The organism is Clavibacter michiganensis (genome assembly GCF_002151125.1).
GTDB classification, from domain to species: Bacteria; Actinomycetota; Actinomycetes; order Actinomycetales; family Microbacteriaceae; genus Clavibacter; species Clavibacter michiganensis_C.
On sequence record NZ_MDJZ01000016.1, the window covers coordinates 280,278 to 335,004 of the forward strand.

At 73.9% G+C, this 54,727-nt stretch carries 58 protein-coding genes (2 of these 58 only partly in view); 24 read left to right on the plus strand and 34 right to left on the minus strand.

Features of this window, described 5'->3' with window-relative positions; all coding sequences use genetic code 11:
* Both BFL37_RS10745 and BFL37_RS10750 read right to left on the minus strand, forming a co-directional pair.
* A protein-coding gene (locus BFL37_RS10745; protein WP_086515104.1) for a sugar ABC transporter ATP-binding protein crosses the window boundary here: on the minus strand, nt 1–664 show its beginning. Its footprint begins 1,040 nt before the window's first position; only the first 664 of its 1,704 coding nucleotides appear in the window; the start codon lies at nt 662–664; its stop codon lies beyond the left edge, outside the window.
* 124 nt (nt 665–788) lie between these two features.
* The gene (locus BFL37_RS10750; RefSeq protein WP_086515320.1) at nt 789–1,811 is read right to left on the minus strand and encodes a LacI family DNA-binding transcriptional regulator; all 1,023 of its coding nucleotides are present in this window, start codon (nt 1,809–1,811) and stop codon (nt 789–791) included.
* A gap of 260 nt (nt 1,812–2,071) precedes the next feature.
* Here BFL37_RS10750 and BFL37_RS10755 point away from each other — a divergent pair, with 260 nt between their 5' ends.
* Nucleotides 2,072–3,028, plus strand: coding sequence for a manganese catalase family protein (locus BFL37_RS10755; RefSeq protein WP_086515105.1), 957 nt, complete (start codon nt 2,072–2,074; stop codon nt 3,026–3,028).
* A gap of 130 nt (nt 3,029–3,158) precedes the next feature.
* Here BFL37_RS10755 and BFL37_RS10760 read toward each other — a convergent pair whose 3' ends face one another.
* From BFL37_RS10760 to BFL37_RS10770, 3 genes are read right to left on the minus strand one after another with little or no spacing between them, the layout of a single operon-like run.
* Nucleotides 3,159–4,397, minus strand: a complete 1,239-nt coding sequence (locus BFL37_RS10760) for a metal-dependent hydrolase family protein (protein WP_241533971.1) — start codon at nt 4,395–4,397, stop codon at nt 3,159–3,161.
* Entirely contained in the window at nt 4,394–4,873 is a 480-nt protein-coding gene (locus BFL37_RS10765) for a GAF domain-containing protein (protein WP_193791026.1), read from the minus strand. The genes BFL37_RS10760 and BFL37_RS10765 overlap by 4 nt, the downstream gene beginning before the upstream one ends.
* A complete protein-coding gene (locus BFL37_RS10770; RefSeq protein WP_086515106.1) occupies nt 4,870–6,276 on the minus strand; it encodes an MFS transporter in 1,407 nt (468 codons plus the stop codon). The genes BFL37_RS10765 and BFL37_RS10770 overlap by 4 nt, the downstream gene beginning before the upstream one ends.
* A 113-nt stretch (nt 6,277–6,389) precedes the next feature.
* Here BFL37_RS10770 and BFL37_RS10775 point away from each other — a divergent pair, with 113 nt between their 5' ends.
* Together BFL37_RS10775 and BFL37_RS10780 are read left to right on the plus strand one after the other, a co-directional pair.
* Nucleotides 6,390–7,259 (plus strand): MurR/RpiR family transcriptional regulator, encoded by an 870-nt coding sequence (locus BFL37_RS10775; RefSeq protein ID WP_086515107.1) that lies wholly within the window; start codon nt 6,390–6,392, stop codon nt 7,257–7,259.
* Nucleotides 7,260–7,390: 131 nt separating this feature from the next.
* Nucleotides 7,391–9,829: a phosphoketolase family protein gene (locus tag BFL37_RS10780; RefSeq protein WP_086515108.1), complete on the plus strand. Its 2,439-nt coding sequence runs from the start codon at nt 7,391–7,393 to the stop codon at nt 9,827–9,829.
* Nucleotides 9,830–9,889: 60 nt separating this feature from the next.
* Here BFL37_RS10780 and BFL37_RS10785 read toward each other — a convergent pair whose 3' ends face one another.
* Both BFL37_RS10785 and BFL37_RS10790 read right to left on the minus strand, forming a co-directional pair.
* Nucleotides 9,890–10,285, minus strand: a complete 396-nt coding sequence (locus BFL37_RS10785) for a VOC family protein (RefSeq protein WP_086515109.1) — start codon at nt 10,283–10,285, stop codon at nt 9,890–9,892.
* Between the two features lie 120 nt (nt 10,286–10,405).
* Nucleotides 10,406–13,513 carry a carboxypeptidase regulatory-like domain-containing protein gene (locus BFL37_RS10790; RefSeq protein ID WP_086515110.1) on the minus strand — a complete coding sequence of 1,036 codons (3,108 nt, stop codon included), beginning with the start codon at nt 13,511–13,513 and terminating at the stop codon, nt 10,406–10,408.
* 202 nt (nt 13,514–13,715) lie between these two features.
* On the opposite strand from BFL37_RS10790, the gene BFL37_RS14505 reads away from it, so the two are divergent.
* The 3 genes from BFL37_RS14505 to BFL37_RS10810 all read left to right on the plus strand — a co-directional run bounded on the left by BFL37_RS14505 (nt 13,716) and on the right by BFL37_RS10810 (nt 17,300).
* Nucleotides 13,716–15,749 (plus strand): sialate O-acetylesterase, encoded by a 2,034-nt coding sequence (locus BFL37_RS14505; RefSeq protein ID WP_143331602.1) that lies wholly within the window; start codon nt 13,716–13,718, stop codon nt 15,747–15,749.
* An 89-nt stretch (nt 15,750–15,838) separates the two neighbouring features.
* Nucleotides 15,839–16,501, plus strand: a complete 663-nt coding sequence (locus BFL37_RS10805) for a pentapeptide repeat-containing protein (RefSeq protein ID WP_086515112.1) — start codon at nt 15,839–15,841, stop codon at nt 16,499–16,501.
* 49 nt (nt 16,502–16,550) lie between these two features.
* Nucleotides 16,551–17,300, plus strand: coding sequence for an SAM-dependent methyltransferase (locus BFL37_RS10810; RefSeq protein ID WP_086515113.1), 750 nt, complete (start codon nt 16,551–16,553; stop codon nt 17,298–17,300).
* A 58-nt stretch (nt 17,301–17,358) separates the two neighbouring features.
* Here BFL37_RS10810 and BFL37_RS10815 read toward each other — a convergent pair whose 3' ends face one another.
* The gene (locus tag BFL37_RS10815) at nt 17,359–18,150 is read right to left on the minus strand and encodes an alpha/beta hydrolase (protein ID WP_086515114.1); all 792 of its coding nucleotides are present in this window, start codon (nt 18,148–18,150) and stop codon (nt 17,359–17,361) included.
* The gene (locus tag BFL37_RS10820; RefSeq protein ID WP_086515115.1) at nt 18,150–18,680 is read right to left on the minus strand and encodes a phenolic acid decarboxylase; all 531 of its coding nucleotides are present in this window, start codon (nt 18,678–18,680) and stop codon (nt 18,150–18,152) included. Before BFL37_RS10820 ends, BFL37_RS10815 begins: the two co-directional genes overlap by 1 nt.
* Before the next feature lie 62 nt (nt 18,681–18,742).
* On the opposite strand from BFL37_RS10820, the gene BFL37_RS10825 reads away from it, so the two are divergent.
* On the plus strand, nt 18,743–19,300 hold the full coding sequence (locus BFL37_RS10825) for a MarR family winged helix-turn-helix transcriptional regulator (RefSeq protein ID WP_086515116.1): 558 nt from the start codon (nt 18,743–18,745) through the stop codon (nt 19,298–19,300).
* 24 nt (nt 19,301–19,324) lie between these two features.
* Here the strand turns inward: BFL37_RS10825 and BFL37_RS10830 are convergent, their stop codons facing one another.
* Together BFL37_RS10830 and BFL37_RS10835 are read right to left on the minus strand one after the other, a co-directional pair.
* Nucleotides 19,325–19,942 carry a MarR family winged helix-turn-helix transcriptional regulator gene (locus BFL37_RS10830; RefSeq protein WP_086515117.1) on the minus strand — a complete coding sequence of 206 codons (618 nt, stop codon included), beginning with the start codon at nt 19,940–19,942 and terminating at the stop codon, nt 19,325–19,327.
* The gene (locus BFL37_RS10835) at nt 19,939–21,696 is read right to left on the minus strand and encodes an MDR family MFS transporter (protein ID WP_172403798.1); all 1,758 of its coding nucleotides are present in this window, start codon (nt 21,694–21,696) and stop codon (nt 19,939–19,941) included. Before BFL37_RS10835 ends, BFL37_RS10830 begins: the two co-directional genes overlap by 4 nt.
* Nucleotides 21,697–21,864: 168 nt before the next feature.
* Between BFL37_RS10835 and BFL37_RS10840 the strand changes: the two genes are divergently transcribed.
* Complete coding sequence (locus BFL37_RS10840) at nt 21,865–22,224, plus strand: VOC family protein (RefSeq protein WP_086515118.1); 360 nt, start codon at nt 21,865–21,867, stop codon at nt 22,222–22,224.
* A 55-nt stretch (nt 22,225–22,279) separates the two neighbouring features.
* On the opposite strand, the gene BFL37_RS10845 is transcribed toward BFL37_RS10840, so the two are convergent.
* The 9 genes from BFL37_RS10845 to BFL37_RS10885 form a co-directional block, all read right to left on the minus strand.
* Nucleotides 22,280–23,434: an amidohydrolase family protein gene (locus tag BFL37_RS10845; RefSeq protein WP_172403799.1), complete on the minus strand. Its 1,155-nt coding sequence runs from the start codon at nt 23,432–23,434 to the stop codon at nt 22,280–22,282.
* On the minus strand, nt 23,431–23,736 hold the full coding sequence (locus BFL37_RS10850) for a DUF1905 domain-containing protein (RefSeq protein WP_086515120.1): 306 nt from the start codon (nt 23,734–23,736) through the stop codon (nt 23,431–23,433). The genes BFL37_RS10845 and BFL37_RS10850 overlap by 4 nt, the downstream gene beginning before the upstream one ends.
* A 19-nt stretch (nt 23,737–23,755) precedes the next feature.
* Nucleotides 23,756–24,274 carry an adenylyl-sulfate kinase gene (locus BFL37_RS10855; RefSeq protein WP_086515121.1) on the minus strand — a complete coding sequence of 173 codons (519 nt, stop codon included), beginning with the start codon at nt 24,272–24,274 and terminating at the stop codon, nt 23,756–23,758.
* Between the two features lie 10 nt (nt 24,275–24,284).
* Nucleotides 24,285–24,689, minus strand: coding sequence for a hypothetical protein (locus tag BFL37_RS10860; RefSeq protein ID WP_086515122.1), 405 nt, complete (start codon nt 24,687–24,689; stop codon nt 24,285–24,287).
* 88 nt (nt 24,690–24,777) lie between these two features.
* On the minus strand, nt 24,778–25,680 hold the full coding sequence (locus tag BFL37_RS10865; RefSeq protein ID WP_086515123.1) for a hypothetical protein: 903 nt from the start codon (nt 25,678–25,680) through the stop codon (nt 24,778–24,780).
* 91 nt (nt 25,681–25,771) lie between these two features.
* Entirely contained in the window at nt 25,772–26,401 is a 630-nt protein-coding gene (locus BFL37_RS10870) for an SDR family oxidoreductase (RefSeq protein WP_086515124.1), read from the minus strand.
* The gene (locus tag BFL37_RS10875) at nt 26,398–27,819 is read right to left on the minus strand and encodes a DUF6421 family protein (protein ID WP_086515125.1); all 1,422 of its coding nucleotides are present in this window, start codon (nt 27,817–27,819) and stop codon (nt 26,398–26,400) included. Before BFL37_RS10875 ends, BFL37_RS10870 begins: the two co-directional genes overlap by 4 nt.
* Before the next feature lie 138 nt (nt 27,820–27,957).
* Nucleotides 27,958–28,515, minus strand: coding sequence for a GNAT family N-acetyltransferase (locus tag BFL37_RS10880; RefSeq protein WP_431305859.1), 558 nt, complete (start codon nt 28,513–28,515; stop codon nt 27,958–27,960).
* Nucleotides 28,509–29,081, minus strand: coding sequence for a GNAT family N-acetyltransferase (locus BFL37_RS10885; RefSeq protein WP_086515126.1), 573 nt, complete (start codon nt 29,079–29,081; stop codon nt 28,509–28,511). Before BFL37_RS10885 ends, BFL37_RS10880 begins: the two co-directional genes overlap by 7 nt.
* 83 nt (nt 29,082–29,164) lie before the next feature.
* Between BFL37_RS10885 and BFL37_RS10890 the strand changes: the two genes are divergently transcribed.
* From BFL37_RS10890 to BFL37_RS10900, 3 genes are read left to right on the plus strand one after another with little or no spacing between them, the layout of a single operon-like run.
* Nucleotides 29,165–30,382, plus strand: a complete 1,218-nt coding sequence (locus BFL37_RS10890) for an inorganic phosphate transporter (protein WP_086515127.1) — start codon at nt 29,165–29,167, stop codon at nt 30,380–30,382.
* An 11-nt stretch (nt 30,383–30,393) separates the two neighbouring features.
* Nucleotides 30,394–30,705 (plus strand): hypothetical protein, encoded by a 312-nt coding sequence (locus BFL37_RS10895; protein ID WP_086515128.1) that lies wholly within the window; start codon nt 30,394–30,396, stop codon nt 30,703–30,705.
* A gap of 2 nt (nt 30,706–30,707) precedes the next feature.
* A complete protein-coding gene (locus BFL37_RS10900; RefSeq protein ID WP_086515129.1) occupies nt 30,708–31,442 on the plus strand; it encodes a DUF3349 domain-containing protein in 735 nt (244 codons plus the stop codon).
* A 52-nt stretch (nt 31,443–31,494) separates the two neighbouring features.
* On the opposite strand, the gene BFL37_RS10905 is transcribed toward BFL37_RS10900, so the two are convergent.
* Entirely contained in the window at nt 31,495–31,698 is a 204-nt protein-coding gene (locus BFL37_RS10905) for a hypothetical protein (RefSeq protein ID WP_086515130.1), read from the minus strand.
* Nucleotides 31,699–31,921: 223 nt separating this feature from the next.
* Between BFL37_RS10905 and BFL37_RS10910 the strand changes: the two genes are divergently transcribed.
* From BFL37_RS10910 to BFL37_RS10920, 3 genes are all read left to right on the plus strand, one after another.
* The gene (locus BFL37_RS10910; protein WP_241534051.1) at nt 31,922–32,581 is read left to right on the plus strand and encodes a TetR/AcrR family transcriptional regulator; all 660 of its coding nucleotides are present in this window, start codon (nt 31,922–31,924) and stop codon (nt 32,579–32,581) included.
* Nucleotides 32,578–34,278 (plus strand): MDR family MFS transporter, encoded by a 1,701-nt coding sequence (locus tag BFL37_RS10915; RefSeq protein ID WP_086515132.1) that lies wholly within the window; start codon nt 32,578–32,580, stop codon nt 34,276–34,278. Before BFL37_RS10910 ends, BFL37_RS10915 begins: the two co-directional genes overlap by 4 nt.
* Nucleotides 34,279–34,432: 154 nt before the next feature.
* Entirely contained in the window at nt 34,433–34,876 is a 444-nt protein-coding gene (locus BFL37_RS10920) for an SRPBCC family protein (protein WP_086515133.1), read from the plus strand.
* A gap of 39 nt (nt 34,877–34,915) precedes the next feature.
* Here the strand turns inward: BFL37_RS10920 and BFL37_RS10925 are convergent, their stop codons facing one another.
* Entirely contained in the window at nt 34,916–36,568 is a 1,653-nt protein-coding gene (locus tag BFL37_RS10925) for a histidine-type phosphatase (RefSeq protein WP_086515134.1), read from the minus strand.
* A 226-nt stretch (nt 36,569–36,794) separates the two neighbouring features.
* On the opposite strand from BFL37_RS10925, the gene BFL37_RS10930 reads away from it, so the two are divergent.
* Nucleotides 36,795–37,724, plus strand: a complete 930-nt coding sequence (locus tag BFL37_RS10930; protein ID WP_086515135.1) for an AEC family transporter — start codon at nt 36,795–36,797, stop codon at nt 37,722–37,724.
* A 37-nt stretch (nt 37,725–37,761) separates the two neighbouring features.
* Here BFL37_RS10930 and BFL37_RS14605 read toward each other — a convergent pair whose 3' ends face one another.
* Both BFL37_RS14605 and BFL37_RS10935 read right to left on the minus strand, forming a co-directional pair.
* On the minus strand, nt 37,762–37,917 hold the full coding sequence (locus tag BFL37_RS14605) for a hypothetical protein (RefSeq protein ID WP_172403800.1): 156 nt from the start codon (nt 37,915–37,917) through the stop codon (nt 37,762–37,764).
* Between the two features lie 141 nt (nt 37,918–38,058).
* The gene (locus tag BFL37_RS10935; protein ID WP_086515136.1) at nt 38,059–39,015 is read right to left on the minus strand and encodes an NAD-dependent epimerase/dehydratase family protein; all 957 of its coding nucleotides are present in this window, start codon (nt 39,013–39,015) and stop codon (nt 38,059–38,061) included.
* A 50-nt stretch (nt 39,016–39,065) separates the two neighbouring features.
* Here BFL37_RS10935 and BFL37_RS10940 point away from each other — a divergent pair, with 50 nt between their 5' ends.
* Both BFL37_RS10940 and BFL37_RS10945 read left to right on the plus strand, forming a co-directional pair.
* Nucleotides 39,066–39,593: a GrpB family protein gene (locus BFL37_RS10940; RefSeq protein ID WP_143331603.1), complete on the plus strand. Its 528-nt coding sequence runs from the start codon at nt 39,066–39,068 to the stop codon at nt 39,591–39,593.
* Nucleotides 39,594–39,631: 38 nt separating this feature from the next.
* The gene (locus BFL37_RS10945) at nt 39,632–40,024 is read left to right on the plus strand and encodes a cytidine deaminase (RefSeq protein ID WP_086515324.1); all 393 of its coding nucleotides are present in this window, start codon (nt 39,632–39,634) and stop codon (nt 40,022–40,024) included.
* 198 nt (nt 40,025–40,222) lie between these two features.
* On the opposite strand, the gene BFL37_RS10950 is transcribed toward BFL37_RS10945, so the two are convergent.
* Genes BFL37_RS10950 through BFL37_RS10960 form a run of 3 tightly spaced genes read right to left on the minus strand, consistent with a single transcriptional unit; the run spans nt 40,223 to nt 42,316 of the window.
* Complete coding sequence (locus BFL37_RS10950; protein WP_086515138.1) at nt 40,223–40,963, minus strand: hypothetical protein; 741 nt, start codon at nt 40,961–40,963, stop codon at nt 40,223–40,225.
* Nucleotides 40,964–40,996: 33 nt separating this feature from the next.
* A complete protein-coding gene (locus BFL37_RS10955; RefSeq protein WP_086515139.1) occupies nt 40,997–41,872 on the minus strand; it encodes an endo alpha-1,4 polygalactosaminidase in 876 nt (291 codons plus the stop codon).
* A gap of 9 nt (nt 41,873–41,881) precedes the next feature.
* On the minus strand, nt 41,882–42,316 hold the full coding sequence (locus BFL37_RS10960; RefSeq protein ID WP_086515140.1) for an ASCH domain-containing protein: 435 nt from the start codon (nt 42,314–42,316) through the stop codon (nt 41,882–41,884).
* Between the two features lie 112 nt (nt 42,317–42,428).
* Here BFL37_RS10960 and BFL37_RS10965 point away from each other — a divergent pair, with 112 nt between their 5' ends.
* Nucleotides 42,429–43,337, plus strand: a complete 909-nt coding sequence (locus tag BFL37_RS10965) for an SDR family oxidoreductase (protein ID WP_086515141.1) — start codon at nt 42,429–42,431, stop codon at nt 43,335–43,337.
* 42 nt (nt 43,338–43,379) lie between these two features.
* On the opposite strand, the gene BFL37_RS10970 is transcribed toward BFL37_RS10965, so the two are convergent.
* Nucleotides 43,380–43,958, minus strand: coding sequence for an MOSC domain-containing protein (locus tag BFL37_RS10970; RefSeq protein WP_086515142.1), 579 nt, complete (start codon nt 43,956–43,958; stop codon nt 43,380–43,382).
* 61 nt (nt 43,959–44,019) lie between these two features.
* Here BFL37_RS10970 and BFL37_RS10975 point away from each other — a divergent pair, with 61 nt between their 5' ends.
* Together BFL37_RS10975 and BFL37_RS10980 are read left to right on the plus strand one after the other, a co-directional pair.
* Nucleotides 44,020–45,768, plus strand: a complete 1,749-nt coding sequence (locus tag BFL37_RS10975; protein WP_241533974.1) for a sensor histidine kinase — start codon at nt 44,020–44,022, stop codon at nt 45,766–45,768.
* Nucleotides 45,769–46,001: 233 nt separating this feature from the next.
* A complete protein-coding gene (locus BFL37_RS10980) occupies nt 46,002–46,709 on the plus strand; it encodes an Hpt domain-containing protein (protein ID WP_241533981.1) in 708 nt (235 codons plus the stop codon).
* A 199-nt stretch (nt 46,710–46,908) separates the two neighbouring features.
* On the opposite strand, the gene BFL37_RS10985 is transcribed toward BFL37_RS10980, so the two are convergent.
* The 6 genes from BFL37_RS10985 to BFL37_RS11010 all read right to left on the minus strand — a co-directional run bounded on the left by BFL37_RS10985 (nt 46,909) and on the right by BFL37_RS11010 (nt 51,112).
* A complete protein-coding gene (locus BFL37_RS10985; protein ID WP_086515145.1) occupies nt 46,909–47,766 on the minus strand; it encodes a response regulator transcription factor in 858 nt (285 codons plus the stop codon).
* A gap of 131 nt (nt 47,767–47,897) precedes the next feature.
* Complete coding sequence (locus BFL37_RS10990; RefSeq protein WP_086515146.1) at nt 47,898–48,521, minus strand: hypothetical protein; 624 nt, start codon at nt 48,519–48,521, stop codon at nt 47,898–47,900.
* Nucleotides 48,522–48,597: 76 nt separating this feature from the next.
* Complete coding sequence (locus BFL37_RS10995; RefSeq protein WP_086515147.1) at nt 48,598–49,434, minus strand: exodeoxyribonuclease III; 837 nt, start codon at nt 49,432–49,434, stop codon at nt 48,598–48,600.
* Nucleotides 49,435–49,510: 76 nt separating this feature from the next.
* Nucleotides 49,511–49,921 (minus strand): hypothetical protein, encoded by a 411-nt coding sequence (locus BFL37_RS11000; protein WP_086515148.1) that lies wholly within the window; start codon nt 49,919–49,921, stop codon nt 49,511–49,513.
* Nucleotides 49,905–50,567 carry an Asp23/Gls24 family envelope stress response protein gene (locus BFL37_RS11005; RefSeq protein WP_241533984.1) on the minus strand — a complete coding sequence of 221 codons (663 nt, stop codon included), beginning with the start codon at nt 50,565–50,567 and terminating at the stop codon, nt 49,905–49,907. The genes BFL37_RS11000 and BFL37_RS11005 overlap by 17 nt, the downstream gene beginning before the upstream one ends.
* Nucleotides 50,558–51,112, minus strand: coding sequence for an RNA polymerase sigma factor (locus BFL37_RS11010; protein ID WP_086515149.1), 555 nt, complete (start codon nt 51,110–51,112; stop codon nt 50,558–50,560). Before BFL37_RS11010 ends, BFL37_RS11005 begins: the two co-directional genes overlap by 10 nt.
* A 133-nt stretch (nt 51,113–51,245) precedes the next feature.
* Here BFL37_RS11010 and BFL37_RS11015 point away from each other — a divergent pair, with 133 nt between their 5' ends.
* The 4 genes from BFL37_RS11015 to BFL37_RS14825 form a co-directional block, all read left to right on the plus strand.
* Nucleotides 51,246–51,707 (plus strand): Asp23/Gls24 family envelope stress response protein, encoded by a 462-nt coding sequence (locus BFL37_RS11015; protein WP_086515150.1) that lies wholly within the window; start codon nt 51,246–51,248, stop codon nt 51,705–51,707.
* Nucleotides 51,708–51,834: 127 nt separating this feature from the next.
* Nucleotides 51,835–52,770 (plus strand): NAD(P)-dependent oxidoreductase, encoded by a 936-nt coding sequence (locus BFL37_RS11020; RefSeq protein ID WP_172403801.1) that lies wholly within the window; start codon nt 51,835–51,837, stop codon nt 52,768–52,770.
* A 66-nt stretch (nt 52,771–52,836) separates the two neighbouring features.
* Nucleotides 52,837–53,391, plus strand: a complete 555-nt coding sequence (gene pyrE / locus BFL37_RS11025) for an orotate phosphoribosyltransferase (RefSeq protein WP_086515151.1) — start codon at nt 52,837–52,839, stop codon at nt 53,389–53,391.
* Nucleotides 53,391–54,727 carry the 5' portion of a septum formation family protein gene (locus tag BFL37_RS14825; RefSeq protein ID WP_086515152.1) on the plus strand. 970 nt of this gene lie beyond the right edge of the window, so only the first 1,337 of its 2,307 coding nucleotides appear in the window; it begins with the start codon at nt 53,391–53,393; its stop codon lies beyond the right edge, outside the window. Before pyrE ends, BFL37_RS14825 begins: the two co-directional genes overlap by 1 nt.

The following is a 54,727-nucleotide window of genomic DNA, read 5'->3' on the forward strand; positions in this document are numbered from 1 at the left end:
GGTCGCGGAGGCGGCGGATCACCTGGAAGAGCCGCGCCACGTCGTCGGCGTCGAGGCTCGACGTGGGCTCGTCGAGCACGAGCACGCGCGGCCGGTCGACCATGGCGCGCGCGATGGAGACGAGCTGGCGGCTGGCGGGGGAGAGGTCGGCGAGGCGGTCGCGGGGGTCGAGGTCCGCGAGGCCGAGCTCCGCCAGCATCGCCGCGGCGCGCGCGTGGGTGGCGCGCCAGGAGATGCCGAGGCGGCCGCGCACCTCGTGGCCGAGCATCACGTTCTCGCCGACGCTCAGGTTCTCGACGAGGTGCGACTCCTGGAACGCGGCCTGGATCCCGAGGGCGCGCGCGTCCGCCGGCCCGCCGAGCCGCACGGGCTCGCCGTCGACGAGGATCTCGCCCGCCTCGATGCGGTGCACCCCGAGCAGCGCCTTGATGAGCGTCGACTTCCCCGCGCCGTTCTCGCCGAGGAGCGCGTGCACCTCGCCCGGGTGCAGGTCGAGGTCGACGCCGTCGAGCGCGACGCCGTTCGGGAAGGCGACGGTGATGCCGCGCATGCGCACGGTGGGGCCGGCCGGGGCGCCGCCGTGCGCGGAGCGGGCGGGCACGGGCACGGGAGCGGCCCGCGGGCCGGTCGGGCGGATCGACGTCGATCCCCGTGCGTGACGCACCTGGTGCTCCTCGGGTTCCGGGCCGTGGCGGCCGCGTGCCGGGCGGTGCCCGACGTGCTCGACTGTAGCGGCCGGCAGGCGGGGCGGCGAGGGGTGGCGGCGGCGGATCCCCCGGGTGCCGGATTCAGTCGACGCGGCGGGCGGCGGCGCTGGAGTCGCGCACCACGAGCTCGGCCGGGAGGCGGCTCGACCGCGGGATCTCGCGCCCCTCGATGGCGGCGATCAGCACGTCGACCACGAGCGATCCGAGCGCGGGGAAGTCCTGCTTCACGGTCGTGAGCGGCGGGAGGAAGTGGCGCGAGACGGGGAGGTCGTCGAACCCCACGACGCTGAGGTCCTCGGGCACGCGGATCCCGCGGTCGTGCAGCCCGTGGATCACGCCGAGCGCCATCTCGTCGTTCGCCACGAACACCGCCGTGTACTCGGGCACGGTCGTGAGCCCCTTCGCGAAGTCGTAGCCGAAGTCGCTCGACCAGTCGCCGATCACGATGGGTCGCTCACGCATGCCCCAGGCCCGCGTGCGCGTGTGGAAGGCGCGCTCGCGGGCGCGCGCGTCGAGCCAGTCGAGCGGGCCGGAGACGTGCAGCACGTCGCGGTGGCCGAGCGACGCGAGGTGGTCGACGGCGAGCCGGGTGCCCGCGGACTGGTCCACCGAGACCGTGAGGAACGCCGGATCCTTCTCCGCCTTCACCACGAGCGTCGGCAGCCCGGTGGTGATGGTGCGGAGCACCGCGACCGACGACGAGCGCGGCGCGACCACGCACAGCGCGTCGACGCCCTGGCCGGTGAGGTGGCGCACGGCCTCCTCGGGCGTCGCGTCCTCGTCGTCGCGCAGCGCGAACGACGCGACCGAGTAGCCGCCGTCGCGGGCAGACCGCTCGATGGCCCGCAGGATGCTCGACGGCCCGAACTCCACCGCGCTCTCGATGAGCACGCCGATGCGCAGCGCCCGCTGCGTGACGAGCTGGCGCGCCGCGCTGTTCGGCCGGAAGTCGAGCTCGGCGACGACCTCGAGCACGCGCTGCCGGGTCGACTCCTTGACCTGCGGGTGCCCGTTGAGCACGCGCGACACGGTCATGTGGGAGACGCCCGCGCGCTCCGCGACCTCGCGGAGGCCGAGCCGCTCGCCGCCGCTCCTGACGCTCACCCGCACTCCATCCGGCATCCTCCGAGACGGCGACGGACGTCGCGCCCGCCGGGTCGCGGGCTGGTCGGATCTCCCATTGCTGCGCACACCCTACCGGGGCGGATCCGCGAGGAGCCGGGGTCGACGACCGCCGGACAGGCGCCCGCCCCTATCCGACGCGGCGGACCCTGGCAACCCCCTCCGCGCGCCCGGGCGCCGGGCGCCGGGCGGAGCAGGGTGAAGGGGCGACGGTTTCGCCGCATGAAGAAATAGGAGCACCTATGTACTTCCACGCACAGACCTGGATCAACGAGATCGCCGACGGCGAGCCCGACCCCGCCGCCGCCAACGCGCTGCAGGAGGGCCTCGGCGGCCAGTTCGGCGAGATGCGCACGATGATGCAGTACCTCTTCCAGGCCATGAACTTCCGCGGCGCCGCCGCCAAGCCGTACCGCGACCTGATCCAGGGCGTCGGCACCGAGGAGATCAGCCACGTCGAGCTCATCGGCACCACCATCTCGCGCCTGCTCGACGGCTCGCCCGAGTACAGCGGCAAGCTCACCGACCCGCTCGACACCCCCGGCAAGGGCGGGGCGACGCCGCTGAGCATCGCGCTCGACCACGGCAACATCCACCACCACCTCGTGGGCGCCCAGGGCGCGCTGCCCGTCGACTCGGCCGGCAACCCGTGGAGCGGCAGCTACGTCTACAACTCGGGCAACCTCCCGCTCGACCTCATCTACAACGTCATGCTCGAGTCGACCGGCCGCCTGCAGAAGTGCCGCATCTACGAGATGACCGACAACCCCGTCGCGCGCGCGACCGTCGCGTACCTCATCGTCCGCGACCAGGCGCACGAGAACGCGTACGCGAAGGCGCTCGAGACGCTCGGCGTCGACTGGGGCAAGCTCCTGCCGATCCCGAAGACCAACGCGGAGCAGTTCCCCGAGGTGAAGAAGCTCCTGGACCTCGGCCTCCAGAGCAAGCAGTACAGCTTCGACCTCGACGGCAAGAGCGAGGCCGGCCGGATCTTCCAGGGCGCGTCGCCCTCGAACGACGGCACCGACCTCACCGCGACCGAGCAGGCGCCCCAGGGCTTCCCGTCGACCATCGCGCCGGAGCGGCTCGAGGAGTTCGCCCCGGGTCTCGACAAGGACCTGCTGGCCCTCGTGCAAGAGACGGCAGAGCGCGAGCTCGCCGACATCGAGGCGTTCTACGGGCCGACGAAGACGGCCTGATCCGCGTCACCCGATCCACGCGGCGGCGCCGTCTCCTGCGGGAGGCGGCGCCGCCGTCGTCGTGCGCGGGGGCCGGGCCGGCGACGCGTCGGCCCGCGGGGAGCAGGCTCGCCGCGACGGAGGCGTTCCGCTACCGCACGATCCCCGACTGCACGACGGAAACCAAGTGCCGGTCGATGTCCGCGAGCACGTCTACGTCGTCGACCGGATCCGCGTCGAGCACGAGCATGTCGGCGATGGCGCCTTCGGTGACGGTCCCGAGCTCACCGGTCATTCCGAGGAGGTCGGCCGCCGTGGTCGTCGCGGCCCGGATGGCGTCGATGTTCGGCTGGACGCGGGCAAGCAGCCGGAACTCCTCGTTCTGGTGCCGGTGCATCCCGCCGAGCAGGTCCGAGCCGTAGGCGAGCCGCACCCCCGCGACGTGGGCGCGGCGGATCGCCTCCAGCCCGGTCTCCAGCACCGTGTCGACCTTCTCCCACATCGACTGGGTCAGGCCGAACTCGCGCCCCTCCTCCTTCAGCGCCCAGTAGGTGACCAGGGTGGGCACGAGGTAGGCGTCGTGCTCGAGGAAGAGGGCGATGCTCTCGTCGTCGAGCAGATTGCCGTGCTCGATGGATCGCACCCCCGCCCGGAGCGCACGGTTGATGGCCCGGGCCGTGTAGGCGTGCGCGGCCACGTACCTGTTCGCCGCGTCTGCCTCCTCGACCGCCGCCGCCATCTCGCCGACGGAGTACTGGGTGGAGTCGATGCGGTCGGTCGGGGACGACACCCCTCCCGAGGCCATGATCTTGATGTGGTGCGCGCCCTTGCGGATCTCGTCGCGCGCCGCGGCCCGGACCGCGTCCGGCCCGTCCGCGACCTTCCCGATGCCGCAGCATCCGCGGGATCCGGGCTCGTGGTCCTCGCCGCGCAGCCGCATGTCGCCGTGGCCGCCCGTCTGGCTGAGCGCGTGACCGCAGAAGTGGATGCGCGGGCCGGCGAGCAGCCCCTCCTCCTGCGCCTGCGCGAGCCCGTGATCCGCGCCGGACATGTCGCGCACGGTCGTGAAGCCGCGGCCGAGCATGTCGCGCATGATGCGCGCGCTCTGCGCGACGACGTAGGCGGGGCTGTTGCGCTCGAGCTCGCGGAAGTCGGCGCTGAAGGCGACGACGTGCACGTGCGCGTCGATGAGGCCGGGCATGACGAACCGGTCGGTCGCGTCGATGACCGCGAGGCCGGCCCGGTCCAGGTCGGGGCCGACCTCTCGGATGCGGCCGTCGACGATGCGCACGTCCGCGCGACGCCAGGTCCCGTCGGCGACGTCGAGTACGTTCCCGCCGACGACGACGGCGGATCCCGTCAGGGCGGGGGAGGAGAGGGCGCTGGTCACAGGGATCCTTCCGTGGATGCTTCCGGGCGGGTGAACGCGGCGGTGAGGGCCGACCCGCAGTCCGCCACCACCGCCTCGACGGTGGCGACGGACGAGGAGTCGTAGCGCCCCTCGGCGTCCAGCACCGCGAGCGTGCCGACGACGCGGCCGCCCTCGATGACGGGGGTGTTGATGACGGCGCCGCAGCCCAGCGAGCGGATGAGGTCCATGTCCGCGAAGACCGCGGCGACCTCGGCGTCGGTCGCGCCGAGGAAGGCGCGCTTCTCCTCGATGACGACGTCGAGCCAGCTCCCCGACACCTCGAGGGACTTCTCCGCGTCGAGCGGGTACAGGTCGGGGTGGCTGGTCGCGATGCGGCGGAGCGCGCGCCGCTCGGGATCCCACCGGAGCACGGTGAACAGGCGCCAGCCGACGGCCTCGTGGATCCGGTCGGCGACGTCCGCGAGGACCGGGTCGTGCCCGGCGACGACCGTCACCGGGTGCCCTGCACGGCGTCGGAGCGCTCGCCGGTGCCGCCCGCACCGCCCGTCTGCTGGATGTGCTCGAGCGACAGCCCGGAGGTCTTGACCCCGAACACGATCACGGTGATGACGCCGGCCGCGAGGACGGCCGTCGTGAGCCCGAACACCCCGCCGAAGCCTAGGGTCGCCGAGAAGACGCCGATGATCGTGGGCGCGAGGATGCTGCCGATGCGCCCGACGGCGCTCGCGAACCCGCTGCCCATGGCGCGCATCCACGTGGGGAAGAGCTCGGGCGTGTAGGCGTAGACGCCGGCGTAGGTGCCGTTGAGGAAGAAGGAGAGCACGGCCGCGGCGGTGACGATCATGGCCGGGTCGTTCGACTGGCTCAGCCAGTACGCGCTCACGGCGGCGCCCATGAGGTAGATCGCGATGGTGTGCTTGCGGTCGATCTTGTCGTTGAGGAACGCGGCCGAGAAGTACCCCGGGATCTGCGCCAGGTAGATGATGATCGAGTACTCGAAGCTCGTCGTGACGCTGATGCCGCGGCCGATGAGCAGGGTCGGGATCCACGAGAAGAACCCGTAGTACGAGAACGTGATCGAGAACCAGACCACCCAGATCACCGCGGTGCGCCGCCGCAGCGGCTTCGCCCACATGGCCTTGAGGGCCCGCGGGATCGTGACGGCGTGGCGGTCGGTCTCGGGCTCCGGCGCGTCGTCGGCCACCGGGGGCAGCGGTCGCTTCGTGGAGGCGGTGACCTTCCGCTCGAGCGTCGCGACGACCTGCTCCGCCTCGGCGGTGCGGCCCTGGCTCAGCAGGTAGCGCGGGGACTCGGGCAGCGCCCGCCGCCACCACAGGAGCAGCAGGATCGGGACGGCCGTGATGACCTGCGCCCAGCGCCAGCCGTCGTCCCCGATCGGCACGATGAACCGGCCGATGAGGGCGGCGAAGACGAACCCGAACGAGAAGAATCCGGCGAGGCTCCCGATGAAGGCGCCGCGGCGCTTGGGCGGGATGAACTCGGAGATGAAGGGCGCGATGATCACGCTCTCGGCTCCCGCGCCGACGCCGGCGAGGACCCGGGCGACGAGGAACACGCCGTAGCTCGGCGCGAGCGCGGCGACGATCGACATCACCGTGTAGAACGCGAGCGCCCAGAGCATCACCCGCTTGCGGCCGAACCTGTCGCCGAGCCAGCCCGAGAGGATCGCACCGAAGAAGAACCCCAGCGGGGTGGCCGAGCCGACGAGCCCCAGCTGCGCGGGGGACAGGTCCCAGACCCCGGCGATGCTCGGGAGCACGAACGCGATGATCGCGCCGTCCATCCCGTCGAACGTGTAGCCGAGCCCGCCGATGAGGAGGAGCGCGTAGTGCGGTCGGCTGAGCGGCAGCCGATCCAACCTGCCGATGATGGACATGCGGTCCCCGCGTTCTGCTTGTGTCGATGGGTGTATTCGTGCAAATGGAGTTCTGTGCATGGCCTCATGCATTTCGCTGAACATTAGAGTCGTCATCGACGGAGGGTCAACCCGTGAAACAAGGTGTTAACGCCGACGACGTGCAGGGCTGGCTGGCCGTGCGGCTGTCAGGACGCTCGCTCTCCCGGCGGCAGGAGGCCGTCGTCTCCGTGCTGCGGTCGCAGCCGCGACTCGCCTCGTACTCCTCGGCGATGGAGGTCGCGGCGGCTGCGGGCTCCAACGCCTCCACCGTGACCCGCACCGCGCAGGCCCTCGGATACGCCGGCTGGGCCGCGTTCCAGGTCGAGTTCCGCTCGCGGTTCCTCGCGTCGCTCAGCGCCGTCGACGTCGCGGCCGAGCACCGCGCGACGACCAGCGACGCGTCCAAACAGGCGATCGTCACCGACCAGGCGCACCTCGCCCACCTGCACCGGTCGATCGACGTCGGCGCCATCCGGCAGGTCGCGGAGGCGATCACCGGCGCGCGACGCACGTGGATCATCGCCAGCGGCAGCTATGCGATCCCCGGCCGGGCGCTGGAGCACAACGTCGGCATCGCCGGCTACGACATCCGCCTCCTCGACGCGGACGTCGCGACGCTCGCGAACTCGCTCGCGAGCGGCCAGGCGGACGACGTCGCCGTCGTCTTCAGCCTGTGGCGCGTCTACGACAGCACCGTGCGGGCCATCGGGATCGCGGCGGCCCGGGGCATGCGCGTGCTCGTCATCACCGACGACGTGGCGTCCGAGGTCGCCGAGCACGCCGACGCGGTCCTCGTCGTCCCCTCGGAGGGTGCCGGTTTCTTCCCCTCGCTCGTCCCGAGCCTCTCGCTCGCCCAGGCCATCGCGGTGGAGGTCGCGTCCATCGACCCCGACCGCTCGACGGCGAGCATCTCCGCATCCGAGACCACCTGGGACGCGCTGCGCATCATGCGGCCCCGCTGACCCCGAGGCGGCCGGGTGGCGGCGCGACGCGCTTCGGCCTCCGCCCTTCTTCGAGAGCGCGCCCTCGCCGCCGCCTGAGCGGATCCTCCGCCGCCCGGGTCACCCGCGCACCCTCCGCCGTAGGCTGACTCATGGCCTCCGACACCGCACCCCGCGACCCGTCCGCCCCCCTCTACCTCGACGTCGTCGACGGCTGGTGGCGCGCCGCCAACTACCTCTCCGTCGGCCAGATCTACCTGCTCGACGACCCGCTGCTCGAGCGCCCGCTCACGCGCGACGACATCAAGCCGCGCCTGCTCGGGCACTGGGGCACGACCCCGCTGCTGAACTTCGTCTACGCGCACCTCAACCGCGCGATCATCGAGCGCGACCTCGACATGATCTACATCGCGGGCCCCGGCCACGGCGGCCCCGGCATGGTCGCGAATGCCTACCTCGACGGCACCTACTCGGAGCTCTTCTCGGCGGCGACCCCGGACCGCGAGGGCCTGCGGCACCTCTTCCGCCAGTTCTCGTTCCCGGGCGGCGTGCCCTCGCACGCGGCGCCTGAGACGCCCGGATCCATCAACGAGGGCGGCGAGCTCGGCTACTCGCTCGTGCACGCGTACGGCGCCGCGCTCGACAACCCCGACCTCGTGGTCTCCTGCGTGATCGGCGACGGCGAGGCGGAGACCGCGACCCTCGCCTCCAGCTGGCACCTGAACAAGTTCCTCGACCCGGAGTCGGACGGCGCCGTGCTGCCGATCCTCAACCTCAACGGCTGGAAGATCGCGAACCCCACGGTGCTCGCGCGCATCCCGGAGGACGAGCTGCTCGCGCTCTTCACGGGCTACGGCTACGCGCCGCGGATCGTCTCGGGCGGCTTCGACGGCGAGGACCGCTTCGCGGTCCACGAGCGGTTCGCGACGGCGCTCGGCGACGCGCTCGACGAGGTCAGCCGGATCCAGCTCGCGGCCCGCACGGGCGGCAGCGAGGAGCGCCCGGCCTGGCCCATGCTGATCCTCCGCACCCCGAAGGGCTGGACCGGCCCGAAGGAGGTCGACGGCAAGAAGGTCGAGGGCACGTGGCGCGCGCACCAGGTGCCGCTCTCCGGCGTGCGCGACGACGAGGACCACCTCCGCCAGCTCCAGGAGTGGCTGGAGAGCTACCGCCCGCACGAGCTGTTCGATCGCGACGGCCGGCTGACGCCCGCGCTCCAGCCCAACCGCCCCGAGGGCGACCGCCGCATGAGCGCCAACCCGCACGCGAACGGCGGCCTGCTGCGCCGCGACCTCCGGCTCCCGCCGCTCGAGGTCAACGCGATCGACCTCAGCGAGGGCCGCGGCGTCATCGCCGAGCCCACGCGCGTCCTCGGCGGCTGGCTGCGCGACGTGATCGCCCGCAACCCGCTCGACTTCCGGATCTTCGGCCCCGACGAGACCGCCAGCAACCGCCTCGACGACGTCTACGAGGTGACCGCGAAGGCGTGGCAGGGCGAGGTCCTGCCGGTCGACGAGCACCTGGCGCACGAGGGCCGGGTCATCGAGATCCTCAACGAGAACATCACGCAGGGGCTGCTCGAGGCGTACCTGCTCACCGGGCGCCACGGGCTCTTCACGTCGTATGAGGCGTTCATCCACGTGGTCGACTCGATGTTCAACCAGTACGCGAAGTGGCTCGAGTCGAGCTCGAAGGTGGAGTGGCGGCGGCCGGTCGCATCGTTCACGTACCTCCTCTCCTCGCACGTGTGGCGGCAGGACCACAACGGCTTCTCGCACCAGGACCCCGGGTTCCTCGACCACGTCGTGAACAAGCGGGCCGAGATCGTGCGCGTGTACCTGCCGTTCGACGCGAACTCGCTGCTCGTGACCATGGACCACTGCCTCCGCGGCACGGATCTGATCAACGTCGTCATCGCGGGCAAGCAGCCCACCGCGAGCCTGCTGTCGCTCGAGGAGGCACGGGCGCACGGGGCGCGCGGCGTGGGCGTGTGGGAGTGGGCGGGCACCGAGGTGCCCGGGCTCGAGCCCGACGTGGTCGTCGCGTGCGCGGGCGACATCCCGACCGTGGAGGCGATGGCGGCCGTGCAGATCCTCAAGGAGGAGATCCCGCAGCTGCGCGTGCGGTTCATCAACGTGGTCGACCTCATGCGGCTGCAGGACTCGACGCAGCACCCGCACGGGCTCGACGACGGATCCTTCGACGCGCTGTTCACGCGTGACAAGCCCGTCATCTTCGCGTTCCACGGCTACCCGTCGCTCATCCACCGCCTCACGTACAAGCGCAACGGGCACGAGAACATGCACGTGCGCGGCTTCGTGGAGCAGGGCGGCACGACCACGCCGTTCGACATGCTGATGCTCAACGACCTCGACCGGTTCCGGCTCGTGATGGACGTGATCCGCCGCGTGCCGCACCTCGAGACCACCTACGCGGGCCTCTCGCAGCGCATGGACGACGAGCGCATCGCGCACCGCGTGCACACGCGGCAGTACGGCGAGGACATGGACGACGTCTCGGGCGCTCGGGGCCTGCCGTTCGCGGATCCGGACCGGCAGACGGCGATCGACAACGGCGACGACAACGCATAGCGGAGCCGCGGGCCGGCCGGGGACGGTGGGCCGACCCGCGGGGCTGGTGGCGGGCGGCGCCTACTCGGCGGGTGCGGCCTCGGGCGCGGCGGCCCGCGATCCGTCCGCCGTGCGCGGCCCGTGGTCGAACAGGCCGATCGCGTTGCCCTCGCTGTCGCGGACGTAGGCCCAGCGGTCGGTCTCGTTGAGCATCTGGATGCCGCCCAACGCGGATCCGCCGTGCGCCTCGACCTCGGCGACCGTCTCCTCGATGGACTCGACCGTGATGACGATGGTGGGGTGCGGCACGTCCGCGCGCCGGTGGAGGTCGCCGTTGATCCCGTCGTCGGAGCCGGTGAGGATCATGCCCGCGTCCTCCCCCCACGGCTCGTACCGGAAGCCGAAGACGGCGGAGTAGAACGCGCTCGCGCGCGCCATGTCGTCGGCGGGGATCTCGAAGTGCTCGACAGCGGCCATGGACCGATGATCCAGCGGGTGGGGAAACGGCGTCAAGGGCCGGGGTCGACGCGGCGACGACGGCGACGGCGCCGCCTCCTCCGAGGAGGTGACGGCGCCGTGGACGATGCGGGTCGGGGATCAGCGGACGAGCTGCGCCCCTGCCGGAGCGACCCGCGTGACCGCCTTCGCGACGATGGAGATGGAGTCCCCGGCGCGGACGACGATCTCGGACTTGTCGGCGTAGACGCCGCCGTTCCACCAGTAGGCCTTATTCTCGGTGCCGCGGTGGTAGGTCACGGCGACCTGGTAGGTGCCCGGGACGATGTCCTTGATGAAGGCGGCGGCGCCGGACCAGGAGTAGCCGGAGTACTTGACGACCCCGCCCTGGTAGAGATTCACGATGGCGTAGTCGGTGTCCCAGCCAGCGGCTGCGAGGCCGGTGACCGTCGTGGTGACGGACGGGCTGACGGCGAGCTGGGTGTACACGCTCGACATCTGGGTGCCGCGCGTCGCCCGGTACACGGATGCCGTCGCCAGCGAGCCCGTCCCGCCTACCCACTGGGAGGCGTACGCAGGTGCCGCCGAGCGGTCGGCCGACACGTAGACGTAGTAGTCGCCGGGCGTTACGCCGGTGATGGAGAAGTCCCCGAACTGGTCCGTCACGACGTTGCGGGAGCTGAACGGCGCCGAGCCCTGCACGGCGTCGGCGGTAGGCACGAGGTACACGGTGGCGCCGGACACGGAGCTGTAGTCGGCGCCGTAGATCCAGCCGCTCATCGAGGCTCCAACGTCGAGGACGGTGCTGATACCGAGGACCGTCTGGCCCCACTTTCCGATGCTCACGACCTTGGCGGACGCCTCGTCGTCCGCATCGCCGTACCACTCGCCCATGAGACCGGTCGGGTTGGGCGTCGGTGCCGAGTACTCCACCTTGTACGACCCGGGGTCGAGCCCGCGGATCGTGTAACGGCCGAAGTAGTCGGTGTAGGCGGTGCCGCCGTACCAGTCGTCGTCCGTGGCGCCCGTGATGGTCACCTTCACGTCCTCCAGGGCGGAGCCGTCGGCGGCGGTGACCGTGCCGCTGACGCTGGTGCCGCGCTTCACGACCATGTCGATGCGGACCGTGCCGTCTGCCTGCACCGCGAAGGTTTGCGCGTCCCGATAGTCACTCGTCGGGCCGTAGAACTGCTCGACGTACTCCCCAGCGACCTCGACGTACGCCCGCAGCGAGTACTCGCCTGGGCTCAGGCCGGAGATGGTGAAGGAGCCGCCGCTGAGCTGCGCATCCCCGACGCCCCAGCCGTAGTCGGGGTCGGTCACCTCGATGTAGCCGTCGGTGATCAGATTCTCCGGTCGCACGGAGTCGAAGTAGACGTTGCCGGTTACGGTGGAGTTCGAGGGCTGCTGCGGTAGCTGCACGTTTGCGGCGACCACCGCTGCGGTCCGCGGGCTCGTGCGGGCAGTGCTCGAGAAGCCGGACGCGGTGCCGACGGCGGTCGCCGTGATGCGCTTGCCGAGATCCGCGGCCGTGGCCACGTACTCGTTGGCCGTGGCTCCCGCGATCTTCACGTCGTTCGCGTACCAGACGTATGTGAAGGACGGCTTCGGCGTCCAGAGGCCGGGCACGACGCGCAGCGTGTAGCCGACCTTCGCGTCTCCGACGATGACCGGCGTCGTCGACGCGATCGCCGGCTTGCCGACCGCGGCGGTCGCGGCGCTCGTCTTGGTCGTCGTGATGTAGCCGGTCGCCTTCGCGGTGATCGTCACCGTGATCGTCTTGCCGAGGTCCGCCGTGCCGACCGTGTAGGTCGAGCCGGTGGCGCCGGTGATGGCGGTGGTGCCCACGGTCCACTGGTACGTGAACGCCGGGGCGGGGGACCAGGATCCGGTCGCCGCGGTGAGGACGCCGCCGACGGAGGCGGAACCGCTGATGGTGGGCGAGGACGCGACCGCGAAGGCCTTGGCGGCCGGCGCGGCGACGACCGCGGCGGTGCCGGCGCTCGTCTTGGCGGCGGTCGTGTAGCCGCTCCGCGCGCCGGTGACGGTGACGGTGATCCGCTTGCCGACGTCGGCGGCGACGGGCGCGTAGGTGGAGGCGGTCGCGCCGGAGATGGCCACGTTCGCCGCGAACCAGCGGTAGGTGAACGTCGTGGGGACGGGTGCCCAGGTGCCGGGTGCGGCCGTCAGCGTCGCGCCGACCTGGGCGGTGCCGGAGATCGTGGGCGTCGGCACGGTCGTGAAGGTCGACGGGGTCGTGACGGGCGCGGCGATGACCGCGGCCGAGGCGGCGCTGGTCTTCGCGGCGGTCGTGTAGCCGCTCCGCGAGCCGGTGACGGTCACGGTGATCCGCTTGCCGACGTCGGCGGCGACGGGCGAGTAGGTAGCGGCGGTCGCGCCGCTGATGGCCACGTTGGCGGCGAACCAGCGGTACGTGAACGCCGTCGGCACGGGTGCCCAGGTGCCGGGGACGGCGGTGAGCGTGGCGCCCACCTTCGCGGTTCCGGTGACGGTCGGCGTCGGCACGGTGGTGAAGGCCGACGGCGTGGTGACGGGCGCGGCCACGACGGCGGTGCTCGCGGCGCTGGTCTTCGCGGCGGTCGTGTACCCGGTGCGGCTGCCGGTGACGGTGACCGTGATGCGCTTGCCGACGTCGGCGGCGACGGGCGTGTAGGTGGAGGCGGTCGCCCCGGTGACGGCCACGTTCGCCACGAACCAGCGGTAGGCGAAGGTCGTCGGGACCGGCGCCCAGGTGCCGGTGGCGGCGGTCAGCGGCGTGCCGACCTTCGGGGTCCCGCTGATCGTCGGCGTCGGCACCGTCGTGAAGGCGACGGGGGAGGGCGCGGCCGCCACCGTCGCGGTGGCGGCGCTCGACTTGGCGAGCGAGGTGTAGCCGGCCTTGTTCGCCGTCACCGTGAGGGTGATCTTCTTGCCGAGGTCCGCCGCGACGAGCGTGTACGCGGATCCGGTCGCGCCGGAGATCGCGACCCCGTTGCTCCACCACTTGAAGGTGAAGGAGTCGGGCTGCGGCGCCCAGGTGCCGGTCACGGCGAAGAGGGTGGAGCCGACCTGCGCGGTGCCGGTGATGGACGGCTGGGGCGCGGTGGTGAACGTGACGGCGGTGGTGGACGAACCGGCGGACGGGGACGCGTCGGCGGCGATGGCGCTGGTCGCCATGCCCGCCTGTGCGGAGGCCACGAGGGCGAGCGAGAGGAGGCCGACGAGGGCGCGTCGGCGTGCGGTTGTCATGGTGCTCCTGGATCCGGGGGCCGCTCCGGGTGCGACCGTCGGCCATGCTTACAGCCTTCTCGCAGGCGCTGTCGTGTACCCAGTTCGGGCTTAGTGCGGGCAATGTCCTCCCGACCGGCCGTTCGGGGGGCGGCGCATATTTCCTCGGTGCGCTAAACATGGGTCGCTCGCGTACCCGACGCGACCTTCTCGAGGAGTGCATGTGCTCATCCCCGCCCCCGGTCCTGCTGCGCCCGGACGCCGATCCCGACTCCACCTGACCGGCGCGGCGCTCGCCGTGGCCCTGGTCCTCTCCGCCGTCGCCCTCCCGGCCGACGTCGCCGGAGCCGCATCGCGGGAGGCCGCCGCCTCGAGCTCCACGGCGGCGCGCATGCCATCCGCCGCGAAGCCCGCCGTGCCGTTCACCGCGAGCCCGACGCCGACCATCACGGGCAAGGCCCTCGTCGGCAAGGTGCTCACCGCGGTCCCCGGGGTGTGGAAGCCCGTCGGCGCCGTCTTCTCCTACCAGTGGTTCGCGGGCGACGCGGCCATCCCCGGCGCGACGCGCAAGACCTACACGGTCGCTGCCAAGGACCTCGGCCGGGCGATCTCCGTCCGCGTCATCGCGACGCGCACGGGCAGCATCGCCGCGGATCGCCGCAGCGCGGGCACCGCCGCCGTCGCGCTGCCCGAGTTCACGTCCGCAGCCGCGCCCACCATCGCCGGCACGCTCGTCGTCGGATCCACGCTGACGGTCCGCCCGGGTGGCTGGAGCCCGTCGCCTGTCCTCTCCTACGCCTGGAGCCGGGACGGGATCCTCATCGCGGGGGCCACGGCGAGCACGTACAAGCTGACCCCCGCTGACGCCGGGGCGCGCATCACCGTGTCGGTCACGGGCACCCGGACCGGCGTGCAGACGCGCACGACGAAGAGCGCGGCGACCAAGGCGGTCGCGCCCGCGCCCGTGCCGAAGCCGACGCCGGCGCCGACGGTCAAGCCGACGCCTGTGCCGACGGTCAAGCCGACGGTGACGCCGACGCCTGTGCCCACGGTTGCGCCCGTGCCGACCCCGGCTCCGACCGTCGCCCCGACCCCGGCTCCGACCACGGCGCCCGTCCCGAGCCCCGCTCCCACCCCGTCCGTCGCGCCCACGACGACCGCGCCCCGCATCGTCGGCCAGCTCACGGTCGGCAGCGCCGTCCGCGCCCTGCCCGGCGACTGGACGCCGACCTCGACCCCGCTCCGCTACCGCTGGTACCTCGACGACGTGACGCAGGCGGGCCAGACCGGCCCGACGATGCGGCTCGACGAGCAGGCGCTCGGCAAGCGCATCACCGTCACGGTCTCGGGCAGCTGGTCCGGCTGGCCGGACGTGCACCGGTCCACCGCCAGCGCGACCGCTCGCGTGACGGCCGTGGCCGGGGCCCGTGACGGCGTCGGCCACGACGTCGTGGCGATCCTCGGGCAGTCGAACGCGCAGGGCGGCGGCTTCGGCTACGACCCGGCCGTCGACGTCGCGCAGGACGGGCTCGACCAGCTGGTCGGCGACTGGCAGGACAAGGACTGGGGCCGCGTGGTCCCCGCCGAGGACAGCCTCAAGCACGTCACCACCTGGCGGATGACGGACCACGCGAAGCTGGTCGGACCGGGCATGACCTTCGGCCGCGCCCTCCTCGCCGACGAGGCGCCGGACCGGCGCGTGCTGCTCGTGCCCGCGGCGCAGGGCAGCACCTCGCTGACGCGGGTGGACGCCGTGCAGAGGTTCACGTGGGATCCGACACCGGAGCAGGGCTCGGTCGAGGCCGGCCTGACGAACCTCTACGCCAACGCGACCACGCAGATCGACAACGCGCTGGCGCTGGACCCGGACAACCGGCTGGTCGCGATCATCTGGGCGCAGGGCGAGTCGGACGCGCACGCGATCGCGTCCGCTCCCACCGCTGCCGGGCGCGCCGCGGCGAAGACCAAGTACGCCGATCGTCTCCTCGAGCTCGAGTCGGGTCTCGCCGGGCGCTACGGGTCCGTGCCGTTCCTGGTCGGCGGCATGGTCCCGGAGTGGATCGGGTCCGACGGCGCGCGGCAGGACATCGATGCCGTGCACCGCGGCCTGGCGACGCTGCGACCCGAGGTCGCGTACGTCCCGGGCGTCTCGGGCCACGCGAACGAGGGCGAGGACTTCATCCACTACGACGCGGCGGGCGCCCGGCTGATGGGCGCGGGCTTCTACGCCGCGTACCTGCAGCAGACGAGACGGTGACCGGGGCGGGTCGCTGCCGCATCGGGGGTCTCCCGTAGCGTGATGGGCGCCGTCCGTCGACGGCGCCCGCCCACGCACCGGAGGTCCGCATGGCCGCATCCACCCGCATCCTGCCGCCGCGGATCAGCGACCCGCGGCTCGACGGGCTGGCCGACGGCGACCCGGCCGACCTCGACGCGCACGCGTCCTTCGAGCGGATGCGGTTCGCCGACGCCGACCTCTCGGACGCCGACCTCGTCGACATCGGGTTCGAGGAGTGCGCGCTCGAGCGGATCCGCCTGCACGAGGCCGACCTCACGGCCGCGAGCCTCGTGGACGTGCTCGCCTCGCGGCTCGACGCGCCCGTGTTGAAGGCGCCCAGGATCCGGATGCGGGACGTGCGCCTGGAGGGTTCGCGCGTGGGATCCGCCGAGCTCTACGACGCGTCGCTCTCCTCGGTGCACATCACCGACTGCCGGCTCGGCTTCGTGAACCTGCGCGGCTCGAAGATCACCGACCTGCTCATCACCGACTGCGCCATCGAGGAGCTCGACCTCCGCGGCACCGCCGGCATGCGCATCGCGTTCGCCCGCACCACCATCGGCACGCTCGACCTCGCCGACTCGAGCCTCACGCACCTGGATCTCCGCGGCGCCGAGATCATGGACCTCGACACCCCCGACGGCCTCCGCGGCGCCGTCCTCGACTCCACCCAGCTCATGGCGCTCGGCCCGGTCTTCGCCCGGCACTTCCGCGTGCGCGTGGAGGGCTGAGGCCCGCACGGGTCGACCCGCGTCGCCGGCGTCGCCCTAGGGTGGCGCCGTGGAGAGTAATCAGATCGGCGACCTCGCGCACGCCGACCACCCGATCGCCGCGCCGCTCGGCGATGACGGCGTCGACCGCCTGCTCGCCCGCGCTGTCACGGGGCGGGGCACGGTCCTCGACCTGGGGTGCGGCGACGGGAGCTGGCTGCTGCGGGCCCTGCGCCTCGAGCCGTCGCTCACGGCGGTCGGGGTGGACCATTCCGATGCGGGCTTCGGCCGGATGCGGGAGCAGGCCGAGCGCGAGGGGCTCGCGGACCGCCTCCAGCTCGTCCACGCGGACGCCACGTCGTGGACCTCCGACGACCGCTTCGACGTCGTGCTCAGCGTGGGGGCGACGCACGCCTACGGGGGCCTCGTGCCGACCCTCGCGGCGATCGACGGACACCTGCGGCCGGGAGGCGTCGCGCTCGTCGGCGAGTGCTTCTGGGAGCAGCCGCCGAGCCCGCGGGTGCTGGACGTCCTCGGCGCCGAGCCGGACGACTACGGCGACCTCGCGGCCACCGTGGAGGTCGCCGCCGCGAGCGGGTGGGTGCCGCTGCATGGGCACGTGAGCACCCTGGAGGAGTGGGACGACTACGAGTGGTCGTGGACCGGCGCGCTCGCGCGGTGGGCGCTGGATCACCCGGACGACCCCGACCGGGACCAGGTGATGGCCGCGTCGGTCGAGCACCGGCGCGCGTGGCTCGAGGGCTACCGCGGCACGCTCGGGTTCGTCACCTTGCTGCTGGGGCGCTCGCCGGCCAGCTGACGCGGCGAGCGGGGCGGGGAGGGCGGGACCGTCGCGCCGCGTCCTCCCCGCCGCTCGGCTAGCGGCCTGCGCCCGACGCTCGCGCCACGTGCGCGAGCAGCCGCTCGATCAGCATCCGGCGCAGCTCCACCGACGACCAGCCGTGATCCGCGCCCTCCACGGCCGTGAAGGTCGCGCCGGGCATCAGCTCGCCGTACCGCTCCCCGTAGGAGACCGGCACGATCTCGTCGGCCGTGCCGTGCAGCACGTCGACCGGACCGGGGTACGCGGCGACCGGGCCGTAGACGTCGACGCCCGCGAGCACCTCGTCCGGGAAGCCCAGCCCGAGGCCCATGCCGGCGACGTCGACGACGCCGCGCTCGCGTGCCGCCGCGAGCGGCACGCTCATCACGCGGCCGTGCTCCGTGATGTCGTCCACGACGACGCCGGCCGGCGACCACAGCGTGAGGCTCGCCACGAGCTCGGGCGCGCGGGCCGCGGCCAGCGCCGACTCGACGCCGCCGAGGCTGTGCGCGACCACGTGCACGGGTCCGCCCGCGTCCCGGGCGAGGGCGCGGATCATCGCGGACACCTGGTCGACCTCGTCGAGCAGGCGCACGTCGGCGAAGTCGCCGTCGCTCACGCCGTGCCCGAGCCGGTCGTAGGCGCGCGCCGCCGTGCCGGACGCGGCCAGGGCCCGGGCCACCGGCACCCAGAGGCCGTGGCCGCCGGTGCCCGAGTCGCTGAAGCCGTGCACGAGGAGCGCGGCGGGGGCGCCGTCACGGACGGTGCCGTGCTCCCAGCCGCGCAGGGTGCGCCAGCCGTGGTCGAGCTCGAGCGGGGCGACCCGGGCGGCGGCGGCCCGGCCCATCAGTTCCGCCGGTCGGCGAAGCCGGCCGGGAGGTCGCCGGGGGCCGTGTCGACGACGGTCTCGTCGTCGGCGCCCACGAACTCGTCGAGGGTGATGTGCGCGAACTCCGGCACGACGTAGATCGGATAGGTCGGGCCCGCGTCGCGGTGCGCGCGCATCTGGTCGAGGTGGTCGTTCTGGAAGAGCACGGTCTTGGATCCGTCCTCCTCCACCCAGCGGGGGAAGAAGATCGTGCCGTGCAGCACGCGCGCGGCCGGGACGATGTTGACCACGACGCTGGTGCCGGTGGGCTCGTTCCACGAGACCTTGAAGACGCCCTCGGCGAGGGCGACGAGGTCGACCGTCTGGTCCTTGACCCAGCGGCCGCCGACCATGCCGGAGTGGATGCGGTAGTCGATGGTCGTGGCGTTCTTCACGTACATCTCGTACTGCCAGCCGTTGGCGTACGTGTAGATGAGGCGGTGTCCGACGAGGGGGCTGAGGTCCTGAGCGGGCACGGGGTGCTCGACGCTCGTGGTGATCGTTGTCATGCGGGCATCCTGACACCGGAATGCGTTTGTCACAAGCGTAGTTTCCTGGGTATCCTCGGTGCATGCCCGCCGAGCCGACCGACGCCGACCTGCGCGCCGTCGCGCGGCGGCTCGGCTCGGAGCTGGGGCCCTTCCGGCGGCGCCTGATGAACGCGTCGCGGAGCGCGGCCGACCTGCCCGACCTGCCCGACGCGCAGGTCGAGGTGCTCCGCCGCCTCGAGGCGATCGGCTGGGCCACGCCCACCGCGCTCGGCCGCGCGCTAGGGCTCGCGCGCTCCACGGTCAGCAACCTGATCCTCGCGATGGAGCGCGACGGCCTCGTCGACCGGCGCCTCGCGAAGGGCGACGGCCGCAGCACCGAGGTGGGCCTCACGGATCACGCGCGGGATCTGCTGCGCACCTTCGACCGGTCGGCCGAGGGCGTGCTCGTGGGCGCGCTCCGCAGCCTCACAGTCGCCGAGCGGCACGACATCGCCCGCGCGCTGCCGGCCCTCGAGGCCCTGCACGCGGCGATCGGCGGCGAGCCGGCGCCCGTGCCGTCCGCCGAGCGGGATGCCGCCCCGGACGCGACGACGCGCCGCCGGTCGGGGAGCGCATCCCCGTCCGACGGCGCGTCGTGATCGTCTGAGTCGTCCCGCTCGGCGTCAGGCCGCGTGCGCGGGCGTGCGGGGTGCATCGGGCACGGCGTCGCAGCCTGCCGCGTCCTCCGCGGGTACGTCGTCTGCGAGCACGTTGTCCGCGGGCGCGACCTCTGCGGGCACGGCGTCCGTCGCCGCCACCGCGTTGAGCCGCGCGAGGTACCCCGCGAAGGCGTCGAGGTCGGCGCGCGTCCACCCGCCGAGTCCGTGGATCAGGCGGCTCCCGCCACGGGCGTCGTCCGCCTCGATGCCCGCGCGGCCCTCCGCGGTGAGCGCGAGCACGCGCACCCGTCCGTCCTGCGCGTCGGTCCGCACCTCCACGAGCCCCAGGTCCTGGAGCTGGCGGAGCTGACGGCTGACCACGCTGCGGTCGACCCCGAGCTGGTCGGCGACGGCGCTCGCGTGGGCGCTGCCGCAGCGGCGGATCACGCGGAGCATCTTGTAGCCGATGGGTGGGAGCTCCGGGTGGATCGCGGCGGCGGCCTCCCGGGTCGTCGCCCGGATCCGCCCGGCGAGGGCGGTCATCTGCTCCTCCACCTCGGCGATCCCCGCGGCGATCCCGTCGGCGACGCCGGGGATGTCGCCCTCGGCGTCGCGCGCGGTGGAGCGGTCCTCGTCGGTCATCGGCGGGCGTCGACCCCGGCGTCCTCGGCCTCGGGGAGCCGGATGGATCCGGTCGGGTTCGCCTCCCCGGCGGGGGTGAGCGCGACGGCGCCGGCGGATGCGCCGATGAGCGCGTCCTCGGCGTCCGTGCGGTGCGCCTCGCGGGCCTCGGGCGCCACGGCGCCGTCGCTCTTCAGCTGCACGGCGTTCTTGCTGCCGAGCTGCGCGTTGGGCAGGAAGATCACGGCGATCAGCGACAGGATCGCGAGCGGCACGCTGTAGAGGAACACGTCGCCGATGCCCACGCCGTAGGCGCTCTCGACCACGACGCGGACCGCCGGGCTGAGCTGCGAGACCTGCGGGATGACGCCGGAGCCGAGGGCCTCGGCAGCCGCGGCCTGGTCGGCGGGGGCGAGGGCGCGGATCCCGGCGCTGATCTCCGACGCGATGATCGTGCCGAGGATCGAGCCCAGCACCGAGACGCCCACGGTGCCGCCGAGGCTGCGGAAGAACGTGACCGCGCTGGTGGCGACGCCGAGGTTCTTGATCTCGATGGCGTTCTGCACGACGAGCACGAGGTTCTGCATCAGCATGCCGAGGCCGGCGCCGAGCACGAACATGTAGATGCCCACGAGCACGAAGTCGGTGTCGTAGCGGAGCGTGGAGAGCAGGCCCGTGCCGGCGACGATGAGGACGGCGCCGGAGATCATGATCGTCTTCCACTTGCCGCGACGGCTGATCAGGCTGCCGAACACGGTCGAGGAGATGAGCAGGCCCGCCATGAGCGGGATCGTCAGCAGACCCGACTGGGTGGGCGTGGCGCCGCGCGACAGCTGCATGTACTGCGCGAGGAAGACCGAGGTGCCGAACAGCGAGATGCCGACCGCGAGGCTCGCGACGACCGAGAGCGTGAAGGTGCGGTTGCGGAACATCGTGAGCGGGATGATCGGCTCGGAGACCTTGAGCTCGGTGACCACCGCGGCGATCAGCAGCACGACCGCGCCGCCCGCCATGAGGTACGAGGTGCCCGAGGCCCACTCGAACTGCTTGCCGGCCTGGGAGACCCAGATCAGCAGCAGCGAGACGCCGCTCGCGATGAAGACCGCGCCGAGGTAGTCGACGTGCACCTTGCGCTTCGGGTGCGCGGGCAGGTGGAGGGTGACCTGCAGCAGGATGATCGCGATGATCGCGATGGGCAGCGCGATGAAGAAGTTCCAGCGCCAGCCGAACGCGTCGGTCACGACGCCGCCGAGGAGCGGGCCGCCGACGGTGCCGACGGCCATGACGGCGCCGAAGAGGCCGGCGTAGCGGCCGCGGTCACGCGGGCTGATGATGTCGGCCATGATGATCTGGCTCAGCGCGGCGAGGCCGCCGGCGCCGAGGCCCTGGAGCACGCGGAAGACGATGAGCGTCTCGGTGTTCTGCGAGAAGCCGGCGAGCGCGGATCCCAGCACGAAGATGCCGAGGGCGAGCTGGATGAGCAGCTTGCGGTTGAAGAGGTCGGCGAACTTGCCCCAGAGCGGCGTGCTCACCGTGGTGGCGAGCAGCGTCGCGGTGACGACCCAGGTGTAGCCGGACTGGTCGCCCTTGAGGTCGCTGATGATGATCGGCAGCGAGGTCGAGACGACGGTGCCGGCGAGGATCGACACGAACATGCCGAGCAGGAGGCCCGAGAGGGACTCGAGGACCTGGCGCTTCGACATGGATCCGTCGGCCGAGACGGTGCGGCGAGGGGCCTTCGCGGGTGACGCGGCGGCCGGGTGGTGCTGGGACATGTTCCTCCGGGTAGTTGACTGTAGGCAACCATATGCCGGTGGTGGATGGTTGTCAACCATCTCGGGTGCCCGGGGATCCGCTCTCGCGGCCCGAGGGCGGGGCGCGTCGGGAGTAGACCGGGAGGGAGAGCCGGTCGACCGACCGGCCTCGATGCGAGGAGGAATCCCATGGTCGATTCGGTGGCGACGGTCTGGCTGCCCGTCAAGGACATGACGCGCGCGGTGGCGTTCTACCGCGACACGCTCGGTCTCACGGTGACGAGCGAGGACGCGGACTGGAGCGAGATCGACGCGGGCGGCCTGATGATCGGGCTCAACGCGCGCGAGGAGGCGAGCGGCTCGTCGAGCGGCGGGGCGGTCATCTCGTTCACGCCCGAGGGCTCCATCGAGGACGAGCTCGAGCGGATCCGCGGACGCGGTACCGACATCACGGGGGAGATCAGCGACCACGAGTGGGGCCGCATCCTCCCCTTCCAGGACAGCGAGGGCAACGACCTCCAGCTGTACTCGCCGCCTGCCGGCAGCTGACGCGGGGCGCGCTCAGGGCGCGGCGCTCGGGCGCACAGCTCCGGGATGCCGGGCCTCAGCCGGCCGACCAGGTCACGGACCCGTCGCGGACCACCGCGCGGACCCGGGCGAGGTCGGCCGGCTGCGCCGCGATCTCGACGTCGAGGACGGTGAGGTCGGCGCGCCCGCCCACCTCGATGCGACCGGATCCCACGACGGCCGCGCCGAGGAACGCCGCCGGCTCCTCGGTGAGCGAGCGCAGGACGTCGGCGGTCGTCATCCCGGCGCGCTCCATGGCGATGAGCTCCGGCTCCGTGTCCCGGTCGGGCATGTAGCCCACGTCCGTGCCGAAGAGCACGCGCCCTCCCGCCGCGATGAACCCGGCGAGGGCCGTGCGGATCGGGCGCACGTAGTCCTCGTCCGGGCGGACGGTCGCGGCGAACATGTGGAGGGTCGGGACGACGCGCATGCCGCGGGCGGCGGCCTCGGCCAGGAGCGCCTCGGTGCCCTCCGTGTCGTCGGGGACGTGCGCGAGCGCGTCGACGCCCGCGTCGATCGCGATGGCGGTCCCGCGGCGGTCGGACGGATGCGCGAGCACGCGCGCTCCGCGACGGTGCGCCTCCTCCACCGCGGCCCGGGCGACCGCCAGGCGCATCGGCTTCACCCGCTCGGGCGTGACGTACGAGCCCGTGAAGAGCTTGACCACGCCGGCGCCGCCGCGGATCTGCTTCGCGACCGCACGCCGGGCGCCCCGGCGGGTGGCGGGCATGGGCAGCATCCCGCGCAGGAACCAGGGCACCATCGGCCGCATGTAGAAGGGCATGCCCCGCACCGGCCGGATCCCGATGCCCGCCGTGACGATCCGCGGGCCGCGGAGCGCTCCCGCGTCGATGCGGCGGATCAGCGCGTTCGTCGTGCGCGGGAGCGAGCCGAGGTCCACGGCGCCGACGAGGCCGCGCCGCAGCAGCATGTCGTCGAGCGCCTCCTGCGCCTCGTGCGGCGCGCGCGACGCCCGGCTCCAGACCCGCTCGGTGAGGTGGACGTGGCAGTTCCAGAACCCGGCGGTGACGACGCGGCCGTCGAGGTCCAGCTCCGTGATCCCCGGGGGAGGCACGACGTCGCCGATCACGGCGATGCGGCCGTCGAGGACCAGCACCTCCTGCGGCTCCGAGATCGGCTCGTCGGGCGAGGCCCAAACGCGGGCGCGCCGGAGGAGGAGGTCTCGATTCACGGCAGCGGCTCGAGGTCGACGTGCACGTCGTCGCCGACCTCGAGGCCGTGGGCGTCGCGGATCGCGCGCTTGACGGGGAGGATCCACGTGCCGTCGCCCTGCGGGAAGACGGAGGTACGCCAGGTCGTGGTGCCGACGCGCACGCGGACGGGCACGGATCCGAAGCCGCGGCGTCCGGCCTGGCCGAGCTCTCGCAGCATCGGGGTGAGCTCGACCGGCAGCGACACGAACGTCCAGAGCTCGCGCCGCGCCTCCCACGCCCAGAGCGGCGCGGTGAAGTCGAGGGGGAGGTCGTCGGTCATCACTCGACCCTAGGCGCGCTCACCAGCCGGCCCGGTCGGCGACGAGCGCGGCGACCTCGGCCGCGGTGCGGGAGGTGGTGTCGATCGCGAGGCCGCCGAGGCCCGCCGCGTCGATGATCGCCGCCAGCTCCGGGGCGCGTGCGCGGTGCCAGGCGAGGCCCTCGGGGTCGTCGAGGTGCCGTGCGTCGAGGCGCGAGCGCACCTCGTGGGCGTCGACGGTCAGCCGGACGAGGAGCGGGTCGCGGGATCCGAGCGCGGCGGCGTACCGCGGCAGGTCGCGGGCGTCCTCGACGACGGTCGCGACCACCAGCACGCGCGCCCCGGCCGCGCGGTAGTTGCGGGACAGGTCGCCGAGGTTGCGGAGCGCCAGCTCCTGGTGGAACGGATCCTCGGGGCTGGCCGGGTGCAGGAGGCGCACCGCATCCGCGTCGACCAGGGCGTGCGGCACGCCGCGCGTGCCGAGGAGGGCGCCGAGCGCGTGCATCGTGGTGGTCTTGCCCGCGCCGACGGTGCCGGTGAGGATCACGGCGTCCGTCATCGCGGCGGCCCTACGCGCGCGGCTGGTCGACGACGTCGGTGTCGCGCGCGAGCGGGTCGAAGGCCTCCGCGTCGTCACCCCGCCGACGGCGCTCGCGCAGCTTCCGGAGGTTCGCGAGGGCGAGGCCCTCGAAGCCGACGCCGCCGATCAGGAGCACGGCCGCCTGGATCCACGGGGGCACCCATCCGTACCGGCCGGTGCCGTCACCCTGGGAGAGGTCGGACGACGTCGTGAGGATCACGATGCCGATCGCGAGGAACGCCGCGCCGAGGAGAGCCGCCGCGATCACCTTCGGCATCGTGGGCACCTGCGGCTCGCGCTCCGCCTTCTCGCGGGCGCGGCGGCGGACGACGGTGCGGAGGACGAGCAGGGCCGCCACGACGGCGACGACCAGGATGACGAGGGGCGGTTCCATTCCTCCACGCTAGGGATCGCCGGGTCGGGCGAGGGCCCGCGCCGCGCCCCCAGAACGAGGCGGGGCGGGCGACGAGGAGCTGCGGACCTCAGCTGCCGCCCGTGACGAGGTCGCACTCCAGCTCGTCCGCGGACGCGGCGACGACCTCGAAGGAGGCGGCGCCCGCGCGGATCGTCACGGTCGACATGCCGAGCCAGCGGGTGTGCGGCTCGGCCGTGGTGCTGGTGATGGCGTGGCGGAGGATCCGCAGGCGGTCGATGGAGAGCGTCGCGGTGCGGCGGCGGAGGACCGGGTCGCGGCGGGTGAGGATCAGCAGCTCGCGCGGGGAGCACGCGGCCACGGCGCCGGCGAGGCTCATCGGGCGGAGGCGCTGCAGCGCGCCCGCGAGGCCCTCGGCCGTGGGGACGAGCGGTGTGCGCGGCCGGGATGAGAGGTAGCGGAGCTGCGGATCCCGCGCGGCCAGCTCCCAGTACGCCGCCGCGACGCCGGCCTCGTCCTGTCCCATGTCGATGCGCGGCGTCGCCCGCGGCGTCTGCGCCGGGCAGGTGCGGGGCGCCCCGGCGGACTCGCCCGCGAGCGTCATCAGCAGCTCGGTCAGCTCCACGACCGCGTCGACGGAGGCGCCGTTGAACGGGATCCGCAGGGCGGCGCCGTCGGAGGTGTGCACCGTGAGCAGGCCGTCGAGCAGGTCGACGCGGTCGCGCACGGCCACGAGGTCGGCGAAGGGGATGCGTCGGGCGGTGTACGCGGATCCCGTGCGCGAGAGCACCTCCAGGGCGTCGTCGCCGACGACGAGGAGGTGGTCGTACAGGTCCATCGTCGGGTCGGTGTCGCGGCGCGGGATGTCGCGCGGCACCTTGAGCACGAGGCGCGCGGCGAACGGGTCGACCCCGTGCGGGCGGTAGAGGCGGGGGACCTCCTCGATGGTGCGGACCGTGTCGATCCACGGGCCGAAGGCGTCGTGCTCGGCGGTCCTGGCGGGTGGTGTCACCCCGCGAACGTATACCGCGCGTCGGCGCCCGGGACAGGGGGGAGCGCCCCCTCTCCGGGGCGATCGCCCGTGTGCTACGGGACCTGCTGCGTCAGCCCTCGATCAGGTCGCGCTCGGGCGGCACGGAGGTCCACAGCTTCACGACCCGTCGGGCGAGCGCCCGCTCGAGGCCGCCGAGCGCCTTCACCACGAAGATCGTCGTGCGGGCGGGGGATCCGGCCTTCGAGAAGCCGCGGTCGACCGCGCGCACCCACGTCTCCGCGGCGATCTTCGCGGTCGAGTAGTTCGCGCCGCCCGGGTAGGGGCGTTGCACGGCGGTGGAGGAGACGATCGCGAGGCGGCCGGCGTCGGAGGCCTGCAGGTCGGCGTCGAACGCGCGCGTGGTGTTGCGCAGCGTGGTGACGAGCCGCTCGTGCAGGAAGTCCCAGTCGTCGTCGGTCTGGCCCTCGAGGCCGTTGCCGCCGCGCCAGCCGCCGACCAGGTGGATGAGCCCGTCGACGCCGCCGAGGTCCGCGCGGATCCGCGCCGCCAGCTCCACGACGGCCGCGTGGTCGGCGAGGTCGCACACCTCGCGGCGGGACGCGTCGACGCCGTCCAGCCGCCCCGCGTCCGAGCCCACCGCGACGACGCGCGCGCCGGCCGCCGTGAGCTCGGCGCAGACCGCCCGGCCCGCGGCGCTCGACGCGCCCGCCACCACGACCACGCGACCGTCGACGCTCACGCGGACTGCCCCGTGATCCCCGCGGTGGAGGAGATGACGTCGCGCATCTTCTTCTCCAGCGCCTCGAAGAACATGCTGAGCGGGAACTCGTCGTCGAGCACGAGATCCGTGAGGCCCTTCGGCGGCCCGTCGAGCGGCAGCGCGTCCGGCCCCTTCGCCCAGGTGGACGCGGGGTGCGGCGTGACCGTCTCGGTGACCATCGCGTACGCGGCCAGCCAGTGCGCGGTCTTCGGCCGGTCGATGGAGCGCCAGTAGAGGTCGTTCACGCGGTCGGCGAGCGCGATGACCACGTCGGCCACGTCGTCCCAGTCGATGGTGAGGCGGGTGTCGGTCCAGTGCAGCACGTGGTGCTGGTGCAGCCACGCGAACAGCAGCTGGCCGCCGAGGCCGTCGTAGTTGCGGACGCGGGATCCGGTGATGGCGAAGCGGAAGATGCGGTCGAAGATCACCGCGTGCTGCACGAGCCCCGCGCGCTCGAGGAGGGCCTCGTCGGCGGCGGTGCGCTCGGCGGGATCCATCGCGACGAGCCGGCGCTGGATGCGGACGGCCTCGCGGAACGCGGTGAGATCGCAGCGCAGCTCCTCGATCGAGTAGAGGAAGAACGGCATCCGCTGCTTGATCATGAACGGGTCGAACGGGAGGTCGCCGCGCATGTGCGTGCGGTCGTGGATGAGGTCCCACATCACGAAGGTCTCCTCCGCGAGCCGCTGGTCCTCCAGCAGGCGACGCGCGTCCTCCGGCAGCTCGAGCTTCGTGACCTCGGCCGCGTGGCGCACCACGCGACGGAAGCGCGCGGCCTCGCGGTCGGCGAAGATCGCGCCCCACGTGAAGGTCGGGATCTCGCGCATCGCGACGGTCTCGGGGAACAGCACGGCCGAGTTGGTGTCGTAGCCGGGCGTGAAGTCGACGAACCGGATGGGGACGAACAGCGCGTTGCCGTAGTCGCCGGCTTCCAGCTCCGCGACGAACCCGGGCCAGACGACCTCGATCAGCACGGCCTCGACGAGCCTCGACGCGCTGCCGTTCTGCGTGGTCATCGGGAAGACGACGAGGTGCCGGATCCCGTCCACGCGGTCGCGCTGCGGCTGGAACGCGGTCAGGGAGTCGAGGAAGTCGGGGACGCCGAGGCCGGCGTCGACCCAGCGCGCGAAGTCCACGTCGAGCGCGGCGAGGTACGCGGCGTCGTGCGGGAAGAGCGGGGCGAGCGCGCGGACGGAGTCGCGGATCGCCGCGACGAGGCGAGCGGCCTCCGCGTGGTGCCCGGCGTCGGGGATCGACCCGTCCTTCACCTGCATCGGCTGGAGCGCGACGGCGGCGTCCTTGAGGGCGAGCCAGGCGGGGGAGGAGGCGACGCGCGCGACGTCCTCGACGACCTCGGGCTCGCCGATGACGGCTGCGGGGGCTGCGGCGCTGGACATGGATCGACCTCCGATCGTGCGGGTGCGTGCGGTGCCTCCACCGTAACGGCGAGTTCGGCGCGGGATCGTGTCCGGTGAGCGGGATCCGCGCGTGCATCCGGCCGCTCGCGCAGCATCCGTGCGCGAGCGCCGCGTGGATCAGTCGCCGTCGTCCCAGACGACCGGCGTCGTCGTCCCCGCCTCGTGGTCGCGGCGGAGGATCCCGTAGCCGACGGACGCGCGCGGCTCGCCGCCCGCGACGGGCCAGCCGTCGCGGTAGTGCGCCTCCTTCACGAAGCCCGCGCGCACGAGCGTCCGCCGCATCGCCCGGTTGTCCTCGCGGGTCTGCCCCTCGAAGCGCGTCGCATGCGGGTACGTGCGGAAGACGTGGTCCGTCAGCGCCCGCAGCACGTGCACGCCGAGGCCGCGGCCGCGCTGCGCCTCGGCGAGACGGAGGTCGAGCATGATCCCCGGATCCTCGAGGTCGTCGAGCACGACGAGGCCCACGCGGCCGGATCCCGCGACCTCGACCCACAGCGCCTCGTGCTCGGGCCCCGAGAAGTCGCCGTCGGCGATGCGCCGCTCGACGTCCTCGACGGTCGGCGCCGACCCCACGTGGAACGGGAACGCGTTCGACGTGAGGAACGCGCGCAGGTCGTCGGCCTCCGCGGCGACGTCGATCGGAACCAGCTCGACGCGCGGGTCCGCGCTCACCACGGCGGGCCGCACAGGTCGAGGTCGCCGTCGGCGGGGGCGGGCAGGCGGCCGGGGCGGATCCGGGTCGGCTGGTAGTCGAGGACCACACGCTCGCCGTCCTGCCGGATCCACGTCGTTCCCGCGAACGGCGCGAAGCCCACCTGGGCGTAGTAGCCGTCCATGCGCGGCGCGCAGATCAGCTGCGTGAGGTCGGGGTCGTGCGCGTCGACGGCCTTGAGCGCGCGGTCGAGCGCGGCGCGGCCGTAGCCCCGGCCGCGCACGGACGGGTGGCTCGCGACCCCGCCGATCCCGGCGAGCCGCACCGGCCTCCCGTCGAGCAGGCCGTCCCGGTGCACGACCACGACCATCGCGGCCACGCCCCCGTCGGGGTCGCGCGCGATGACGATCTCGTCCGGGTCGGACCAGGTCATGGCGCTCGCGGGGTCGTCCGGCGGGAGCGCGAAGGCCAGGTCGGAGAGGGCGCCCGTCGCCGCGCGATCGGCGGAGGAGAGGTCGGCGGGGGCGTGCAGCTCGGTGATCACGTCGGTCCTCGGGTTCGCGCGGGCCTCGGCGCCCGCCCTCGTCATTCTCCACAGGCACGGGTGAACAGCGCGTGAACCCGGCCGTCCCCCGTGGTGGGGGCACGCGGGCAGGGCGCAGGATCATCGCCGTGGATCCCTTCATTCTCCTCGTGCTCGTCGTCATCACGGCGCTCGCCTTCGACTTCACCAACGGCTTCCATGACACGGCGAACGCCATGGCGACCTCCATCGCCACCGGCGCGCTGAAGCCGAAGGTCGCCGTCACCCTCTCCGCCGTGCTCAACCTGGTCGGCGCGTTCCTCAGCATCGAGGTCGCGCTCACGGTCACGAACGCGGTGGTCAAGATCCAGGACACGACCGGCGCGCCCGACCCCGCCCTGCTGCAGGGCGGCGGATCCGCGCTGCTGCTCATCGTCCTCGCCGGCCTCATCGGCGGCATCGTCTGGAACCTGCTCACCTGGCTGCTCGGCCTCCCGTCGAGCTCCTCGCACGCGCTGTTCGGCGGGCTCATCGGATCCACGCTCGCGGGCCTCGGCCTCGACGGCGTGAACTGGGCGGGCGACGGATCCAAGCTCGACGGCGTCGTCGGCAAGGTGATCCTCCCGGCGCTCATGTCGCCGATCCTCGCGGGGGCGGTGGCCGCCGTCGGCACCTGGCTGGTGTTCCGCATCGTCGGCAACCTCGCCGGACGCGGGCTCGACCGCAGCTTCCGCATCGGCCAGATCGGCAGCGCGTCGCTCGTCTCGCTCGCGCACGGCACCAACGACGCGCAGAAGACGATGGGCGTCATCACGCTCGCGCTCATCGCGGCGGGCGGCTGGACCGACACCGAGTCGGTGCCGTTCTGGGTGAAGATCAGCTGCGCGCTCGCCATCTCGCTGGGCACCTACATCGGCGGCTGGCGCATCATCCGCACGGTCGGCAAGGGCCTCGTCGAGATCGACACGCACCAGGGAATGGCGGCGGAGAGCTCGTCGGCCGCGGTCATCCTCGCGTCCAGCCACCTCGGCTTCGCGCTCTCGACCACGCACGTCGCCACCGGATCCATCCTCGGCTCCGGCGTCGGCCGCCCGGGCGCGCAGGTGCGCTGGCGCGTGGCGCTGCGCATGGTCGTGGCGTGGATCATCACGCTCCCGGCCGCCGCCCTCGTCGGCGCGGTCATGTGGTGGCTCGGCCACCTCGTCGGCGGGGCGGCGGGCGGCATCGCCATGACGCTCGTGCTCGTCGCCGTCGCGATCACCGTGTACGTCCGCTCGCGCAGGGACGATGTGGGCGCGCACAACGTGAACGACCAGTGGTCCGACGACACGGCCGCCCGCCCCGCCCGCCAGTCCGCCGACGCCTGAAGGATCCCGCCATGCTCCCCCTCTTCCTCTCCGCCGTCGGCCAGGTCGCCGTCGTCGCCCTCGTCCTCGGCGCGGGCCTGCCCGCCCTCTTCGCGCTCGGGGTGCGGTCCTTCGCGCTCGCCAGCCCCGACACGAGCGGCCGCGTCGCCGGATCCGACAGCGTGCGCCGCCTCCCCGCACCCGTCCTCCGGGCGGCCGGCGCGCTCTGCTTCGCGGTCGTGGTGCTCGCGGTGGTCGCGGGCCTCACGCTCATCATCGCGGCGGGCCTCGGCCAGTCGGTGAGCTTCGAGCACGTCATCCCGACCTTCACCTCGAAGGGCTGACGATGACCGGCAGCGCATCCGCGGGCGGCGAGCCCGGCGACGCCACGTCCCCGGTCGTCCCCGACCACCCCGACCACCCCGACCGCCCCGACCGCCCGGACCGCGGCATCGTCCAGCGCGTCGTCGGCTGGCTGCGCGCGGGCTACCCGTCCGGAGTCCCGGACCAGGACTACGTGCCGCTGCTCGGGATCCTCCGCCGCAGCCTCACCGCGGAGGAGCTCGAGCAGGTGGTCGACCAGCTCGTCGACGACGCGATGCGGGCGGACGCGGCGGGCGAGGAGATCGGCCGGAGCCTGCTCCGCGAGCGCGTCGAGCAGCTGCTCCTCGGCCCCGCGATGCCGGAGGACCTGGTGCGCGTCTCGTCGCGGCTGGCCGCGGCCGGCTGGCCGCTCGGATCCCCCGACGACCTGCACGAGCCGGACCCCGCCGACGCACGGGAGACCGAGCGCACGGGCCTCGTCTCCCGCATCGTGGCCTGGCTCCGCGCCGGCTATCCCGCCGGGCTCCCCGAGCAGGACTTCGTGCCGCTGCTCGCGCTGCTGCGCCGACGCCTCAGCGACGAGGAGGTGCAGGAGGTGAGCGCCCGGCTGGCCTCCGAGGGCGGGCTGCCCGCCAGCCGGCTCGACGTCGCCGACGCCATCGCGGGCGTCACGTCCGAGATGCCGTCGGACGACGACGTCGAGCGCGTGCGCGCGTACCTCGGGGCGCACGGCTGGCCCGACGGCTTCCGCATCTAGGGGCGGGGTCGGCCCGCCACGACCCGTCACGGGCGGGGATCCGCCGCCGGGGTCATCCGCGCCGTCGGCCGTCCGCGGGTCGGACGCGGGCCGCCACCACGGCGCTCGCGGCGAACAGGGCGCCGAGCGCGATCGGGATCCACGCCGGGATCGCCGCGTCCGCGCCGAGCGCCCCGGGGATGGTCGAGATCAGGCCGGCGCCCGAGGCGACCATGACGACGAGCGCGGCGAGGAACCGTCCCCTCGAGCGCGTCATCGCGTGACCGCCGTCCCGCGGCCGGGTGGATCCCGTCGAGCAGGTGCGTCGTGCGTCATGGTCCTCGCCTTCCCATCGGGGTGACCCGCCCGGATGCCGGGCCGTGCGCCGTCGCCGGGTATGCGGTCGACCCTCCCCCTGATCGGCGACCGGGTCAACGCCCGCGCCCCCCTACCGCGTGTTGCACTGAGCGCCAGTTAGTGCAAAGATGCACTCCGTGACGATGAGTGCAACGGGACTGCGGGAGCGCCGTCGGGCGGAGACCTCGGCGAAGCTCACCACGCTGGCCCGCCGCCTCACCGCCGAACGCGGCCTCGCCGGCTTCACGGTCGAGGAGGTCTGCGACGAGGCGGGCGTCTCCCGCCGCACCTTCTTCAACTACTTCGCCTCCAAGGAGGACGCGCTCTTCGGGCGCTCCGCCCGCGTCGACACCCGGGACCTCGAGGACGCGTTCGTCGCGGCCGGCGACCCGCGGGATCCCGCGCTCTCGCCCTCGCTCCTCGACGACCTCGCGGAGCTGTGCCTCGAGCGCTGGGCCCGCCTCGACACCGACGGCACCTCCATGCAGGACATGCACGCGGCCTTCCGGCGCGAGCCCGGCCTCCTCGTGCGCGCGCTCGAGGCGGCCATGGAGGACGAGGCGAAGGACGTGCTCCTCGTCGAGCGCCGCGAGGGGCTGCCGGCCGGCGACCTCCGCGCGGCCGTCGTCGTCCAGACGATGGGCGCGCTCGGCCGGGCGAGCGCGCGCGAGTACCTCCTCCCCGGCAACGCCGATCCCATCGGCCGGATCCTCCGACGGCGCCTCGACGCCCTCCGCGAGATCGCGCATCCGACCACCACGACCACGACCACGACCACCCGCCAGCACGAACGGACCCCATGACCGCCACCGCCCCCGCGCCCCTCCTGCTCACGCAGCGGCGCATCTGGATCATCTTCTCGGCGCTCATCGCCGGCATGCTCCTGTCGAGCCTCGACCAGACCATCGTCTCCACCGCGATGCCGACCATCGTCGGCGAGCTCGGCGGCGTCGACCACCAGGTCTGGATCACCACCGCCTACCTGCTCGCGACCACGATCGTCATGCCCATCTACGGCAAGTTCGGCGACGTGCTCGGCCGGCGCAACCTGTTCCTCGCGGCCATCGCGATCTTCACGCTCGCCTCGGTGGGCTGCGCGTTCGCGGGCGACTTCTGGTCGTTCGTCGTGTTCCGCGCGGCGCAGGGCCTCGGCGGCGGCGGGCTCATGATCCTGTCGCAGTCGATCATCGCCGACATCGTGCCGGCCAACCAGCGCGGCAGGTACCTCGGCCCGCTCGGCGGCATCTTCGGGCTCTCGGCGGTCGGCGGCCCGCTCCTCGGCGGCTTCTTCGTCGACCACCTCACCTGGCAGTGGGCGTTCTACATCAACATCCCCATCGGCATCGCGGCCTTCGTCGTCGCGTTCATCACGCTCACGCTGCCGAGCAAGAAGGCGACCAAGCGGATCGACGTGGCCGGCGTATTGCTCCTCTCCATCGCGACGACGTGCCTCATCTTCTTCACCGACTTCGGCGGCGACAGGGCCTACGGCTGGGGCTCGCTCGCGACCTGGGCGTGGGGCATCGGGCTCGTGGTCGCGGCGTCGCTGTTCGTGTTCACCGAGTCGCGGGCGGACGACCCCGTGATCCCGCTGAGCCTGTTCCGGAACCCCGTGTTCGTGAACGCGACCGCCATCGGCCTCGCGCTCGGCATCGGCATGTTCGCGGCGATCGGGTTCGTGCCCACGTTCCTGCAGATGTCCACCGGCACCTCGGCGGCGGTCTCCGGGCTGCTGCTCCTGCCGATGATGGTGGGCCTCATCGGCATGTCCATCACCTCCGGCATCCTCATCAGCCGCACCGGCCGGTACCGGATCTTCCCCATCGTCGGGACGCTCCTCACGATGCTGGCGCTCGTGCTGATGACCTCGCTCACCGCCGAGACGCCGGTGTGGCTGATCTGCGTGTTCCTCTTCGTCTTCGGGCTGGGACTCGGCCTCATCATGCAGGTGGTCGTGCTCGTGGTGCAGAACGCGGTGCCGGCCGCGCAGATCGGCACGGCGACGAGCACGAACAACTACTTCCGCGAGGTCGGCGCCGCGCTCGGCACGGCCGTGTTCGGCACGCTGTTCACGACGCGCCTCACGGAGAACCTCACGGGCGTGTTCGCCGGGGCCGGGGCGTCGCCCGACGCCGCCGCGAGCTCGGCCAGCAGCATCGACCCGCAGACGCTGGACGGGCTGCCGGACGCCGTGCGCGACGGGATCGTGAACGCGTACGCCGACGCGCTGGCGCCCGTGTTCTGGTACCTCGTGCCGTTCATCGCGATCGCGTTCGTGCTGTCGCTCGTGCTCAAGCAGATCCCGCTGTCGGACGTCGCCGGGCTCGTCGCCCGCGGCGAGGCGGTGGGCGGCGAGGAGGCCGAGCGGCTCGAGGCGGAGCAGCGCGCGGCCGGTCGCCCCGGCACGACCCCGGCGCAGGCGACCGGACCGGACGCCGCGGACGACGCGTCACGGATCGCGGTGCCGTCGAGCGACGCGCGGGACGGCTCCGGGAGCTGACCCGCGAGCCCCGCCGGCGCGGGATCCGTTGACACGGCGGTCCCCGGCTGATCGGATCGAGGGAGGGCCGCCGTCTCCTCGCGGAGGCGGCGGCCCTCCCGCATCCGGCGCCGCCGCCGCGGGTCCCGCCCGTCCCGCATCATCGGAGGTCGCCGTGAGCGAGCCCATCGTCCTCGTCCGCACGTTCGCGGCGTCCCGGGAGCGCGTGTTCGACGCATGGATCACGCCGGCCGACCTCTCCGCCTGGTTCGGCGGCGCGGAGGTCGAGGTGCCGCTCGACACCCTGCGCATGGACGTGCGCGTCCGCGGCGCGTGGAGCGCCGTGATGCGCCTGCCCGACGGCGGATCCATCGACTGGGCGGGGGAGTACGTCGAGCTCGACCGGCCGTCGCGCCTGGCGATGACCATGACCGACCGACCCGACGAGCCCGCGGGCGAGCCGCTCACGGTCGACCTCGAGGAGGTCGCCGGCGGCGCGACGCGGATGACCGTGACGCAGACGGCGGGGGAGTTCACCGACGAGCAGCGCGCGATGACGATCCAGGGCTGGGGCGCGTTCCTCGACGTGATGGAGGGGCTGGTCGCGCCGAGCGCGTGACGCGCCCCGGTCGGGCTGCGCGCGTCGGTCCCGCGGGAGTCAGTCGCGCCGCGGGCGCCGGACCACGCCGACCGCGGTGATCCCCGCCGCGCCGAGCGCGAACGCGAGGACCGCGAGGAACGGCAGCTCGTCGGCGGACATGCCGGTGGCAGCGAGGGTGTCGCCGCGGGCGGACGAGGCGTCGGCCGCGGCGAGCTCCGCGGGCGATCCCGGGACGGTCGAGCCGGCCGCGCTGAAGCCGGGCGCGCCGGGCGCGGGCGCCCCCGGATCCAGCGCGGCGGATCCCGTGAGGCAGCGGCGCACCTCGGCGACGTCGTAGAAGGGGGATCCCGGCGCGATGGGCGTGCAGCCCGCGCGGAACGGGATCGCCTGCTCGTCGTAGAGCATGCGCACGATGGCCCGGCCGCCGGTGTCGCGGAAGACGTCCCACTGCACGTTCGCGGCCATCGGCGTGACCGTCTCGCCGCGCCACTCGTTCGTCCCGTACGCGTACGGGGCCTCGGGCGTGACCTGCTGCGTCGAGCCGGGCAGGCCGATCAGCGCCGCGAACGGGATGATCGTCTCCGCGTGCGCGAAGCGGAAGGTCGCGGCGGTGGAGGATCCGGCGAGCCGCGCGTCCATCGAGTCGAGGAAGTCGTCGAGCAGCGGCCGCGCCATCCGGTAGGTGATGTCGCTGCCCTGGAACGCCGGGCCCTTCGAGTAGAAGTCCTCGGCGTCGAGCAGGTAGGCGAACCACTCGGCGTCAGCGCCCTCGAGGTACCGGTCGAAGTCGACCCGGACCTCCTCCGTCATGTCGGGGGCGATGATGTACAGGTTGTAGAGCATCATCGCCGCGTCGACCTCGTCGTCGACCGTGGTCTTCCCGTCACCGCCGTCGACGAAGCGGTACGCCCCCGCGGCGAGGCGGTCCACGAACGCCGGGGAGTAGAGGCGCTCGAGCAGGTGGCGCGCGGCCTGGTGGCTGCGGGGCTGGTCGGTGATCGCGTCGACCGCGGCCGTCACGGCGGGGCCGTCCTCGTACGCCTGGTAGTCGGCGTTCGCGTCCGACTTGTGGAAGTAGAGCGTGCCGGGGTCCTTCGCGATGTCCGCCGGCAGGTGCGAGGCGAGCAGCGGATCCGCCGTCCTCAGCCCCTCGGCGAACGCCTTCCCCGAGGCGGTGGCGCGCGCCTCGCCGGAGCTCTCGAGCGCGACCCGGTCGGATCCCGCGTCGACGTCGGCGAACAGCGACGGCAGCCGCTCCACGGCGCGCGCGCCGATGCCGCGGTGCTGGTCGGCGCCCTGCCCGGTGAGGTTGCCGTAGCCGAGCCGCTGGTTCGCGGCGGTGAGCTCCGCCACCTCCGGGCCGAGCGTCTCGCCGAGCGACGTGAGCGCGCCCTCGGAGCGGGCCTGCTCCCACACCTGCGTGGTGAGGGAGTCGTACTTGAAGCTCGACAGGGCGCGCGATCCGTGGCGCGCGACCGACTCCGTGTACACGGGCGCGAAGCCGGCGGGCGCGGGCGCGAGATCGGCCGCGGTGCCGCGCGGGGCGTACGGGGTCTTGCTGCTGTAGTACGGGCGGTCGGCGGCGTCGGTGCCGGTCGCGCTTCCGGTTCCGGTCGCCGCGTGCGCCGGGAGGGCGGATCCCCCGGCGGCGATCCCGAGGGCCAGCGCGAGCGCGACGGAGGCGGACAGGCGGCGGGTGCGGAGGCGCATGGGTTCCTGGCGGAGCGGGCGCGGCGCGGGATGCGCGCGGCGGGTGCGGGTGGGTCGCGGATGCGACGCGGCCGACGCTAGGCGGATCGCATGACGCAGCGGTGTCCCGGCGTTGAACGGGTGGGGCAGCGGTCGCCCGCCGTCTGCGCGGCGTCTGCCCGCCGTCCCCGCGTCGGGCGGCTCCCCGCCGCCCGTAGGGTGGGAGGACGCGCGCGAGGGGAGTCGGATGATCGGGGTGCTGACCGGCTTCGCCATCATCGGCTTCATCATCGCCGTGGGCTACGGCGTCGGCCGCTCCGGGATCGCCGGGCCGGGCGCCCAGCACTCGCTCAACCGGGTCGCGTTCTTCGTCGCGACGCCCGCGCTCCTGTTCACCGTGCTCGCGAAGGCCGACCTGGACGTCGTGTTCTCGGCGTTCCTGCTGGCGTCGGCGTCCGCGGTGGCCGTCGCGGCGATCCTCTATCTGATCGTGGCGCGCGTGCTGTTCCGGCGGCCGGTGGCGGAGACGACCATCGGCGCGGCGTCCGCGAGCTACGTGAACGCCAACAACATCGGCCTGCCCGTCGCGATCTACGTGCTCGGCGACGCGCAGCTCGTCGCGCCCGTGCTGCTGCTCCAGCTGCTCGTGCTGGCGCCGACGACGCTGACGATCCTCGACATCTCCAGCCGCGGCTCCGCCTCGGTGGTCGGGATCCTCACGCAGCCGCTGCGGAACCCGATGATCATCGCGTCGATGCTCGGCATCCTCATCGCGGTGACGGGGCTGCAGGTGCCCGACGCCGTCTACGAGCCGTTCCGGCTGATCGGCGGCGCGGCGATCCCCATCGTGCTGATGGCGTTCGGCATGTCGCTCGTGGGGCGGAAGCCGCTCGCGCCGGGATCCGGCCGCGGCGAGATCATCGTGGCCTCCGTCATCAAGACGGTGATCATGCCGCTCGCCGCGTTCCTGCTCGCGCGGTTCGCCTTCCACCTGGACGCCGACCAGACCTTCGCCGCGACCGTGATCGCCGGCCTGCCGACCGCGCAGAACATCTTCAACTTCGCGTCGCGCTACGAACGCGGCGTGGTGCTCGCGCGCGACACGGTGCTGATCACGACGGTCGCGTCGATCCCGGTGCTGCTGGTGATCGCGGCGCTGCTGGCTCCCGGGACCTAGCGTCCCGGGAGCCAGCGGCGGGACCTAGCGGCGGGACCTAGCGGCGCCCGGCGGCCCCGCGCTGAGCGGCGCGCTTCTGCGAGCGCTTGGCCATCTGGGCCTTGCCCTTGGCCATGGCGGCCTTGCCCTGGCGGCTGCGCAGGAAGCGGCGGATGACGGGGACGGCGATGAACAGGAAGCGGATCAGCGGCATGGTGGTGCTCCTCGGGGGATCTGCGCGGATCGGTGGACCCCCGCCCTTCGACCCTGCCAGGTCCGGGCGCGCGCGACCGGGTCCGCGGCGGATGCGGCGGGGAACGGCCAGGCGCGGCGCGGCGGGAGGGGGCGGACCGGGTCAGCCGCCGTCGCGGATCCACGCGACCTCGGCGCGCAGCAGCTCCGCTCCCGGGCCGACGGGGGCGTAGCCGAGCGCGAGGGACGCGCGGGTGTCCAGCACGATCGGGTGCGCCGCGGCCCACGGGTGCGCGCCGCCCGGGGCGCCGGGCTCGAGCGGCACGATGCGTCCGCCCCAGCCGAGCTCGTCGGCGATGACGGCGACGATCTCGTCGGCCGTGAGCGGATCCGGGTCGGCGGCGTTGAGGATCCGCGCGCCCGGCACGTCGGCCGCGCGGGCGATGAGGGCGGCCGCGTTCGCTGCCGCGGTGAGGTGGTCGACGGAGGCACCGCGGTCGGCGAGCTCGATCGTCTCGGCGCCCGCGAGCATGCGCTCGACGATCGCGCGCGTGCGGGCGTTCCGCGCCCACGGGCCGTGCACCTTGGAGGGGCGGATCACGGTCACCGGCAGGCCGCCGTCGAGCGCCGCGCGCTCCACGGCGACCTTCGACGGCGCGTAGCCCTCGCGCGTGAAGGGATCGGTGCCGGGCGCGGCGGGCGCGAGGGTCCGGTTCTGCTCGGGGATCGGGACGGGGAACCGCGGCGGCTCGTCGCCGTTGACGTGCCGACCCGCCGCGTCGACGTAGACGGCGCGCGAGGAGGCGACGACGACGGATCCGCTCGCCCGCATCGCGGGGACGAGCGCCTCGACGTCGGCCGCCGTGAACGCGACGAGGTCGACGAGCAGGTCGACGCCGTCGCCGACCAGCCGCTCGATCCCGCGGGCGTCGGTCCGGTCGAGCGCGTGGAAGCGCACGCCGAGGTCCGTGAGCGCATCCGGCATGGCGGCGGGATCCCGGCCGGTCACGTCGACGGACCACCCGTCGCGCGCCAGCCGCTCGGCCGTGGCGCCGCCGATCGCGCCGGTGCCGCCGAGGACGAGGGCGCGACGCGGGGAGGGCAGGGAGGAGGAGGGCATGGTCGTCGAGCCTAGGGGTGCGGCGCGGCCGGCTCGGTAGGGTGGCCGCGATGATCCGCCTCGAGGAGCACCGGTCCGAGTGGGCGGATGCGTTCCGCGTCGAGGCCGGGCGGATCCGCGAGGCCACGGGCGCGTCGATCCTCGCGATCGAGCACATCGGCAGCACCGCGGTGCCGGGCCTCCGCGCGAAGCCGGTCATCGACATCGCCGCGCGGGCCGCGCCGGGGATCGACCCGCTCGGGCTCGATGCCGTGCTCGCGCCGCTCGACTACGCGCAGCACCGCACGGGTCCGCGCAACCACGGCGTGCACGTGCGGTCGGACGACGGCGCGCGGACGCACATCCTCCACGTCTTCGCGGCCGGCGACTGGGACACCTGCCCGCAGCGCCTCCTCCGCGACCGGCTCCTGCGCGACCCCGACGCGCGAGGCCGCTACGACGCTCTCAAGGTGGCGCTCGCCGGGACGGCCGCCGACCGCCGCGCCTACACGGCGGGCAAGACCGCGCTCGTGGAGGAGCTGGTGAACGCCGAGCGCGCGGAGCGCGGGCTGCCGCCGATCCGCGTGTGGGACAAGTGACCGCGAGCGGCCGAGGGCCGGTGCGGCAGGAGGTGCGCGTGCCCCTCCACGACTCCGAGGCCCGGCTCATCGACGCGGCCGAGGCGCTCGCCCGGACGCTCGGCGCGGATCCGGACCACACCATGGCTGCGGCGGCCCTCGACGCCGGAGGCCGGATCCACGTCGGCGTCGACGTGCTCCACTTCACGGGCGGGCCGTGCGCGGAGCTCGTCGCGCTGGGTGCCGCCGCCGCGGAGAACGCGGGACCGCTCGTCGCGATGGCGGCGGTGGGCGACGGTGGTCGGGGGATCGTCCCGCCGTGCGGCCGGTGCCGCCAGGTGATGCTCGATCTCCAGCCGGGCATCCGCGTGGCCGTCTCCGGTGCGGACGGGCCCGAGATGGTCGGGATCGGAGACCTGCTGCCGGTCTCCTACGCCCGACCCGACGAGTAGGCCGAGAGGGCCGGGCCCGGCGACGCGTACGGCGCGGATGCGGCGAGTGGTGGAGAGCTCCGGAAATCGAACCAGACGAGGCACCCCGATAGGTGCGCTCCCCGAACTGCAGACAACCTAGCGGATCCGCCTGCGACCGCGCGCCGGGACGGTCGCGCCCGGGACGTCCGCACCCGGACGGGCGCGGGGGAGGGGGCGTCAGCCGGGGACGGTCCGGACCCGCACCGTCTCGCCGTCCGCCTCCAGCTCGAAGGCCAGCGTGGTGCCCAGGGGGAACGCGTCGCGGAGCTCCTGCGGCTGGTCGGCCGTGACGACGAGCGCGGTGCGCGCGGGGACCGCGCCGGTCGCGCAGCCGGGCACGCCGGCGACCGAGCCGTCCTGCTCGGCCGGACCGGCGAGCAGGCACGTCCGCTCGACTCCCGTGCCCGCGTCGGGGACCGGCACGCGCGCGACCGAGATCCCGTGGAAGGCGGCGAACAGGGAGCCGGGGGCGATGGATCCGGTGTCGACCGAGAGGTAGGTCGCGTTGTCGGGCGTCGGCGGCGGCTCGAGCGCGAGGACGGCGACCGTGCCGCGCTGGTCGTCCAGCCACCAGGCGGTGCCGGCCACGCAGGCGACCGCGACGATCACGAGCGATGCGGCCCAGGAGGCGGCGAGACGCGGGCGGATGCGGGTCCGGGTCCGGGTCCGCCGTGCCGCGGGTCGGTCGTCGCGCGGATCACCGGCGGCCGGGGCTCCGCGCTGCGGCACCGTCGCCGCCGACGGGCCGGCCGAGCCGTCGTCCCGGGTGTCCACCGCCGCGTCGTCGCCGGGCGCACCGCCCCGCCCCTCCAGCTCCTGCAGCCGCGCGAGCGCGTCGACGTCGCGCGGATCGCGGTCCGGTCCGAAGACACGGCGACGCAGGTCCGCGATCTCCGCGCGCCGGTCGTCGTCGTCCATCCCCGCATCGTGTCACGGGGTGCGCGATCCCGCTCAGCAGGCCGCGTACGCGTATCCGTCCTCGCCCGCGGGCACCAGGTCGCGGTCGCGCACGATGGCGCGGGGAGCGGGATCCAGCGCCAGGATCCGCGCGCACGCGCCCTCGGCCGTGTCGAGCAGGTCGTCCGTGTACTCGACGTCGAGCACGTGCGGGCCGTAGACCGCCGTGTAGTCGGCGCACTCCTCCCAGCGGTCGCACTCCTCGGCGATCGCGAAGTCGAAGCCGGCCTCGTCGCGGCCGCGGGATCCGATGTCGGTGGTGTTCTTCTGCGCGACCGCGAGGCCCCGGCCGTGCGCGTGATCCACGAGCAGGGTCGCGAGGGCCAGCGCGTCCTCCGCGTCGAGCGCGCCCTCGGACCGCACCCACGAGTCGAGGTTGTCGAACTCGACGGCCTGGAAGCCGGCGTCGGCGCAGCGGTCGACGGTCGCGGCCTGGCGCGCGGCGATGGCGTCGCGCTTCGCGGCGGTCGAGGTGTCGAGGAGGAACTCGTCGTCCCAGTTCGGATCGATGAGCGGGCCGTCGTCACCCTGCACGAGCAGGTCGTCGGGCCAGGGCTCACCCGGCTGGGTCTGGAACCCGTTGACGTAGCAGACGCCGTAGAGGCCCGCGGCAGGCGTGTCCGTGCTGTCGCGGACCACGATCCCGACCCCGGCCGGGATGGGGGAGGCGCCGCCGAGCTGGTAGTCGAAGCCCGTGCCGACGGGCGGCAGGGTGACGGCCGCGGTCGTGTCCGACGAGAGCGCGCCCGTCGCCGCGGCGGGTGCCGCGGCTCCCGTCGTCGGGGAGGCCGGGCGCGGATCCGCGGACGCGCACCCGGAGAGGACGACGACGGCGGCCGTGACGAGGGCGGCGGAGAGGAGGGGGCGCATGATCCGACCCTAGGCGCGGTCGTCGGCCCCGCCCACCACGCGGAAGCGCTCCATCACGATCGCGGTGTCGTCGTCGAGGCGGAACCCGGCCGGCAGCTCCGCCACGACCTCGGGCGACGTCCAGAACCCCTCGTGCCCGGCGCGCCACTCGGCGACCGTCGTGAAGCCCTCGCCCTCGTCGACCGCGTGCGCGAGCGGCACGTCCGCGAGGCGCGCGATCTCCACGGCCGTCGTCTCGACCACGAGCACCGGCCGCCCGGCGGAGTCGATGACGGCGCCGCGGGATCCGACGACCGGCAGCTCCTCGCCGTCGGCCGCGTACTGGGCGAGCAGCGAGCTGGTGGACGTCTTCGCGCCCGCGACGATCGCCGCCACGAGCTGGTCGCGCAGCGGCCCCGGGAACGCGAACTCGACGGGCGGGAGCTCGGCGTCGGGCGTCGTCATGCGTCGAGCGTACGGCGGTGGCGCCCGTCAACCCCCTCTCGGAACCGGACGCCGCGCATCGCCCGGGCCAGGCTGGACAGGACCCCACGACCCCCGAAGGAAGGCGCATCGCATGAGCGAGATCCGCAACGGCGGCAACCAGTACGAGATCCAGGACCCGATCGCGCAGTACCCGTCCCCGCCGTTCCCGCAGCAGGAGCAGACCGGCGCCGGCGACGAGAAGAGGTTCGAGCCGACGCCCGACCACGGCCAGGACAGCTACGTCGGCTTCGGCCGCCTGAAGGGCCGCAAGGTCCTCATCACGGGCGCCGACTCCGGCATCGGCAAGGCCGTCGCCATCGCGTTCGCGCGCGAGGGCGCCGACATCGCGCTCAACTTCCTCGACGAGGAGCTCGGGGACGCGCGCGACACCGCGTCCACGATCGAGGCCGACGGCCGGAAGGCCGCGCTCGTGCCCGGCGACATCTCCGACGAGACCACCTGCCAGGACATCGTGCAGGCCTCGGTGGACGCGCTCGGCGGCCTCGACTGCCTCGTCATGGTGGCCGGCTACCAGCGCAACGAGGAGGACATCCTCGACCTCGACACCGAGCAGCTCGACCGCACGCTGAAGACCAACGTGTACTCGCTGTTCTGGCTGAGCAAGGCCGTGCTCCCGCACCTGCCCAAGGGCGGCAGCATCATCACGACGAGCTCCTCGCAGGCGTACCAGCCGAGCGCCAACAAGCTCGACTACGCGACCTCGAAGGGCGCGATCCGCAACTTCACCCAGGGGCTCGCGCAGCAGCTCGCGCCGAAGGGGATCCGCGTCAACTCCGTCGCGCCCGGCCCGTTCTGGACCGTGCTGCAGCCCGTCGGCCAGTCGGCGGAGGACGTCGAGGAGTTCGGATCCCAGTCGGTCTACGGCCGCCCCGGCCAGCCCGCGGAGATCGCGGCGACGTACGTCTTCCTCGCGAGCCAGGAGTCGAGCTTCACGAGCGGCGAGACGATCGCGGTCACCGGCGGCACGCCCGTCCACTGACCCGCGGGCACGATGAGCGGGGCGACGGCGAGGCGGGGCGCGTCAGAACAGGCGCGCCCCGGCCGCCTGGTCGGCGTCGGCGTGGTCGGCGAGCGGGCGCTCGGTGCGCAGCACGGCCGGGCCGACCGTGAGGATCCCGTCGCCGAGCGGCTCGCAGCGCACCCCGCCCCGGCCGCGGAGCGCGCGGAAGGCGCCGGGCGCGAGCATCACGTCCATCCACGCGCACGGGTTCGCGGGGCGGTGGCCCTGGAACTCGACGGGCCCGTCGCCCGAGTCGATGCTGAAGCGCATGCCGCGCAGCCGGTCGGCGTCGACGCCGCGCAGCAGCACGTTGCGGCGGGTGTCCACCGGATCCAGGCCCGCCTGCACGCCGAGCTCCCGCGCCACGCGCTCGACGGACTCGACGGCCATCACCGTCACCGCCGCCGTACGGTGCGCCCGCTGGCCGAAGTAGCGGTCGCCGACGATCCCGAGCCCGGCCCGCACGCGCACGGATGCGCGCGACGGCGGATCCCCCGGCTCGTCGCGGGGACCGTGCGATGGGCGACCCTCCAGCCGGTGCACGGGCGAGGCGACCAGGAACGCGATCTCCACGGGGTGCTCGTGCGGGAGGGCGGTCATCCCGGAATCGTACGCGTGCCCTTATCACGGGGTACGTCGGCCCGGGGCGGACGCTCCACTCGTGGCTAGGATCGATGAGCGGCACGGGGTGACCGCATCAGGGGGTCACGTGGGCGAGGTCGCTGCCTCCGACGCGCGGCGTGGATCGGCGTCCCGCGCGCAGGCCGTGCTCCGCAGCATGACGCTCTCGAAGCCGCTGCACGCGCAGCTGCCCTTCATCCTGAGCCTCGCCGTCGTCGGCGTCGTCGCCGGCATGGACGACCTCGACGCGGTCGCGGATCCCGGGTTCGTGGCGGGCACGCTCGTCGCCGCGCTCGTGACGATCGCCGCGGCCGCCGTCCCGTGGGGCCGCATCGACCGGGACTGGGTGGCGGTGCTGCCCATGCTCGACTTCGTGGCGCTCGCCCTCTGCCACGACGCGATCGCCGACGAGGTGCCGTCGACCGCGTTGCTCATCGTCTTCCCCGTGATCTGGCTGGCGTACGCCTTCGCGCTGCACGTCCTGTGGCTCGGCGCCCTCGGCACGGCCTCGGTGCTCGCCCTGCCCTACCTCCGCTCCGGCACCCTGCCCGACGACACGACCGGCTGGTCGCACCTCGTCGTGCTCCCCGTCGTGATGCTGCTCGTGGCCGTCGCCGTGAACCTGCTCGGGCAGCAGCTGTTCCGGCAGCACGCTCGCCTGGAGGAGATGCGGCTCGAGCTGACGGGCACGCTCGTCGACCTGCAGGAGCGCAACTCGATCATCGACGGCGTGCTGGACGCGATCGACGACACGGTCGTCGTGCTCGACGCCACGGGTCGGGTCATGCAGCGCAACCGCGCCGCGTGGGACCTCATGGCGCTCGCCGACCCCGTCGACCCCGACGACCCGGTCGTCGGCCGCCTCGTCTACGAGGAGGACCGCACCACCCTCGTGCCGCCCGAGCGGCAGCCCGTGGCCCGCGTCCGCGCCGGCGAGGTCGTCGGCCGCGAGGTGTACTGGCTGGGCGAGGGCGGCGCGCAGAAGGCCGTGCTCGCGTCGGTCTCCCCGCTCGTGGACGGCGCCGGGCGGACCTTCGGCACGGTCGTCGTGAGCACCGACGTCACGGCGCTCGCGCTCGCGGTCACCGAGCGCGAGGACTTCGTGGCGAGCGTCTCCCACGAGCTGAAGACCCCGCTGACCTCGATCCTCGGCTACGTCGAGCTCATCGCCGACGACCTCGTGGAGGACGACCTCGACGACCGGATCACCGCCGCCCGCCTCGCGATCGTGGAGCGCAACGCGCAGCGCCTCCTCGGCCTCATCGGCGACCTCCTCACGGCGGCGCAGCACCGGCTCGCCGTCAACCGCAACCTCGTCGACGTGGGCGAGATCGTCGAGAACGCGCTCGACGTGATCCGCCCGCACGCGACGGCGAGCGGCGTGACGCTGGTCGAGCCGGACTACGAGGAGCTCGTCGCCGAGGTCGACGCCGTGCGCATCGGCCAGGTGCTCGACAACCTGCTGAGCAACGCGGTGAAGTACACGCCCGAGGGTGGCACGGTCACCACCGAGGTGCACGTCGACGGCGACCACCTCCGTCTCTGCGTCAGCGACGACGGCGTGGGCATGTCCGCGGAGGACACGTCGCAGCTCTTCACGCGCTTCTTCCGCACCAGCTCCGCCCGAGCGAGCACGGTCGCGGGCGTGGGGCTCGGCCTCAGCATCACCCGCTCCATCGTGGACGCCCACGACGGCACCATCGAGGTGGAGAGCGCCCTCGGCGCGGGCACCACCATGCGCGTGCGCCTGCCGCTGCGCGTCGGGCCCGACGCACCGCCCGCGACTTGAGCTGATCTTGTCCCGACCTTGATCGGATCCCGCATGGGGCGGTGCCAGGCTCGACGCACGACGGGGCCACCCGTCCGACACGAGCGATCGAAGGACCGGATGACCCCCCACGACCACCCCGCGAGCGGCACCCGAGCCGCACGCACCGGGTGCCGTACCGGGTCCACGGATGCGCGGCCGGTACCCGACGGCCACCTCCCCGGTCCTTCCGGTCGTCTCGTCGGCGGCCGGGCGTGAACGCCCATGCCGCCCGCGCTCCGCAGCTCCCCCCGCTCCTCGACGTCCGCGTCCTGGAGCAGCTGCTGGGCGAGCTGTCGGACGAGCACGGCCCCGCCCGACCGTCCGTCGTCCCCGCGACGGACGCCCCCGCTCCGCCCCCCGGTGTTCCCGCGCCGGGCGGCGTGACCCCGCCGCGCGGCCACCCCGAGCCGCGCCGCGGGACCCCGTCGTCCGGATCCCCCCGTCCGGACGACCGCCTCGCGACCCGTGGTGCCCCCGCACCCGGTCGCGGGCAGGCGCCGGCCGGATCCCCCCGTCCGGTCGGCGCCCCGACCTCCGCCCCGAGCGCGTCGACGCCGTCGACGCCGGAGCCCGCGGAGCCCGTCTGCCCCGGAGCGCTCACCGACGGGCAGCACGCGTGCGTCGACTTCCTCCGCTTCTTCGTCGACCTGTGGCCGACCCGCTGGGAGCGCCTCGACGTCGCCGTGCGCGCCGACGACGGTCCGGCGGCGCTCGACGCGTGCCTCAGCGTGAAGAGCTCGGCGGCGATGGTCGGCGCGCTCCGGCTCAGCGGCATCGCCGGCGAGCTCGAGCGGGCGATCCGCGCCCACGACGGGCGCGTCGCCGTCGCGATGCTGCCGGAGCTCGGCGAGGTGGGCGAGCGGAGCATGGACGCGATGCGCTCCTGGATCCGCGCCGAGGCGGGTCACCCGCCCGGCTAGACCCGTGCGCCCGGCCGCCCCGACGGCCGTCGCGCACGCCCGACCGGCCCCCGCGACAGGCCGGACGGAGGAACGGAACGGGATCCCACCCGAAGGGACCCCGATCCACGGCGCAGCTGCCGTGGGGCCCATCGGTCCCGCGGCAGCCCGCACCGCCGACGAGCGCCCGGCCGGTCGCCCGCGCCCGACGCCGGCGGCGTCAGTCGACGGGCGGCGCGAGCCGGTAGCCGACGCCGCGCACCGTCTGGATCCACCTGGCCTGGCGCGGGTCGTCGTGCAGCTTCCGGCGCAGGTTGCCGAGGTGCACCTCGACGGCGCGCTCCTCCGGCTCGGTGGAGGACGCGACGGCGTAGGAGCCGCTGCGGATGTCGCGCACCAGGTCGCCCTTGGTGCGCACGCGGCCGCCGCTCGCGAGGATGGAGGCGAGCAGGTCGAACTCGGTGCGCGTGAGGTCGACGGGCTCGCCGTCGACCGTGACATGGCGGGTGCCCTCGTCGAGCTCCAGGCCGTTGTGGCGGAGGACGTCGTCGTCCGCGGATCCGGGCTCGGTGGGCAGGGCGGGCGAGACGACGGTCGTGGTCGCGAACGCCGCGGGCTGCACCGGCTCCTCCGCGGGGACGGGCGCGGCAGGGGCGTCCGCCGCCGCCGGGATGCCGGCCGGGGGCGTCGCGGTCGCGTCCCCGCCGCCGCGCGGTCGTCGCATCATCGCGGAGATGCGGGCGCGGAGCTCGCGCGGGCGGAACGGCTTCACGATGTAGTCGTCGGCGCCCGACTCGAGGCCGAGCAGGGTGTCGACCTCCTCGCCCTGCGCCGTGAGCATCACGATGTAGGCGTCGCTCACGAGGCGGATGCGGCGCGCGGCCTCGAAACCGTCGAAGTCGGGCAGGCCCACGTCGAGCGTGATGACGTCGGGGGAGACCTCCTCGGCCAGCCGCACGCCGTCGGTCGCGGTGCCGGCGGAGTGCACCTCGAAGCCGCCCTGGCGCAGGACCACCTCGAGCAGCTGGCGGATGTCGCCGTCGTCCTCGATGACCAGAGCCACTCGTCCGCTGTCCACTACCGCCCCCTCGCATGCCGCGTGCGCGGCAGATCCCCCGGATTCCGCGACAGGCGCGCCGGACCTCCCACGCTAGCGGACCGCCGCGGCCCCGCCCTCGCCGCGGCGGCCCGCCGGGCGGACGCTCGGGATCAGGTGACGGGGGAGGACCCGGGCACGGCGACGAGCACCAGGACGGCGCCGAGGATGTACGCCGCGAGCGACGCGCCCACCCCGATGAGGAGCACCAGCCAGGGCCGGGTGCGTCCCCGGATCATGCCGACGAGCGCCACGACTATGGCGATGCCGGTCAGCATCAGCGGGCCCGCGATCGCGAGCACGTAGCCGATGGTGAAGAGGGAGTCGTCGCAGACGTAGGCGTCCACGTCGCACGCGTCGGTGACGAAGATGAGGCCCAGCCCGAAGGCCGCGACGCTGCCCCCGACGACCGCGGCGACGAGCATCGAGACGAGGGTGGTGACGAGGACGCGGCGGTCGATCCGGCGGATCCAGCGGGGCACCCAGCCGGGGCCGGCCGGATCCTCCTCGCGGGCGTCGGCGCGGTCGCGGGCGCGGTCGTCCCGGTCGCGCGCGGCGCGGCCGCCGCGGGGTGCGTCGTCGTCGGAGCCGGCGCGTCCGGCGCGGCGGGGGAACGTCGGCAGCGCGATCCGCGGGACCTCCGGCGTGCGCCGCCGACGGGCGGGCGGGGCGGCGGAGCGGCGTCCGCGGGAGGCGCGGCGGCCGCGCTCCGGGGTCGCGTCGTCGTCGGGGGTCACGGCACGAGACTACGGGGCGCGCCCCGCCCGGCCGGAATCGGCGGGGGAGCGGGACGCGACGCGGATCGGCGGCGGATCAGAAGATCATCGGCCGGTCGTCGTCGAGCTCGGTCTCCACCTCGAGGTCGACGGCCACGGGCACGTGGTCGCTGGGGCCGTCGCCCTTGCGCTCGTCGCGGTGGATCCGGGGCGCGTCCACGAGCTCGGCGAACCGGGCGTTGCCGAGGATGAAGTCGATCCGCATGCCCTCGTTCCGCGGGAACCGCAGCTGCTGGTAGTCCCAGTACGTGTAGCCCTCGGGGATCGACGGCCGCACGACGTCGGCGAGGCCGGCGTCGAGGAACGCGGCGAAGGCGGCGCGCTCGGGCTCCGAGGTGTGCGTCTTCCCCTCGAACAGCGCGGGATCCCACACGTCGGTGTCGAGCGGCGCCACGTTCCAGTCGCCCATGAGCGCGAGCGGCGTCTCGGGGTCCGCGGCCAGCCAGGCGCGGGTGTCGGCCGCGAGCGCCCCGAGCCACTCGAGCTTGTAGGAGTAGTGCGGGTCGTCGAGGCCGCGGCCGTTGGGCACGTAGAGGCTCCAGAGACGGACGCCGGCGACGGTCGCGCCCATCGCGCGCGCCTCGAGCGGCGGCTGCCCGGACGCGTCGGGCTTGCCGAAGCGGGGCATCCCCTCGAAGGTCGTGACGACGTCCTCGAGCGGCAGGCGGCTCGCGATCGCGACGCCGTTCCACTGGCTGAGCCCGTGCACGGCGACCTCGTAGCCGGCCTCCTCGAACGCCTGCATCGGGAACTGCTCGGGCTTGCACTTGATCTCCTGCATCGCCAGCACGTCGACGTCCTCGCGCACGAGCCAGTCGACGACGCGGCCCACGCGGGTGCGGATGGAGTTGACGTTCCAGGTGGCGACGCGCATGCGACAACGGTACCGGGAGCGGGCGGCGCGGCCGTCCGCGCGCGGGCCGGGACGGGCGGGGCGGAGCGGGGCCGGATCAGCCGATGCTGCCGACGCGCACCGTGACGGCCGCGAGCGCGGCGGCCTCGGGGCCCACCGACTCCGCGAGGCTCGCGCGGATCGCGTCGACGGCGGCGCGCGCGGTGTCGCTCGCGCGGCTCGACGCGTCCACCGCGATGGACGCCTCCACGAGCACGGTGCCCTCGCCGGCCTCCACGGCGACGAGCTGCTCGGCGGCGGTCGAGGATCCGGCCACGACGCCCTCGACCACCTGCTGGGCGGCCAGCAGGATCGGCGAGCGCGGCGCGTAGACGTCGGCCACGCCCGCGACGCCGCGGAGGACCGCGGTCAGGTCGCGCGACAGGTCGGCGGGCTCGGGGAGCGGCACGGGCACGCGCGCGGGCTCGGGCTCGGGCACGACGGCAGGCGCGTCATCGTCGAGGGTCATCTCCGGCCTCCTCCTGCACGGGACGCGGCTGCACGTCCACCACGGTCACGTCGATCGCCTCGACGTTCAGCTCGGTGTGCCGGAGCAGGGCCGCGTGGACCCTCTCCCGCACGCGCTGCGCGAGCTCGGGCAGCGGATCCCCCCACACCACGCTCATCGTGAGGGCCACCTGGACGGGCTCGCCCGCGCGCGTCATGTCGCCGTCGAGCGTGCACCGGCCGATGAGGACGCCCGGCACCTCGTCGCCGGCCTGCCGCACCAGGGTGCGCACGGCGCCCTCGGTGAGCGCGAGGCGGACGGCGGGATCCGGGTGGGAGAGCGGGATGTCGCGGCCGGCGCGCGACTCGCGGCTGATGTGCGAGAGCACGCCGCGGAAGAAGTCGTCGCCCGGGGCGTCGGCCTCCTCGGCCTCGACCCGCACGAGCTCGCGGCCGAGGTCGCGCATGCGCTCGAGGGCGCGGAGGGCGTTGCGGGTGTCGGGGTCGTCCTCGTAGGCGGCGACGCGCGGGGTGCGTCCGCGGTCGAGGTAGTCGGCCAGCGCGGCCATGTCGAGGGGCGCGCCGTCGGCGTCGAGCGCGGGCGCGGTCGCGGGATCCACGGGCAGGCGCTCCCCGGGATCGTCCGGTCCGGTGCCGCTCATCGCCATGCCTCCATGCTCGTCATCACGGTGGTGCGCGCCCGGGACAGCCGGCCGCGCACGGTCGAGGGCGTCGCGCCCAGCCTCTCGGCGATCTCCTCGTAGGAGAAGCCTCCCACCTCGCGCAGCATCCACACCTCGCGCTGCTCGCGGGGCAGGGTGTCCAGCACGCCGGCCAGCGCGCGCATCTGCGAGGACGTCTCGGCGTCGCGCTCCGGGGACGTGAGCCGGTCGGCGATCTCGTGGTCGTCGATGTCGTCGACCGGGCGGCGGGCGCGGATCCGGTCGATGGACTTCCGGCTGACGATCTGCAGCAGCCAGCTCTTCACGCGGTCGGGCTTCTCGAGCGTGGGCAGCCGGTCCCACGCGGTGATGAGGGCCTCCTGCACGGCGTCGTCGGCGTCGGCGCGGGATCCGGTGAGCCGGATCGCGAACGCGCGCATGTAGGGGGCGTGCCGGCGGACCAGCACCTCGAAGGCCCGAGCGTCCCCGTCGGCCGCGCGCTCGGCGAGGATGCCGTCGCCCGCGTCCTGCAACGAGGAGGAGAGGGCCATGCCGTACCTCCGTGTGCGCTGGGTGACCAGATGGATCCGCATGCGATCCGTGACGAACCGCGGCGTCCGTGCGTCCCCTCAATGAGTACCACAGCATCGCCCGGATCGCCGGGCATCCACGAGGAGGAACCGCATGAGCGACACCAGCACCCCCACCCCCGCCGACGTCACCCGCGTCGCGCCCGCGAGCGCCGGGATCACGGGGAGCGTCCTCGCCGAGGGCGACACCACGGTCACCGACGGCGTCATCGCCAAGGTCGCCGGCCTCGCCGTCCGCGACATCCCGGGCGTGCACGCGCTCGGCGGAGGCGCTGCCCGCGTCATCGGCCAGCTCCGCGACCGCATCGGCCAGACCGACCTCACGCAGGGGATCGCCGTCGAGGCCCAGGAGGCGGGCGTCGCGTTCCAGGTGACCCTCGTCGCCGAGTACGGCGTGCCGCTGCAGGACGTCGCCGCCGACGTGCGCGCCGCCATCTCCGACGCCGTCACCGAGCTCGTCGGCCGCGCCGTGACGCGCGTGGACGTCACGGTCGCCGACATCGTCATGCCCGGCGAGGGATCCGACGACGAGGCCGCCGAGGCGCCCGCCGTCTGATCCGCTCCCGCGCGCCCCGACGGGCCGCCCGTCTCGCGACGGGCGGCCCGTCGTCGCGTGGTCGCCGCACGCGGCCCCGTGGCACCGCGTCCGCCGGCCTCCCATCCGGCGGGCGTACCGTCGGGGGATGACAGACGCCACCGCCGCCGTGTCCGCATCCGTCCCCGCCTCCGACGGGCCGCCCCGCGTGGCGCTCCTCGGCACCGGCGTCATGGGTTCCGGCATGAGCCGCTCGATCCTCCGCGCGGGCCTCCCGCTCACCGTCTGGAACCGCAGCGCTGAGAAGGCCGCGCCCCTCGCCGACGACGGCGCGACCGTCGCCGGCAGCGCCGCCGAGGCCGTGCGCGACGCCGACGTGGTCGTCGTGATGCTGTTCGACCAGGACGCCGTGCTCGAGGTCCTCGCCGAGGTCGCGCCCGCGCTGGGGCCCGACGTCGTGGTCCTCCAGTCCTCCACCGTCGGCGTCGAGGGCACCCGCCGGATCGCCGCGCTCGCCGCCGAGCACGGCGTCCGCTTCGTCGACGCGCCCGTCCTCGGCACGCGCGGCCCCGCCGAGCAGGGCCTCCTCGTGCACCTCGTCTCCGGATCCGAGGCCGACCTCGCCGTCGCCCGCCCCGTCCTCGAGGCGACCGGCTCGCGCACCGTGGTCGCGGGATCCGACGCGGGTCCCGGATCCGCCCTCAAGCTCGCGTGCAACGCGTGGATCGCCTCCATCACCGCCGCTACCGGCCAGTCGCTCGGCCTCGCCCGGCTGCTCGGCGTCGAGCCGCGCCTCTTCCTCGACGCCATCGCGGGAGGCGCCGCCGACACCCCGTACGCGCACCTCAAGGGCGGCGCGATGCTGGCCGGCGAGCTCGCGCCCTCGTTCGCGCTCGACGGCCTGCTCAAGGACGTGACGCTCATGCTCGCCGCGCTCGACGGCGCCGACGCGCACGACTTCGACACCGCGATGCTCGAGGCGCTCCGCGAGACGTACGCGGAGGCGTCCGCGGCCGGTCACGGCGGCGACGACGTGGCCGCCGTCGGCACGGTGTTCGGGCTGCCGACCTCGTCCGACGCCTGATCCGGTCGGCGCCCCGCCCGCCGGTCGCACCGGCCGGCGCGGTCCCCCGCCCGTAGGATCGGCTGCGTGACGACCTCCGACGCGCGGCAGCAGCTCATCGACCACATCAAGCGGGACGCCGTCTTCCACGGCGACTTCACGCTGACGAGCGGCAAGAAGGCCAGCTACTACGTCGACCTCCGCCGCGTGAGCCTCGACCACCGCGTCGCGCCCCTCATCGGCCAGGTCATGCTCGACCTCATCGTCGACGTGCCCGACGTGGCCGCGGTCGGCGGGCTCACGATGGGCGCGGATCCCATCGCCGCCGCGATCCTGCACCAGGGCGCCGCGGTCGGCCGCGGCTACGACGCGTTCGTCGTCCGCAAGGAGCCCAAGGACCACGGCCGCGGCCGCCAGGTCGAGGGCCCGGACCTGCAGGGCAAGCGCGTCATCGTCGTCGAGGACACCTCCACCACCGGCGGATCCCCGCTGAAGGCCATCGAGGCGCTCGAGAAGGTGGGCGCGGAGATCGCCGCGGTCGCCGTGGTCGTCGACCGCTCGACCGACGCCCGCGAGGTGATCGAGGCCGCGGGGCACCGCTACCTGTACGCGATCGGCCTCGAGGACCTGGGGCTCGCGTAGTGGGCGGGCAGGCGCCCGGCGGCGGATCCGGACCCGGTCGCGACGACGACGACCCGTTCGCGATACGTCCCGCGACCGACGCCGACCGCGAGCGCCCCGCGCAGCCGCTCGCGCCGATCGGCTGGGGTCGCCCGGCCGGCCGCGAGCCGGTGCCCGCGGACCGCGAGGCACCGGACGCGGTCGAGCCGGCGGATGCCGCGGAGACGACCGACGCCGCGGAGGCGACCGACGCCGTGGAGCCGGCCGCGGCCGCGGACGAGGGCGTGGATCCCGCGCCCGCCGACCCCGCGCCCTCCGCCGATGACGACATCCTCGCGGGGATCGTCCCGCTGGACCCGACCGAGGACGACGACCGCGTCGCCCCGCTCGACCAGGTGGATCCCGCCGCCGATGCCCACGACGCCGACGTCGCGGCCGACGCGCCCGCTCCCGAGCCCGGCATCGCCGCGGCGCCGGTCGACGCGGGCGACGTCGACTTCCCCCGCGAGCCCGACGCCGGCGAGCCCGACCCCGGGTACGCGCCCGCGCCCGCGCCCGACGCGCCCGGCGAGGTGCTCACCGGCGAGGTGCTCTCGGGCGAGGTCGAGGCGGATCCCGCGCGGGACGACGACGCTCCCGCCGAGCTGGTGCTCGAGCCCCTCGATGACGGGCAGGACGACGTGGCCGTTCCGCTCGTCGCCTCCGATGCGGCGGTGGTCGACGCCGAGCTCGTCGAGGATCCCGCCGACGAGGGCGCCTCGGACCGGCCCGACGACGCCGACGACGCCGTGCAGCTGACGCCGCTGCGTGGCGACGACACGGACGAGGACGCCGACGTCGTCGACGATCCCGCCGGTCCCGCCGACGCGCCGGTCGACGCCGGCCTCGATGCAGATGCCGATGCCGACGACGATCTGGTCGAGGACGCGCCCCCGGCGCCGCTGGCTCCCGCAGCCGCCGCGGCGCGGGCCGCGGCCATGGCCTGGGCCGCGGGATCCGGGCCCGCCGCCTCGCCGACCGCCGCAGCAGCCCCCGTCGCCGGATCCGTGGAGCAGGAGCCCGCGCCCGCAGCGGCTCCGACCGCGGAGCCCGTCGCAGAGGCACCTGCACCGGCACCCGGCACGGCGCGCCCGGAGGTCCCCTCGGGGACCGCGACGGATCCCTCGACCGAGCCCGCTCCCGAGAGCGCGTCGTCGTCGCCGGGGATCGCCGACAGCACGACCGACGCCGACCACGCAGGCGATCACGGGGCCGAGCCGCAGGACGAGGCCGTGCCAGCGCCCGTCGAGCGCCCCCTCGCGAACCCGGAGCCCGGCGTCCCGGCCTCGGACGCCGCCGATGACGCGGGCGACGCCGA

Excerpts from the sequence above, each read along its gene's own strand:
- BFL37_RS11010 (WP_086515149.1), bottom strand. The coding sequence starts at position 51,112 with ATGGCCCTCTCCTCCTCGTTGCAGGACGCGGGCGACGGCATCCTCGCC.
- BFL37_RS10830 (WP_086515117.1), bottom strand. The coding sequence starts at position 19,942 with ATGACCGACGAGGACCGCTCCACCGCGCGCGACGCCGAGGGCGACATC.
- BFL37_RS10955 (WP_086515139.1), bottom strand. The coding sequence starts at position 41,872 with ATGCGCCCCCTCCTCTCCGCCGCCCTCGTCACGGCCGCCGTCGTCGTC.
- BFL37_RS11020 (WP_172403801.1), top strand. The coding sequence starts at position 51,835 with ATGACAGACGCCACCGCCGCCGTGTCCGCATCCGTCCCCGCCTCCGAC.
- BFL37_RS10995 (WP_086515147.1), bottom strand. The coding sequence starts at position 49,434 with ATGCGCGTCGCCACCTGGAACGTCAACTCCATCCGCACCCGCGTGGGC.
- BFL37_RS10860 (WP_086515122.1), bottom strand. The coding sequence starts at position 24,689 with ATGGAACCGCCCCTCGTCATCCTGGTCGTCGCCGTCGTGGCGGCCCTG.
- BFL37_RS10915 (WP_086515132.1), top strand. The coding sequence starts at position 32,578 with ATGACCGCCACCGCCCCCGCGCCCCTCCTGCTCACGCAGCGGCGCATC.
- BFL37_RS10910 (WP_241534051.1), top strand. The coding sequence starts at position 31,922 with ATGAGTGCAACGGGACTGCGGGAGCGCCGTCGGGCGGAGACCTCGGCG.
- BFL37_RS10790 (WP_086515110.1), bottom strand. The coding sequence starts at position 13,513 with ATGACAACCGCACGCCGACGCGCCCTCGTCGGCCTCCTCTCGCTCGCC.
- BFL37_RS10925 (WP_086515134.1), bottom strand. The coding sequence starts at position 36,568 with ATGCGCCTCCGCACCCGCCGCCTGTCCGCCTCCGTCGCGCTCGCGCTG.
- BFL37_RS10970 (WP_086515142.1), bottom strand. The coding sequence starts at position 43,958 with ATGACCGCCCTCCCGCACGAGCACCCCGTGGAGATCGCGTTCCTGGTC.
- BFL37_RS10940 (WP_143331603.1), top strand. The coding sequence starts at position 39,066 with ATGATCCGCCTCGAGGAGCACCGGTCCGAGTGGGCGGATGCGTTCCGC.
- BFL37_RS10815 (WP_086515114.1), bottom strand. The coding sequence starts at position 18,150 with ATGGGCCGGGCCGCCGCCGCCCGGGTCGCCCCGCTCGAGCTCGACCAC.
- BFL37_RS11015 (WP_086515150.1), top strand. The coding sequence starts at position 51,246 with ATGAGCGACACCAGCACCCCCACCCCCGCCGACGTCACCCGCGTCGCG.
- BFL37_RS10900 (WP_086515129.1), top strand. The coding sequence starts at position 30,708 with ATGACCGGCAGCGCATCCGCGGGCGGCGAGCCCGGCGACGCCACGTCC.
- BFL37_RS10875 (WP_086515125.1), bottom strand. The coding sequence starts at position 27,819 with ATGTCCAGCGCCGCAGCCCCCGCAGCCGTCATCGGCGAGCCCGAGGTC.
- BFL37_RS10840 (WP_086515118.1), top strand. The coding sequence starts at position 21,865 with ATGGTCGATTCGGTGGCGACGGTCTGGCTGCCCGTCAAGGACATGACG.
- BFL37_RS10930 (WP_086515135.1), top strand. The coding sequence starts at position 36,795 with ATGATCGGGGTGCTGACCGGCTTCGCCATCATCGGCTTCATCATCGCC.
- BFL37_RS11005 (WP_241533984.1), bottom strand. The coding sequence starts at position 50,567 with ATGGCGATGAGCGGCACCGGACCGGACGATCCCGGGGAGCGCCTGCCC.
- BFL37_RS10755 (WP_086515105.1), top strand. The coding sequence starts at position 2,072 with ATGTACTTCCACGCACAGACCTGGATCAACGAGATCGCCGACGGCGAG.
- BFL37_RS10785 (WP_086515109.1), bottom strand. The coding sequence starts at position 10,285 with ATGGCCGCTGTCGAGCACTTCGAGATCCCCGCCGACGACATGGCGCGC.
- BFL37_RS10905 (WP_086515130.1), bottom strand. The coding sequence starts at position 31,698 with ATGACGCGCTCGAGGGGACGGTTCCTCGCCGCGCTCGTCGTCATGGTC.
- BFL37_RS10950 (WP_086515138.1), bottom strand. The coding sequence starts at position 40,963 with ATGGACGACGACGACCGGCGCGCGGAGATCGCGGACCTGCGTCGCCGT.
- BFL37_RS10780 (WP_086515108.1), top strand. The coding sequence starts at position 7,391 with ATGGCCTCCGACACCGCACCCCGCGACCCGTCCGCCCCCCTCTACCTC.
- BFL37_RS10850 (WP_086515120.1), bottom strand. The coding sequence starts at position 23,736 with ATGACCGACGACCTCCCCCTCGACTTCACCGCGCCGCTCTGGGCGTGG.
- BFL37_RS10885 (WP_086515126.1), bottom strand. The coding sequence starts at position 29,081 with ATGACGAGGGCGGGCGCCGAGGCCCGCGCGAACCCGAGGACCGACGTG.
- BFL37_RS14605 (WP_172403800.1), bottom strand. The coding sequence starts at position 37,917 with ATGCCGCTGATCCGCTTCCTGTTCATCGCCGTCCCCGTCATCCGCCGC.
- BFL37_RS10805 (WP_086515112.1), top strand. The coding sequence starts at position 15,839 with ATGGCCGCATCCACCCGCATCCTGCCGCCGCGGATCAGCGACCCGCGG.
- BFL37_RS10855 (WP_086515121.1), bottom strand. The coding sequence starts at position 24,274 with ATGACGGACGCCGTGATCCTCACCGGCACCGTCGGCGCGGGCAAGACC.
- BFL37_RS10835 (WP_172403798.1), bottom strand. The coding sequence starts at position 21,696 with ATGTCCCAGCACCACCCGGCCGCCGCGTCACCCGCGAAGGCCCCTCGC.
- BFL37_RS10895 (WP_086515128.1), top strand. The coding sequence starts at position 30,394 with ATGCTCCCCCTCTTCCTCTCCGCCGTCGGCCAGGTCGCCGTCGTCGCC.
- BFL37_RS10770 (WP_086515106.1), bottom strand. The coding sequence starts at position 6,276 with ATGTCCATCATCGGCAGGTTGGATCGGCTGCCGCTCAGCCGACCGCAC.
- BFL37_RS10960 (WP_086515140.1), bottom strand. The coding sequence starts at position 42,316 with ATGACGACGCCCGACGCCGAGCTCCCGCCCGTCGAGTTCGCGTTCCCG.
- BFL37_RS10825 (WP_086515116.1), top strand. The coding sequence starts at position 18,743 with ATGCCCGCCGAGCCGACCGACGCCGACCTGCGCGCCGTCGCGCGGCGG.
- BFL37_RS10820 (WP_086515115.1), bottom strand. The coding sequence starts at position 18,680 with ATGACAACGATCACCACGAGCGTCGAGCACCCCGTGCCCGCTCAGGAC.
- BFL37_RS10965 (WP_086515141.1), top strand. The coding sequence starts at position 42,429 with ATGAGCGAGATCCGCAACGGCGGCAACCAGTACGAGATCCAGGACCCG.
- BFL37_RS11000 (WP_086515148.1), bottom strand. The coding sequence starts at position 49,921 with ATGACCCTCGACGATGACGCGCCTGCCGTCGTGCCCGAGCCCGAGCCC.
- BFL37_RS10935 (WP_086515136.1), bottom strand. The coding sequence starts at position 39,015 with ATGCCCTCCTCCTCCCTGCCCTCCCCGCGTCGCGCCCTCGTCCTCGGC.